43 protein-coding genes, 1 other RNA gene and 2 pseudogenes are annotated in these 50,705 nt (G+C 45.4%); 29 read left to right on the top strand and 17 right to left on the bottom strand.

Annotated elements, in window-relative coordinates:
* The first annotated feature begins 112 nt into the window (after positions 1–112).
* From AC0IYG_RS00325 to AC0IYG_RS00290, 8 genes are all read left to right on the top strand, one after another.
* The gene (locus AC0IYG_RS00325; protein ID WP_471709045.1) at positions 113–964 is read left to right on the top strand and encodes a hypothetical protein; all 852 of its coding nucleotides are present in this window, start codon (positions 113–115) and stop codon (positions 962–964) included.
* A gap of 164 nt (positions 965–1,128) precedes the next feature.
* Positions 1,129–1,431, top strand: coding sequence for a hypothetical protein (locus tag AC0IYG_RS00320; RefSeq protein ID WP_471709044.1), 303 nt, complete (start codon positions 1,129–1,131; stop codon positions 1,429–1,431).
* Complete coding sequence (locus AC0IYG_RS00315) at positions 1,391–1,867, top strand: outer membrane beta-barrel protein (protein WP_471709043.1); 477 nt, start codon at positions 1,391–1,393, stop codon at positions 1,865–1,867. The genes AC0IYG_RS00320 and AC0IYG_RS00315 overlap by 41 nt, the downstream gene beginning before the upstream one ends.
* Entirely contained in the window at positions 1,836–2,723 is an 888-nt protein-coding gene (locus AC0IYG_RS00310; protein ID WP_471709042.1) for an outer membrane beta-barrel protein, read from the top strand. Before AC0IYG_RS00315 ends, AC0IYG_RS00310 begins: the two co-directional genes overlap by 32 nt.
* Positions 2,724–2,768: 45 nt before the next feature.
* Positions 2,769–3,494: a GLPGLI family protein gene (locus AC0IYG_RS00305; protein WP_471709048.1), complete on the top strand. Its 726-nt coding sequence runs from the start codon at positions 2,769–2,771 to the stop codon at positions 3,492–3,494.
* Between the two features lie 186 nt (positions 3,495–3,680).
* Positions 3,681–4,568 (top strand): OmpA/MotB family protein, encoded by an 888-nt coding sequence (locus AC0IYG_RS00300; protein ID WP_471709041.1) that lies wholly within the window; start codon positions 3,681–3,683, stop codon positions 4,566–4,568.
* A 74-nt stretch (positions 4,569–4,642) separates the two neighbouring features.
* A complete protein-coding gene (locus tag AC0IYG_RS00295; RefSeq protein WP_471709047.1) occupies positions 4,643–5,596 on the top strand; it encodes a threonine ammonia-lyase in 954 nt (317 codons plus the stop codon).
* Positions 5,597–5,742: 146 nt separating this feature from the next.
* On the top strand, positions 5,743–6,216 hold the full coding sequence (locus AC0IYG_RS00290; RefSeq protein ID WP_471709040.1) for a hypothetical protein: 474 nt from the start codon (positions 5,743–5,745) through the stop codon (positions 6,214–6,216).
* A 66-nt stretch (positions 6,217–6,282) separates the two neighbouring features.
* Here the strand turns inward: AC0IYG_RS00290 and AC0IYG_RS00285 are convergent, their stop codons facing one another.
* The 4 genes from AC0IYG_RS00285 to lpxK are packed head-to-tail and all read right to left on the bottom strand — an operon-like array spanning position 6,283 to position 12,888.
* On the bottom strand, positions 6,283–9,189 hold the full coding sequence (locus AC0IYG_RS00285; RefSeq protein WP_471709039.1) for a PD-(D/E)XK nuclease family protein: 2,907 nt from the start codon (positions 9,187–9,189) through the stop codon (positions 6,283–6,285).
* A 17-nt stretch (positions 9,190–9,206) separates the two neighbouring features.
* Positions 9,207–9,806 carry a MiaE family protein gene (locus AC0IYG_RS00280; protein ID WP_471709038.1) on the bottom strand — a complete coding sequence of 200 codons (600 nt, stop codon included), beginning with the start codon at positions 9,804–9,806 and terminating at the stop codon, positions 9,207–9,209.
* Between the two features lie 11 nt (positions 9,807–9,817).
* Positions 9,818–11,827 carry a putative porin gene (locus tag AC0IYG_RS00275; protein WP_471709037.1) on the bottom strand — a complete coding sequence of 670 codons (2,010 nt, stop codon included), beginning with the start codon at positions 11,825–11,827 and terminating at the stop codon, positions 9,818–9,820.
* 8 nt (positions 11,828–11,835) lie between these two features.
* Entirely contained in the window at positions 11,836–12,888 is a 1,053-nt protein-coding gene (gene lpxK / locus AC0IYG_RS00270) for a tetraacyldisaccharide 4'-kinase (RefSeq protein ID WP_471709036.1), read from the bottom strand.
* A gap of 67 nt (positions 12,889–12,955) precedes the next feature.
* Between lpxK and AC0IYG_RS00265 the strand changes: the two genes are divergently transcribed.
* A complete protein-coding gene (locus tag AC0IYG_RS00265) occupies positions 12,956–14,038 on the top strand; it encodes an o-succinylbenzoate synthase (RefSeq protein WP_471709035.1) in 1,083 nt (360 codons plus the stop codon).
* Here AC0IYG_RS00265 and hemF read toward each other — a convergent pair.
* A complete protein-coding gene (gene hemF / locus AC0IYG_RS00260) occupies positions 14,009–14,926 on the bottom strand; it encodes an oxygen-dependent coproporphyrinogen oxidase (RefSeq protein WP_471709034.1) in 918 nt (305 codons plus the stop codon). The genes AC0IYG_RS00265 and hemF overlap by 30 nt on opposite strands.
* Before the next feature lie 377 nt (positions 14,927–15,303).
* On the opposite strand from hemF, the gene AC0IYG_RS00255 reads away from it, so the two are divergent.
* The 4 genes and pseudogenes from AC0IYG_RS00255 to ssrA all read left to right on the top strand — a co-directional run bounded on the left by AC0IYG_RS00255 (position 15,304) and on the right by ssrA (position 23,408).
* A complete protein-coding gene (locus AC0IYG_RS00255) occupies positions 15,304–18,540 on the top strand; it encodes a SusC/RagA family TonB-linked outer membrane protein (protein ID WP_471709033.1) in 3,237 nt (1,078 codons plus the stop codon).
* A gap of 33 nt (positions 18,541–18,573) precedes the next feature.
* A pseudogene (locus AC0IYG_RS00250) lies at positions 18,574–20,338 on the top strand (RagB/SusD family nutrient uptake outer membrane protein).
* Between the two features lie 156 nt (positions 20,339–20,494).
* Entirely contained in the window at positions 20,495–22,804 is a 2,310-nt protein-coding gene (locus tag AC0IYG_RS00245) for a carboxypeptidase regulatory-like domain-containing protein (RefSeq protein WP_471709032.1), read from the top strand.
* A gap of 232 nt (positions 22,805–23,036) precedes the next feature.
* Positions 23,037–23,408: a transfer-messenger RNA gene (ssrA, locus tag AC0IYG_RS00240) on the top strand.
* Between the two features lie 317 nt (positions 23,409–23,725).
* Here ssrA and AC0IYG_RS00235 read toward each other — a convergent pair.
* The 4 genes from AC0IYG_RS00235 to AC0IYG_RS00220 form a co-directional block, all read right to left on the bottom strand.
* Positions 23,726–24,112 carry a hypothetical protein gene (locus AC0IYG_RS00235; protein ID WP_471709031.1) on the bottom strand — a complete coding sequence of 129 codons (387 nt, stop codon included), beginning with the start codon at positions 24,110–24,112 and terminating at the stop codon, positions 23,726–23,728.
* A 198-nt stretch (positions 24,113–24,310) separates the two neighbouring features.
* Positions 24,311–26,497, bottom strand: coding sequence for a T9SS type A sorting domain-containing protein (locus AC0IYG_RS00230; protein WP_471709030.1), 2,187 nt, complete (start codon positions 26,495–26,497; stop codon positions 24,311–24,313).
* Between the two features lie 18 nt (positions 26,498–26,515).
* Positions 26,516–27,562, bottom strand: a complete 1,047-nt coding sequence (locus AC0IYG_RS00225) for a S41 family peptidase (protein WP_471709029.1) — start codon at positions 27,560–27,562, stop codon at positions 26,516–26,518.
* A gap of 9 nt (positions 27,563–27,571) precedes the next feature.
* Positions 27,572–28,495, bottom strand: a complete 924-nt coding sequence (locus tag AC0IYG_RS00220) for a hypothetical protein (protein ID WP_471709028.1) — start codon at positions 28,493–28,495, stop codon at positions 27,572–27,574.
* 397 nt (positions 28,496–28,892) lie between these two features.
* Here AC0IYG_RS00220 and AC0IYG_RS00215 point away from each other — a divergent pair, with 397 nt between their 5' ends.
* The 5 genes from AC0IYG_RS00215 (at position 28,893) to AC0IYG_RS00195 (ending at position 33,754) form a co-directional block, all read left to right on the top strand.
* On the top strand, positions 28,893–29,384 hold the full coding sequence (locus tag AC0IYG_RS00215; RefSeq protein WP_471709027.1) for a globin domain-containing protein: 492 nt from the start codon (positions 28,893–28,895) through the stop codon (positions 29,382–29,384).
* Positions 29,385–29,415: 31 nt separating this feature from the next.
* Entirely contained in the window at positions 29,416–30,633 is a 1,218-nt protein-coding gene (locus AC0IYG_RS00210) for a hypothetical protein (RefSeq protein ID WP_471709026.1), read from the top strand.
* A gap of 271 nt (positions 30,634–30,904) precedes the next feature.
* Positions 30,905–31,714 (top strand): hypothetical protein, encoded by an 810-nt coding sequence (locus AC0IYG_RS00205; RefSeq protein WP_471709025.1) that lies wholly within the window; start codon positions 30,905–30,907, stop codon positions 31,712–31,714.
* A gap of 529 nt (positions 31,715–32,243) precedes the next feature.
* The gene (locus tag AC0IYG_RS00200) at positions 32,244–32,777 is read left to right on the top strand and encodes a helix-turn-helix domain-containing protein (RefSeq protein WP_471709024.1); all 534 of its coding nucleotides are present in this window, start codon (positions 32,244–32,246) and stop codon (positions 32,775–32,777) included.
* A gap of 65 nt (positions 32,778–32,842) precedes the next feature.
* Positions 32,843–33,754: a hypothetical protein gene (locus tag AC0IYG_RS00195; RefSeq protein ID WP_471709023.1), complete on the top strand. Its 912-nt coding sequence runs from the start codon at positions 32,843–32,845 to the stop codon at positions 33,752–33,754.
* A 123-nt stretch (positions 33,755–33,877) separates the two neighbouring features.
* On the opposite strand, the gene AC0IYG_RS00190 is transcribed toward AC0IYG_RS00195, so the two are convergent.
* The 7 genes and pseudogenes from AC0IYG_RS00190 to AC0IYG_RS00160 all read right to left on the bottom strand — a co-directional run bounded on the left by AC0IYG_RS00190 (position 33,878) and on the right by AC0IYG_RS00160 (position 43,006).
* Positions 33,878–35,413 (bottom strand): hypothetical protein, encoded by a 1,536-nt coding sequence (locus AC0IYG_RS00190; RefSeq protein ID WP_471709022.1) that lies wholly within the window; start codon positions 35,411–35,413, stop codon positions 33,878–33,880.
* Positions 35,414–35,460: 47 nt separating this feature from the next.
* Complete coding sequence (locus AC0IYG_RS00185; RefSeq protein ID WP_471709021.1) at positions 35,461–37,632, bottom strand: T9SS type A sorting domain-containing protein; 2,172 nt, start codon at positions 37,630–37,632, stop codon at positions 35,461–35,463.
* 370 nt (positions 37,633–38,002) lie between these two features.
* A complete protein-coding gene (locus tag AC0IYG_RS00180) occupies positions 38,003–38,875 on the bottom strand; it encodes a pirin family protein (protein ID WP_471709020.1) in 873 nt (290 codons plus the stop codon).
* A gap of 63 nt (positions 38,876–38,938) precedes the next feature.
* The gene (locus AC0IYG_RS00175) at positions 38,939–39,952 is read right to left on the bottom strand and encodes an Atu2307/SP_0267 family LLM class monooxygenase (protein WP_471709019.1); all 1,014 of its coding nucleotides are present in this window, start codon (positions 39,950–39,952) and stop codon (positions 38,939–38,941) included.
* A 95-nt stretch (positions 39,953–40,047) separates the two neighbouring features.
* Positions 40,048–40,434, bottom strand: coding sequence for a YybH family protein (locus tag AC0IYG_RS00170; protein ID WP_471709018.1), 387 nt, complete (start codon positions 40,432–40,434; stop codon positions 40,048–40,050).
* 769 nt (positions 40,435–41,203) lie between these two features.
* Positions 41,204–42,621: pseudogene (locus AC0IYG_RS00165) on the bottom strand (amidohydrolase family protein).
* Positions 42,548–43,006 (bottom strand): amidohydrolase family protein, encoded by a 459-nt coding sequence (locus AC0IYG_RS00160; protein ID WP_471709017.1) that lies wholly within the window; start codon positions 43,004–43,006, stop codon positions 42,548–42,550. The pseudogene AC0IYG_RS00165 and the gene AC0IYG_RS00160 overlap by 74 nt, the downstream one beginning before the upstream one ends.
* Positions 43,007–43,401: 395 nt before the next feature.
* On the opposite strand from AC0IYG_RS00160, the gene AC0IYG_RS00155 reads away from it, so the two are divergent.
* From AC0IYG_RS00155 to AC0IYG_RS00105, 11 genes are all read left to right on the top strand, one after another.
* A complete protein-coding gene (locus AC0IYG_RS00155; RefSeq protein WP_471709016.1) occupies positions 43,402–43,986 on the top strand; it encodes a Crp/Fnr family transcriptional regulator in 585 nt (194 codons plus the stop codon).
* Positions 43,987–44,267: 281 nt separating this feature from the next.
* Positions 44,268–45,629: an alginate export family protein gene (locus AC0IYG_RS00150; RefSeq protein ID WP_471709015.1), complete on the top strand. Its 1,362-nt coding sequence runs from the start codon at positions 44,268–44,270 to the stop codon at positions 45,627–45,629.
* Positions 45,630–45,734: 105 nt separating this feature from the next.
* Positions 45,735–46,661, top strand: a complete 927-nt coding sequence (locus AC0IYG_RS00145; RefSeq protein WP_471709014.1) for a cation:proton antiporter — start codon at positions 45,735–45,737, stop codon at positions 46,659–46,661.
* 326 nt (positions 46,662–46,987) lie between these two features.
* Positions 46,988–47,416 (top strand): Crp/Fnr family transcriptional regulator, encoded by a 429-nt coding sequence (locus AC0IYG_RS00140; RefSeq protein WP_471709046.1) that lies wholly within the window; start codon positions 46,988–46,990, stop codon positions 47,414–47,416.
* 274 nt (positions 47,417–47,690) lie between these two features.
* A complete protein-coding gene (locus AC0IYG_RS00135) occupies positions 47,691–47,873 on the top strand; it encodes a hypothetical protein (RefSeq protein WP_471709013.1) in 183 nt (60 codons plus the stop codon).
* The gene (locus tag AC0IYG_RS00130; protein WP_471709012.1) at positions 47,855–48,322 is read left to right on the top strand and encodes an isochorismatase family protein; all 468 of its coding nucleotides are present in this window, start codon (positions 47,855–47,857) and stop codon (positions 48,320–48,322) included. Before AC0IYG_RS00135 ends, AC0IYG_RS00130 begins: the two co-directional genes overlap by 19 nt.
* A gap of 22 nt (positions 48,323–48,344) precedes the next feature.
* Entirely contained in the window at positions 48,345–48,503 is a 159-nt protein-coding gene (locus tag AC0IYG_RS00125; RefSeq protein WP_471709011.1) for a hypothetical protein, read from the top strand.
* A gap of 212 nt (positions 48,504–48,715) precedes the next feature.
* Complete coding sequence (locus tag AC0IYG_RS00120) at positions 48,716–48,955, top strand: nuclear transport factor 2 family protein (RefSeq protein WP_471709010.1); 240 nt, start codon at positions 48,716–48,718, stop codon at positions 48,953–48,955.
* Positions 48,945–49,202 (top strand): MoaF-related domain-containing protein, encoded by a 258-nt coding sequence (locus AC0IYG_RS00115; RefSeq protein WP_471709009.1) that lies wholly within the window; start codon positions 48,945–48,947, stop codon positions 49,200–49,202. Before AC0IYG_RS00120 ends, AC0IYG_RS00115 begins: the two co-directional genes overlap by 11 nt.
* A 132-nt stretch (positions 49,203–49,334) precedes the next feature.
* The gene (locus AC0IYG_RS00110) at positions 49,335–49,778 is read left to right on the top strand and encodes a nitroreductase family protein (protein ID WP_471709008.1); all 444 of its coding nucleotides are present in this window, start codon (positions 49,335–49,337) and stop codon (positions 49,776–49,778) included.
* Positions 49,779–49,797: 19 nt separating this feature from the next.
* Positions 49,798–49,923: a hypothetical protein gene (locus AC0IYG_RS00105; protein WP_471709007.1), complete on the top strand. Its 126-nt coding sequence runs from the start codon at positions 49,798–49,800 to the stop codon at positions 49,921–49,923.
* A 348-nt stretch (positions 49,924–50,271) separates the two neighbouring features.
* Here AC0IYG_RS00105 and AC0IYG_RS00100 read toward each other — a convergent pair whose 3' ends face one another.
* The gene (locus AC0IYG_RS00100; protein ID WP_471709006.1) at positions 50,272–50,487 is read right to left on the bottom strand and encodes a hypothetical protein; all 216 of its coding nucleotides are present in this window, start codon (positions 50,485–50,487) and stop codon (positions 50,272–50,274) included.
* Positions 50,488–50,705: the final 218 nt, after the last annotated feature.

Raw genomic sequence — 50,705 nt, 5'->3', positions numbered from 1 at the left:
CTACTGGATATGCGGCATATTGACGAGACTGTCGTATCCAGTCTCTAGTTTTCGCATTTATCGTGAAACGCTTTCGCGTTTTTCGTGCGCCGGCTTCAGAAGGTGCATTTGAGTGAAAAACCTGAAACGGGCGCAATATATTTTCAAAGTTTCATATGTCGGCTTTGTCCCTTACCAGGAAAATGTAAATCCAAAAGACGGCGATGTGACGGATCTGGGCAGAATGCGGATGAAAGTGCTGCAAAAGGAGCTTTACGAAGTCGTAATCAAAACAGCACGCGCGCCCCTCAGCATTAGGGGCGATACGGTCGAGTTTGACGCACGTGCATTTAAAGTGCCGCCAGGGTCAACCGTGGAAGACCTGATCCGCAAGCTGCCGGGCATGCAGGTGGACGCCGACGGGAACATTAAGGCGCAAGGCGAAGAAGTAAAACGTGTAACGGTTGACGGCAAGCGGTTTTTCGGAGACGACCCGAAAATGGCAACCAAAAACCTTCCGGCAGAAGCCATTAATAAAGTGCAGGTTTTTAACGGAAAAACGGAGCAGTCCAAAGTGACCGGCGTAGATGATGGAAAACGGGAAAAAACGGTCAATCTGGAACTGAAAGACAGCCATAAAAAAGGCGGTTTTGGAAAGGCAACCGCGGGCGTGGGAACGGATAAACGATTGGAAGGGAAAGTGAGCTACAACCGTTTTGATGACAAGCAGCAATTTGCTTTGCTCGGTTTCGGAAACAATACAAATCAATCAGGGATCGCCAGAAATGATTATCAGGATTTCAAAGGCAGCCAGTCGTTCAACTGGGGCGATGACGGTGACTTTGGTTTCAGCAGCGGCCGCTATTATCCAGCGAGGACGACACTACGATCCAGCCAAGCTGGGGCGGAGGCGGATCAGAAGGTTTCACCAAAAACTTTGCCGGCGGCGCCAATTATAATTATGACAACAAGAAAACAAAGCTGAGCACGAGTTACTTTTATAATCAAACTAAGGCGATAACCGACGTCTTTTCGCGCACAGAGAACTTCCTGACAAACGATTCTTACAGTTCGTTAGCGAATTCAAAGTCCATAGCATTTACAGGAAACCATCGTCCAAGCTTTCGTTTCGAGAAAAATCTTGACTCTTTGAACACCATAATTTTGATCAGTAATTCAAGGATCAATTCCGGTGATGAAGATTTTGACAGTTATCAGCAATCATTCCGCAATGAGGGCGTGGTGACGAACCAGTCGACTGTGAAGAATTTTAGCGAGTACAACTCGTTTGCGATGGCTGAACTCTGTCTCATTTACCGCCATAAGTTTAAGAAGAAGGGGCGGAATTTTGCAGCAAGCGTGGCGTATAACATTAATAATGCAGATGAAGATCAGGATTTGAATTCAAACAATGTGTTCTTCCAGGATCCAACGAGAAAACAGCATTATTAATCAGCTGAATGAAACGGAAAGCACTCGCGGGAACTTCAAAGGAAGCTTGTCTTACATTGAGCCGATTGCCAAGAAGTTTTTCTGGGAGACATTCTATAATTACAGCATGCGCAAAGACAAAGTGGACCGCGACGTGTTTGACGTTTCGGGCACTGAGCGCGAGGTAAACCAGGCATTGACCCGTTTCTATTCTAATGATTTTACTTACAACAGGGTAGGGACCAGCCTTCGTTATTCTAATAACGGCTTGAATCTTGCAGCAGGGCTTGCTGGGGTACAATTCGAGTTAAGAGGAAAATTTGCAGCAGATAAAGCCGCTGCCGATTTCATGCGTGTAAGCAAAAGCTATTTCACGCTTGTTCCTAATGTCTCGCTGAATTACGACCTGAAAAAACAACCGTTTTTTGTATGCGGAATACGGCTTGAATGTTCGTGAACCTTCGATCACCGATTTGCAGCCGATCGTGGATAACAGTAACCCGCTTTTCATTACAGAAGGAAATCCGGACTTGATCCCATCTGCAACGCACAGTATTTATGCAGGTTACAACATGTTTAATCCTGGTACTTTTGTTAATCTTTATTTGGGTCTTTCCTATAACTACAATGTAAACCAGATCGTCTACAACCGCACGGTGAATGTTGAAAACCTGATTACCACGACCAGACCGATCAACATTTCTGGCGGATACAGTTATGGCAGTTATGGGGGTTTTGGTTTCCCATTGAAGAAAACGAAAGCAACAATGAACCTGAATGCCAGTTACAATTATAGTAACAACATCACTTACATTAATGCGGTTGAGAACGAAACAAACACGAACAGCTATAATTTCGGGACACGCCTCGATCTGACACCGAGTGATGCATTTACGTTTTATGGAAATGCAAACTGGGGTTTCAGTAATTCGGAATATTCGATCAACACCAATCAAAACCAGAAGATATTTAATGCGACTTATGGTGCGGACGTGAACGCGAAAGGCCCGAGGGACATTTACTTCAATGCTCGTTTTAATTATCGTATTTACAAAAACGACCAGTTTGGCTTTGATCAAAAGTTGCCTATCCTGAACCTTTCAGTATACAAGATTATTTTGAAAAGCAAAAAGGGAGAGATCAGGCTGACTGCCAACGATGTGTTTAAGAAAAATCTGGGGGTAACTCAGAGCGTCAACCAAAACTTTTACACAGAAAGAAAAGTGGCGACATTGTCCAGATATTTTATGCTGAGCTTTACGTATAACATGCGCGGTGTGACGGCTTCCGTACGCCGTAACAACAATTTTTAATCATTGAAACAAAACCTATGAGAGCCGGAATTATAACAATGTTGTCTGCTAGTCACCGCGGTGTTTTACGCTGACGCCCAAAAATCGGAAGGAGAAATTACTTACGAGCGGGTTTTTCACTGGGCGCGGGTGTATTCTCGGCTCAGCTATATGAGCCAGGAAGAGAAGGACAGGATGAAATTGACCTGGGGAAATGATGATGAATCGAAGCAGGAAATGGCCCTGATCTTTAATGAAAAGCAGAGTTATTACAGTTATCCGAAAGTTGACGCATTGTCGGAAGGCGGTTATTCATGGACAAAAGAAGAGTTCAAAAGTTACCGTGATTACGAAAATGGAAAAATGACGGATCTGATTGCCATGCTCGGCAAGACGTACATTATTGAAGATTCGCTGCAAACGCCCAACTGGAAGGTAATGAACAAGATTAAAGAGGTCGCAGGATATATGTGTATGATGGCGGTTACGGAAGACACTGTGAAAGGTCAAAAAATAACCGCCTGGTTTGCTGACAACATTCCGGTCTCGGGCGGGCCACAGTTATACGGAGGCTTGCCTGGAATGATCCTCGAACTTGATGTGAATGACGGAGACATTGTCACAACCGCCAAAGAGGTGAAATTTAGACCGGTGACTGCCGAAGAGCTCGCGATGCCTAAAAAAATGAAAGGGAAAAAAATCAATAGCGAGAAATACAACGAGTTGATAAGTACGCATATTCGCGATAGCATTAAAGCACACCGTAATCCTTTCTGGGCGATACCCTATTAGTTTTTTATTAGAAATCTTCAAAATTGGTGAAAAAGGAAAGATTGTCTCGGCGATCTTTCCTTTTTTTGTACCTTTGCGACCTAAAGAGCCAGTGAGTTGCAAGGGTTTGGCTCGATATTTATGTTTACTTACTCACGTACCAATTTTTATACTTAACACTGTTGATCTAATTAACCACCCTTTATTATGAAAAAAACGCTTTTGGCCGTTGCTATGCTCTTTATTCTGGGCTCATGTGCGAGCAAGAAAAAGATGCTTACTGCGCAAAAACAAGCTAGTGAAATCCAAATTCAACTGGACAAAGCGAGAGCTGACCTGAACGATTGCGACAGCAGAACTGCCGGACTTAACAATGATTTGAAGGCAAAAAACGATGAGCTAACCAGTAAAAATGCAAAATTGAAAGAACTGGAAGAGCAGGTTGAGTTCCTTAAGAAAAACAACAATAATCTGCTTGACCGCATGTCTGACCTTTCGGTTATAAGCAAAGAAGGTTCTGAAAGCATTAAGAAATCGTTGGCCATGATGGATGCGCAAGGCATGCAAATCCGCGATTTGAATTCAAGCATTCAGAAAAAAGACTCGTTAAATATGGCGCTTGTCCTGAACCTGAAACGTTCATTGGCAGATGTTAGCGACGAAGATGTTCAGATTGAGGTTAAGAAAGGCGTTGTTTACGTGTCACTTTCTGACAAAATGTTGTTCAAATCGGGAAGCTCTGTCATTAATACACAAGCTGAATCGGTTTTGAGCAAGGTTGCTAAAATCTTGAACGACTACAAAGAAATCGAAATCCTGATCGAAGGACACACGGATAATGTGCCTATCGCGACAGATAAAGTTGCTGATAACTGGGATTTGAGCGTATTGCGTGCGACATCTGTTGCGCGTACACTTCAAAAGAAATATGGTGTTGAGCCAGTTCGCATGATCGCTGGTGGCCGTGGCGAATATTTACCCAAAGTGGCAAATGATTCTGCGCCAAACCGCAGCTTGAACCGTCGTACGGAAATCATCATTACTCCTAAATTGGATCAATTCTTCAACCTTTACACGCCAAACGCTGGCAAGTAATTGTTTGATCGCAGATCTTAGAAGAAGCCCGTCAGAAACGACGGGCTTCTTTTGTAAACACCAAAACAATGATCATGTCCGAGCATGTTCCAAACCGGGAAACCATCGAGAAAGCGCACCAGCGCGTGGCTCCCTACATTCATCACACGCCCGTTTTGACATCCAGCTTTTTGGATGATCTATGTGACGCGCAGCTGTTTTTTAAATGTGAAAATTTGCAGAAAATTGGTGCTTTTAAGGCGAGAGGAGGTTTGAATGCAATCCTTTCATTGACTGAGGACCAGTTAAAGAATGGCGTAACGACACATTCAAGCGGAAATCATGCGCAAGCAATCGCGTTTGCAGCAGCCAAAGTGGGAGCGAAGGCTTACATTGTGATGCCCGACAATTCCCCGCTAGTTAAAATCCGCGCCGTGGAGGGTTATGGCGGTCAAATCACTTTTTGCAAAAACACGCCTGAGGAACGCGAAAGCACGGTGCAGGAAATCATTAAGCAAACGGGTGCAACATTCATTCATCCGTTCAACAATTATGAAGTGATTGCCGGACAAGCTACCGCTGCGAAGGAACTGATCGAAGAATTGAATCACGAGCTAGATCTGATCTTCGCGCCCGTTGGAGGCGGGGGACTTTTGAGCGGAACAGCATTGGCAGCACATTATTTTTCACCGGGAACGAAGGTTTACGCCGGCGAGCCGGAGGGCGCAGCGGATGCGGTGCTTTCGTTTAGAAGTGACAAAATTGAAAAAGCGCCTTATGTAAAAACGATTGCGGATGGGCTCCTAACTTACCTGGGCGACAAGACATTTCCGATCATTAAGCAGTATGTTTCGGATGTTCTGACGGTTTCGGATGAGGAGATCATTGAAGCAATGCGTTATCTATGGGAACGCATGAAGTTGGTTGTGGAGCCATCCGGTGCAGTGTCTTTGGCTGCATTTATCAAAAACAAGGAACATTTTAAAGGTAAAAAAGTCGGTATCATTCTCACCGGAGGAAATGTGGATCTTGGAAAACTGCCTTTCTGAGGCTGCATTTCGCTTTTTTTGATGAAAAGGATAATATATTTGAAGCCGGATATGCGGTTAACTCTGCATTGCCGTTATTCAGTAGAAAAATGCCGCACTCCGGCTTATTTGTTGTATTGAATGTTATTTACTCTTAAAGTGAAAGTATGAAAAAGCTGATTTTTTGCTGCCTGGTAATTTTTATGGGTGCCTGCAAAGATAAAGACGATGTAGAACCAGAAGTAGATTACGCACCGGAATATGTAGGAAGCTATGGAACGCTGGTTGTAGATGGGACCACAACAACCCAAAACGATTGGACGATTACGACAAGTGGCAAGAATAGAATTGGAATCGTTTATGTCAGAAACATCAAAGTTTCCATTGCCGGCACATCATTCACGATTGTTCAGGAGTATAACCTGACTGACATTGAAACCGGTAAGGACTCGTTTTCGATCAACCAAACCGTTGACGTGAAACAGAGCACTGGCGAGCCGCTTAAACACAAAGTGGAAGGCATAGCAGCAAAGTCGACCGGCGCGAATGGCATGACTCAGCTGAACATTAATATGAAAATCTCCAATCCATCATCCGGAGAAGCTTCCTACGAAGGTTATCTGGAATTCAAGAAGAAATAAGCATTAGCATTATTTAAAAACGAAGAAAGCGATCGGCCAGCCGATCGCTTTCTTCGTTTTTGGCCCTTACCGGCCGCATATTCCTACAAAATCACAATATTGACAAACAGCCAGATCAGGCGTCTTGCGGAACGGCACATCGGGATCGAGCAGGACATTTAAAATATCGGTTAAAATCACTTCCGACTTCGCTATAAATTCCTCAGGAGCAAGTTCTTCTGTCAAGTCCAGCGGATTTGCGATCAGGTTTTTCGGGTCGCGGAAAGAATAAAATCCGGATTTCACTGCATATTCACCAAACTCGTACACCTTTCCGCCAAGCCTCAAACCCTTCTCATCCAGCATTTTGCGATACATGAGATATTCATACATCCAAAGCTGGCGCACGTAACCCATTTTTCGGTCCGGATCGCTCCGGATCACTTCTTCACGTCGGATCGGGTCAGCTAATTTCTGTTTGCCGGTGAGTTCGACGCTGCCGGTTTTATAATCCATCACAAACAATGTGCCGTCCTCGCCCTGCTCAATGCGGTCGATTTTACCGCCAATGCGAACCGGCGTGTAACTGCCCTGCAAAATCAATTCGATGTTCGTATTGAGCGGCTGCTCAGCCGCAAGGATTTCTCTGCGTGGCTTTTGGGACATGTGATGTTTTAGAAACACAAGCACCTGATGTTCACCGATCTGATAATAGATCCGGTTAAGACCCATATCGGTCACATAACCTTTAAACTGTTCATCAAACTCGTCTCGGAGCACAAACTTGATCTGCTCCTCGGAAGGATCGGTTTTCTTCAAAAAGTATTCGTTATCAAGCCTTTCCAGAGCAGCATGCAGCCAGGTCCCGATTTTGTCCATGCCCAGTTCTTCCTCCACTTCCTCCTTTTCTTTTACGCCCACAATGTGTTTGAGGTAAAATTGCATGGAGCACCGGATGAACTCGTTCAAATGCGTAGGATAAATGCCTTTTCCAGCCAGATATTGGCGGATAACCGCAATCATGGCGTCATCTTTATGCACCACTTCGTCGAGTTCCTGCTGTGCCTTGCTTTCCAAAACAACCGTCTTGTTTGCAATGGTCAGCTGCGGATTGTATTGCGCCAGCTCGTATTCCACTTGCCTGATGAAACGACTTTGTTCGCCGCCGCCCGGTGCATCATTCGTGCTTGTATACAGCATATGCACTTCCTTCGCGCGTTGCAGCAGCCGGTAAAAGTGATAGGACATAACGGCCTCCTGATGCTGATGCGTGGGCAATCCCACCGCCTGTGCGGCGTCGTAAGGAATGAGGGAATTCTGTCTTTTGGCCTGCGGGATCATTCCTTCATTAACCGAAAGAATGATAATGCGCTCAAAATCAAGCGCCCGGGTTTCAAGCATTCCCATGATTTGCAGGTTGCTAACCGGCTCGCCGCTGAAAGGAATTTTCGTTTGTCTGATCAACTCGAACATAAATGAGCGAAGCGTCCGCAGCGTGATCAGCTCAGCTTTTTCTTCAATGGTTTGTTCAAATTGTTTCAGTAACGTGTAAAACAAATACAGATATTCCGTTTCTAGCGCATTTTTGTAATCCTTATAAACCTCGCGCAGCAACTCGATCAGCTCATAGAACGTCCGGATAACCTGCTTTGAATTGTTTTTTTGCCAATGTGTGAACAGGATCCGGAACAGGGGATGATTATCGCTCAGTCCAATCAAATCTTCACTGCTCAGAAAAACCTGATTCCCCTTTGTGATGGCCCAAAGCGTTTTCTGAATGATCGTCTGTCCATCGCTCGCTGGCGTCAGCGCCACGTATTCGTAATGCCTTATAAATGGATGGTTAAGGACTTTATTGATCGATTTATGACCAAATTTCGGGATCCGGACGAGCTGACCTTGCTTATTTTTAAACTCAACGACATTCTGCTGCAATTCGAAAATGCTGTCTATCAGCGTGTATAGCAATGAATTACGCATGGAAAGTCCCATGGTCACATTCAGGTCCGTAACACTTTCGTCCAGCGAGTAAAGCATTGGCGCGAGCAAATTTTCATCCGCAAGTACAATGGCAGTCGTCACGGGATTTTCAGGGTCGTCCAGCTCACGCATTTGCTTATATAATGCGCCTGCAACTTTGGTCTGCAATGTGGCATTTGGAACACCATAAACGGTGATGTTTTTTTCAGAACTGGTCAGATAATCTGTAGTCCAGTTCCAGTCCCCGAATGCTTTACTTTTTTGATATTCCCTGAGACTTTTTCCCGCTTCAACACCAACATTATCAGACATATAATAGCGATCCGTGTCCCAGAGAACTTCCGCTTTTCCTGCTTTTATCAATGCCGTTACAATCACTTTTTCCGATTCCGTGAATGCATTGAAGCCAGCAAAATAGAGCTTTTCAAAATCACTTTTTTCAACCAAAAGCCGCATTACATCTTCCGCAACTTCCCGATAAGCCATGCCGCGGTAAGCTTTGCCTTTGGCCAATAACCTGCTCCGGAATGAAATATAGACCTTATTAATGTTCTCAAAAAGAGAGAAATATTGCTTTGTGCCGCCTTCCGTCTGGAATGTTTTACCCGCAGGCATGCTTTCCTGCCACCGGTTAATGGCGTGCGCTTCTGTCAGATATTCGAAGAGAAACGGCGTTTTCACCAGATATTGATCAATTTTATCCAGGTCGTTCAGCAGCACGGAAGCCCATCCCATAAATCGGTCAAACTGGACATCCGGATCAATTTCCTTGAATGTTTCGTAAAGGTCAAACAGCAAATGGACCGGATCTTCGATTTCAAGCGTGCAAATGCTTTCGACAAAATCGTCCACAGCCACCACATTCGGGCTCATAATGGCCTCGGTGGTTTCCTTGGCCAGTTCCTGCATCAGAAAGAAGGCCGCCCTGCGCGTGGGGACAATAATATTCACCCTTTCCAGCGCGGTGTGGTTGCTGAGAATGTGTTTTGCAACAAGATTCAGAAAGGATTGCATGCTATTTAAAACGGATGTTAATGAATACGATCGCCACGTGGCGTGAGCGATTTCATGATTTCGGCTTCGTGGTGAAGCAATTCTTTCCAGCGGCTTCTTACTTCGACGACCGGCAGATATTTTTCGGCGAGCTCGATAAATGTTCTGTAATGCCCGGCCTCGGAAACCATCAGTTCCCGATAAAACTTTTGCAATGATTCGTCTTCCAACGACTCGGATAATAATTTGAAACGTTCGCAGCTTCTGGCTTCAATCAGTCCGCAAATGAGCAGCCGGTCCAAAAGCGACTCTTCGTAATCGCCTTTGTTTCTCACAAGCTTCATCAGCTGACCTACATATTCATCTTTCCGCTGCCGGCCCAATGCAATGTTCCGCTTGCGCAATTCTTTCAAAACACGTTGAAAATGGCCCCATTCTTCCGCAACAATCGGCGTAAGCACTTCGACCAATTCGACTTTTTCCGGATAATGCACGATGAGGGAAATGCAGCTGGAAGCAGCTTTTTGCTCACAATAAGCATGATCAATCAATATTTCGCCGATCTGCATGGCAGCAATATTGGTCCAGCGCGGATCAGTCGGAAGCTCTAATCCCAATGTTGTCAGTGATACGGCCATAGGATTATGATTTAGTCGAACAAAGGCCAGTTAATCCCGAAAGAAAAGGATCTCGCCAAGCCAAGATATGCTGGCGCGACATAATATCCCTTTGGAAAAAGGCCAAAATTCCCGCCCTGGTTCAAATAAGACATTTTGAAAAACAACCGCACACGCGTAATGCGCACATTCGCGAAGCCGTCCACGATCACATTGTCGCCGAGGCGGAAGTTGTTTTGTAAGTGAAATTGCTGTGTGATCGGCATATAGTCGTCCGCCAGATAACCCGAGCGATAGCGTGCAGCCAAGCCAAGCTGGATGAAAAGGACTTTGGCATACACAAAATCAAACGTTGCCTCGCCGCTTGCAAACAAAGCCGGAACCCGCACGACATCCTTATTATCATTCAGCGTCAGGAAGCCCATGCCCGTAAAATTCCATCGTTTCAGGTTTATACTTGAATTAAAACCAACCCTTAACAAGCGGAAACCAGCATTCAGCTGTTTTGGCAATGCTAATGTATCGTAATAAATGTAGTCGTTGACCTGATGGATCTGGATTTCGGGAATAAATGAGATCTTCTTCGTTTTTAAAGGAAGCGACGCATAAATTGTCTGCACTTTGGTTGGATCAAAGTTGTTGCGCCAGTCAAAATGATTGCTCAGATAGCGTTGTACCAAAAGATCCGGAGCAGTTTGAATGCTCTGAAAACCAGCTTTTCCCCAGCGCGTGTTCAGTTCGCCTTTCAAACGATATTCCACATTGGCTGCAAGATTGAGATCTGCTTCGGCGGTCAAATATTGAACAGAATCTTTGAGATAATAGCCTAGCCAAGCGCCCAGAATGTTGTCAAACCGCAAACCCGTCTTATAAGTCGTATAAGTTTCGCCAATCTCATTGCCCAGTTGCGTCGCGCCGCGCATGCTGTAAAAGCGCTGCCGGAGAAATGCACGATAATTAAATCCGGAATAAAATCCTTTGACACCGATTTTATTGTCAAAAAGCCTGTAATAAATATCCTGACGCGTTTTTTCGAGATCATATTTCGCTGCCGGGTAAACTTCCTTTTCCAGTCCCCGGGTTATGTCCAGGTCCGTGTAACGATCAATTACGGTCGAATAATCCGCTTGTTGAAACACCTGGAAACCATTCGCAAGCCGATATTGCTGGTAAATGTGCAGCCCCTGACGCCGTTCCCACGAATTGGCATCGTCACTGATCCGCGCCGCGCCGTCATAACTGTATTTTTCAACAACACTGTCCTGGCCAACATTGGGAATGACTCCGCCTTGTTCGCGCACTTTCTGGTTCATGTGCCTGTAATGTGCGAGGATCAGGTATTTTTTGTTTTTGGAAAAAAAGCTGGTGTGCGCAAGCAGCTGCCAGTTTTGTCCGAGAAAAGCGCCCGAATTCAATGTGTTAACAAAGCCGTATTGCTTGTTTGAGGTCAGCCTGCGAAAGCCTAGTCCGAAGTTGAAGCGGGAGTGGACATTCTGGGTGTAGGAAAAGCTTCCTAGTGACGTTTTGCGAGCCCCGGAAATGAAATTGAGCTCCGTATGCTGCGACTTGGTGTCCATATACTGCACTTCCTCCGGCTTGATCGCATATGCGTCATAGGCCCGGAATCCCAGCTGCGTGCCAATGTCCTGGCGGGGTTCAAACAACAGGTTTCTGGTCGCCGTCACCGTGTTGCCAAGATCCGTCAGTTTTCCCCAGGATTTGTCAACAGGAGTCCAGCGGTGGAAGTTGGTAAGGTTCGTGTCCACGCGATAGCGCAAGGAATCGCGGTTGTTCAGAATGTCGTTTTCGAAGTAATGCAGCGTAGTTTTCGGACCGTAAATGTTCTTGGTGCTGTCGTCCAGAATCGCGCCGCCGGGCTTTGGCGAGCTTGTTCCTCCTTGCTGCTGTCCCCGGGTGTTGCCGCCGCCCGTGCCTCCTGGCATTTGCATTCCGCCCGGCATCCGCACCTGCGCAACTGCCGTTGGGTTAAGGAAAATGAAACTGGCTGCTAAACAAAGTATTATATATAAAACAAATCTCATAGAGGAAACTATCGTTCTGCGCGAAATAGGTGATCGGTGTGACTGAAAATCCACTCTTGGAAGCGCGCTGTATCGTTGCCAAAATCCACTTTGACAGGAATATAGGCAAATTTCCCTGCCACCTGCAACGCCTCAACCAATGGCTTTAACTTGACCATATCCTTTTCGGTTGTTACCACAAAAGTATCGCTTTTTAAGTTCTTAATCAGTTCTTCGACGTCGTGAGCGGTGTAATTATGGTGATCCCGAAATACAACCTGTTCTGTAACGTCAAACCGGGCCTCCAGATGTGCAGCGAAGGGCAAAGGATTTGCGATTCCAGCCGCCATTTTAACTTTCTTTAACGAAACATGGCCTCCCGCATAACTCACCGGTCCGGCATAGTCAAGAAATGAGAAGAAAACAGGCGTTTGCGGCTCGCTATATTGGCGGATCTGCTTAATTATTTCAGCCTTAACGTTGGAGTCCAGCAGGGCAGGAGACTTTGTTACAATAACAGCGCTGGCTCTTTTAGCGCCATTTCTGCGTTCACGCAGGCGGCCGGCCGGGAAGGGTAAATCTTTGTAAAACGGCCTTTCGAAATCATTCAGAAGCAGATTAATGTCACGCGCGATGGCTCTGTGCTGAAATGCATCGTCGAGCAAAAGCAGTTTGATTGCCGGATTTACCAATGCGATATTTTCGGCCCCCGCAACGCGATTTTCGGAAACGGCAACCAGCACATCCGGGCTGAATTTCCTGAAATATTGTGCAGGCTCATCGCCAATGTCATCAGGCGTTGAAGTTTTGTCGGCCAGGCGGTAACCTTTCGTTTTGCGTCCGTAACCGCGGCTCAAAATGGCTGTCGGGACTTTGTCTGCAAACAGGTTGGTCAGATATTCAGTAACTGGCGTTTTGCCGGTTCCGCCGACGGTGAGGTTGCCAATTGAAATGACAAATTGAGCAGGTTTCCTGGAAGAAAATAATTGGTGATCGTAACACAGATTACGCAGGTCGGTGATGAAACCATAAACCCATGAAAACGGCGTTAAAGCGATTTTTATCCAATCATGTTCTTTCATAACTGGTGCATAATTACGTATTTTTTGCCTAATATTGTGCCCCGAAAAAATCTGACACCGCAAAAATATGCCGTTAAAAATTGTGTATAAGCCCTACACGCTGCATTTTCGTAATGAAGCGCGCACCTCTCGCGGGGTCCTTACACAAAAGACTTCCTGGCTTATCAAAATCACTGATAATGAGCAGCCCGGCATAGCAGGTTACGGAGAATGCGGCCCGCTGCCCGGTCTGAGCGTTGACGACCTGCCCGATTTTGAACAGCAGCTTGCAGCCGTTTGCGACCTCTTCAATGAAATGGATCTGGACGTTTTTCCCTTCAATCTCGGCATTATTTTAGACCAGGTTATTCCGCAGCATTTACCATCCGTTCGTTTTGGAATTGAAATGGCTTTGCTGGATATTATGAACGGCGGGGAAAGAGTTCAGTTTAAAAATGCATTTTCAAAAGGCGAGAGCGGCATTTTAATGAACGGGCTGATCTGGATGGGATCTTATGAAAACATGTCAGAACAGGTGGAAGCCAAGCTTGCACAAGGATTTTCGACATTGAAAATGAAAGTCGGCGCAATCAATTTTGATCAGGAATGCCGCATTCTGGAATCGATCCGTAACAAGTTTGACAAAGATAACATTACGCTTCGCGTGGACGCAAACGGTGCTTTTGGCGCGGAAGACGTCGATTTTAAGCTGAAAAAACTTGCCGAATATGACTTGCATTCGATTGAACAGCCGGTAAGGCAAGGGCAGCATGCGCTTATGCAGGAATTGTGCGTTTCTTCGCCCGTTCCGGTTGCATTAGACGAGGAACTGATCGGCATATTCGATTACCGCGAAAAATTTGCCCTGCTGAAAAAGCTGATGCCGCCTTTTATCATTTTAAAACCAACATTACTGGGCGGTTTCCGGCACACAGCCGAATGGATCGAAATCGCTAACCGCCTGAACATTGACTGGTGGATCACATCTGCATTGGAATCGAACATTGGACTGAGCGCCATCGCCCAGTTTACGGCTTCCTATAACAACCCGCTCCCGCAAGGTCTGGGAACGGGACAGCTTTACACGAATAATTTCGAGTCACCGCTGGTTGTAAAAGATGGTTATCTGATTTATGACAAATCAGGAAGCCCAATTCAGCCCTTTTTTTAACAAGTTCAAAGTCTTCTCTTCCTCAGATCCCGGCTCCGGCTGGAAATTATATTCCCAATTAGCCTGCGGTGGCAAGCTCATCAATATCGATTCCGTTCTGCCATTGGTTTCAAGGCCAAACTTGGTTCCACGGTCCCAAACCAGGTTAAATTCCACATAACGTCCGCGGCGCAGGAACTGCCATTGTTTTTGCCTTTCCGTAAAAGGCTCATTCCGGTGCTTTTGCATGAGTGTCGTATAAACCGGTGCGAAAGATTCGCCGATCGATTTTACAAACTCAAAAATCTGATCTTTTGAAAGTCCGTGCGCATTGCCATTGTCAAGCGGCTTCATATAATCGAAGAAAACGCCGCCAATGCCGCGTGTCTCATTGCGATGCAGAATGTAAAAATAATCATCTGCCCACTGGCTGAACTTCTCGTAAAATTCCGGATGGTGAATGTCACAAGCAGATTTTAATGTCTGGTGAAAAAATCGGGCATCCTCTTCCACCACATAATGCGGGGTGAGATCAATGCCGCCGCCAAACCAGCAGGTGCCGTTGCTCAGCTCAAAATAGCGCACATTCATATGTATAATAGGAACGTGTGGATTTTTGGGATGCATCACAATCGAAACGCCCGTTGCTGTGAAATGAAAATCGTCATTTTCACCCAGGTTCATTTGCTGCCGAAGCCGCGGGTGCACTTCGCCCCGCACGCTCGAAAAATTGACACCGCCCTTTTCCAGGACGTCACCATTCTGAATTAAACGGGTCCTTCCGCCACCGCCTGAATGATGTTCCCAAAGGTCTTCAACAAACTTTGCCGAGCCGTCTGTTTCTTCAATTGCCTGGCAAATGTGATCCTGCAATGACTTAAAATAATCCTCTATTTCTTCAACCTTCATACATGTCCGTTATTACGCAGACAAAAATACGACAAATCCGAAAATAGCGCGGTTTACATTCGCCCGCCCAAACCGGGATATTCCTAATTTCTCTAAGCTTTTGGTATAAAAACAAGAATAGGAAAATTTAATGTTCGAATCGTTATAAAAAAGTACACAATTGGTTACTTATTGACCGAAAAATAATCCGGAACGACCGTTGCAAGTTTATATTGCCAATAACGATGCGATTCGCTTGCTATCTTTGAATTTTTCTATAATTTGCAAATAATAGCCTATTTTACTCTCAGAAGCCCATTTCTACCCAACTCTGTGTAGTAACAGCAGGTTACAACTTCTTCCTTTTTTATTAATATTTTAACAAACCCGAACAGTTAATGAAAAAAAATCTTTACCTGACTTTCTTATTGTGTTTCGGAGTGCTCCATGTGTGGGCGCAGAACACTTTGAGCGGACGCATCACGGACGCGTCTGAAAATGTGCCCCTCCCAGGGGTGAGCGTTCTCTTAAAAGGAACAACCATGGGAACAACCACCGACGCGGATGGTCGTTTCTCACTTACTACTCCCTCAAAAACCGGGACGCTTGTCGTTTCCTACATCGGTTATTTTACCCAGGAAGTGGAGATTGGAAACCGCAGCACCATTGACATTGGCATGAGCGCTGACGTAAAAGCACTTACGGAAGTGGTGGTGACCGGTTACGCCGCGCAGCGTAAAAAGGACATTACCGGTGCTGTAACCGTCATTAACACAAAAGAACTGACCGCTGTGCCTTCTGCCAGTGTAACGCAAATGCTGCAAGGACGTGCCGCGGGTGTTACGGTCGGAAATGACAACTCGCCGGGTGGTGGAACAATGGTCCGGATCCGTGGTTTTGGTTCGATCAACAACAACAGTCCGCTGTATGTAATTGACGGTGTGCCTACGCAGGGAACATTGAACCAGCTGAACCCGAATGATATCGAGTCGATGCAGGTTTTGAAAGATGCTTCTGCTGCATCTATTTACGGTGCGCGTGCTGCCAACGGTGTTGTCATCATCACCACCAAAAAAGGAAAGCAAGGCGATCCGAGCATTACATTTGACTTTTACACAGGCACACAGCGACCTGGTAAAATGCTGGATCTGTTGAACACGAAAGAGTTAGGTCAATATTTGTATCAGTCGGATTTGGGGGCTGGTAAAAATCCTTCGGCAACTTCACCTTCGGTTCAGTACAAGTTTGATGAGAACGGCAACCAGACGATCGCGGACTACATTTATCCGAACGTTTATGGCGAATTGCCTTCCAACTACACTTATACGAACGACATTGCGGATCCCGCTCTTGGTAAAACAGCCTTCAACATTACAAAGGCTAACAAAGAAGGAACGGACTGGCAAGATGTAATTTTCGATCCGGCTCCGATTTCCAATTATCAGATAGGAGCAAGCGGTGGTTCGAAATCTGCAAAATATGCGATCTCTGCCAACCATTTCAAGCAGAATGGTATTTTAAGATACACCAAATACAAAAGATATTCTGTTCGCGCCAACACGGAATTCACAAAAGGAAAAATCACAGTAGGAGAGAACCTTACATTCTCTTACGATGAAAGACAAGGCATTACAAACAATGATGAAGGTAACCCGATCATGTTTGCGATCCGCGTTCACCCGATCATTCCGGTGTTTGACATTACAGGCGGACCAGCTGCATTGGGCGGCACAAACACATCTGCTTATAACGGATTTGCAGGAAGCCGCGGAAGTAACCTGGGTAACGCGCCAAACCCGCTTGCACGTCTTTATCGTGAACAAGACAACATTACAAGAGGCACGCACGTGTTTGGAAACATGTTTGCACAGGTTGATATCTTGCCAGGATTGGTTGCGCGCACAAGTTTTGGTCTTGAATACAATCAAACAAACCGCTCTGAGTATTTCCACCGCGACATTGAAGCAGCGGAGTCCAGAAACGCAAACAACCTGAACGTTATCAATAACTTAGACCGATCGATCACTTGGTTTAACACATTGAATTATGCGAAAACATTTGGCGTGCATAACTTCAATATTTTGGTCGGAACGGAAGCTGTTAAAACCTATTTTGCCGCTTTCCAGGCAACTAGGAGCGGATTTGCGTTTGACGACCTTGACTATCGTTACCTGGATGCAGGTTCGGCGTCCGGTTTGGCCAATGCAGGTGCGGGTGCTGAAAGAACAGCGCTTTTCTCACAATTTGGTAAAATCAACTACGGTTATAAAGAGCTTTTACTGGCTGACTTTACATTGCGTCGCGATGGATCTTCCCGCTTCTCGGAAGCGAACCGTTATGGTGTATTCCCTGCATTCTCGGTGGGTTTAAGGATGACCGAACTTGAATTCATGAAGCCAGCGAAGAAGGTTTTGGACGATCTGAAAATTCGTTTTGGCTGGGGTAAAACCGGTAACCAGCTGATCCCGAACGTTTACAATGCGTACACTTTGTATGCACCGGATCCACAGAACAATGCTTACGATATCAACGGAACAGGGACGTCGATCGTCGGTGGATTTGACCTTGTGCAGTTTGGTAACAACAATGGTAAATGGGAAACCAACACGTCAACCAACATTGGTCTTGACGCGGTGTTGCTGAATGGTAAACTTGAATTTGTGCTTGACGTCTACAACCGTAAAACAACGGATATGCTGACCCAGATCGCCATTCCAAGAACGGCCGGAACAGGAACGATCCCTTATACAAACATTGGTGAAGTGAGCAACAAAGGTTTTGACATCGGTCTTAACTTCCGCGACAAAAAAGGTGATTTCTACTATGCAGCAGGCGTGAACTTTGGTCACTATAAAAATGAGGTGATCAAGCTGAACAATGACCCTAACGCGACAATTTTCGGATTTTCAACGCGCCTTCCGGCCATGTCCGCTTCCAAAGCAGGTTATCCGATTGCCAGCTATTACGGCTATTTTGTTGACGGCGTAATCAAAGATCAGGCAGAAGCGGATGCAGCTCCAAAATTCGGCTCGTATACACGTGAAGGAACATTCAAATTCCGCGACGTGAATGGCGACGGCATCATTACTGCCGCTGACCGCACGATTATTGGCAGCCCGCACCCTGATTTCAACTATGGTGTGAACCTTAATGTTGGTTACAAAGCATTTGATTTGACTGTGTTTGGCCAAGGAGTTCAAGGCAACGAAATCTTCAATTATGTTAGATATTGGACTGATTTCAACGTTTTCCAGGGTAACAGATCGAAAGATATGCTTTACAATTCCTGGAAAAAACCAGGTGACGACGCCAAGTTGCCACGCCTTAACTCAGGTGACGCGACCAGCCAGCAGGTTTCTTCTTACTTCCTGGAAGACGGTTCTTATTTCCGTGTGAAAAACGTTCAGCTGACTTACACTTTGCCGGTTAAGTTGCTGAAAAGAGTGAAAATCGCGTCTGCGCAGGTTTATCTGCAAGGACAAAACATGTTCACATTCACCAAATACACGGGACTTGATCCGGACATTAACCTGAGAAGATCCGGTAACAACAACGAAGACAAGCACATGGGTGTGGATGAAGGTGCTTATCCGGTTTCTAAATCCTATCTGGTGGGCTTACGCTTTGGTTTCTAATCCTCTGACATTCACGAAATTTCAATTATTACAATGAAAAAAATAACCATATTAATCGTTCTGATCGGAATGAGCTTTTCGTGCTCTGACAGCTTTTTCGATCTGAAACCACAGGGCCGCGCGTCTATTGAACAGCTAAGTAATAAAAACGGAGTAAATGCCTTGCTAATAGGCGCTTACTCGCTGGTTGATGGCGTTGGTTCAGGAAATACAGGCCGTCAGTCGACGGTTTCCAATTATGTTTTTGGTGGGATTGCGAGCGATGACGCAGTGAAAGGAACCGATGCAGGTGACCAGCCAGAACAGTCTTTCATCGAGCAGTACAACTGGCTTTCGGACAACACTTATTTCCTGGGCAAATGGTGGCACCAATATGACGGCGTTGCCAGATGTAACGAAGTAATTCAGATCGCTACAAGTGATTTGATTAAGGATATGACCGAAGCGGAAGTGAATCAGGTTGTTGCAGAAGCGCGTTTTTTGAGAGGCTTCTTCCATTTTGAGGCTAAAAAAATGTGGAACAACATTCCTTTCATTGACGAAACAATCTACGTGTCTGCTGATCCGAATTCGACCAAAGTTCCAAACACGGAAGATGTGTGGCCTAAAATTGAAGCAGATTTCAAATTCGCCGCTGACAACCTTCCGGCCGTTCAGGCACAAAAAGGAAGAGCAACACAATGGGCAGCTAAATCTTTTCTGGGCAAATCATTTTTGTTCCAAAAGAAATTTGCTGAGGCAAAAACAGTGCTGGATGACGTGTTGAAAAACTCTGGCAAAAAACTCGTTGCTAACTATCACGACAATTACAGAACAACCGGAAACAACAATACGGAGTCTATTTTTGAAGTGCAGTTTTCTGTAAATGATGGAACAAACGGAAACAATGGTAACGCGGGTGACAACCTCAACTGGCCATATTCTGCCGGTGCACCGGGACGTGGCTGCTGCGGATTTTCACCAGGCTTCTCACAACCTTGTGAATGCATTCAAAACTGAAAACGGACTGCCCATGATTGGTGCCGCTGCGGACGGAACATTGGATACATATAATAAAGTGGATCTTCCAAATGATCAGGGAATTGTTAGCTCGGCTGCATTTACGCTTGACAAAACAGTTCCGGTTGATCCTCGTCTTGACTGGACAGTAGGCCGCCGCGGCGTTAACTTCCTGGACTGGGGCCCTATGCCGGGTTCAGCCTGGATTCGCGATCAGGTTTATGCGGGACCATTTACGGGTAAAAAATGGATGTATTATCTGGCAGAAGAAAACAGCACAACGCACTCGACCAGCAAGCGTAACGTGAACAACAACTTCCGCATGATCAAACTGTCGCACGTAATATTGTGGCTGGCGGAATGTGAAGTTGAGTTGGGAAACCTGGCTGTTGCAGAAGGACTTGTAAATCAAATCCGTTTTCGTGCCAAAACAGGTTCTGTTCAGGATGCATCGGTAACTTACAAAGTAGAGCCCTATCCGGCAGGAGCATTCGCAGGAAAAGGCGCTGATTATGCAAGAAATGCCGTTCGCATGGAGCAAAGACTGGAATTCGCAATGGAAGGCCACCGTTTCTTTGACCTGGTTCGCTGGGGAATTGCGGCGAAAGTGCTGAACAAATATGCTGCTGAGGAAGCTGCTCCTGGCAAAGAACCATCTGGCCGCACTTTCAGCAAAAGAGGTTATATGGCTGGCAAAACCTTTACAGACAAAAACAACTTTTATCCACTGCCACAGGACGAAATCCTGAACAGCCAATTGGATGGTAAGCCCACATTGACCCAGAATCCGGGTTATTGATGGATTGAAATAGCAATGATGTATAGCAAACCTTATCGGGGCGGCCAATCGGTCGCCCTGTTTTTTTATATAACAAAAATGGAGATCAACAGGTAAGTAAGCAGTTACAGGCTACTTTTGCGGTTACAATTCAGTTTCACCTGGTTATTATTTTGTATGCTTCGTGTTTTACTTTTCTCTTTGTTTTGCTCCATATCATCATTTGCACAAACCTACACTTCAACAATCCGCGGAACGGTTAAGGACGCGGATACGGGTTTGCCGCTTGGCAACGCTTCCGTAACGATAAATGCAACGGGCCAAGGCGCCAGCGCCAATGAGGCCGGCGAATTCCGCTTTGATCAGGTGCCAGTCGGGAGATATGTTTTGACCGCGTCATTCCTCGGTTATGAATCCGTATCCATTCCTGAAATTCTGTTGGAATCGGGAAAAGAAAATGTGCAGCAGATCCGGTTGCATTCCGTTGGAAAACAGCTCAATGAAGCCACAATCACTGCTTCCCGGCCGCTTGCTTTTAACAGCATTCAAGCCATAACCATCGAGCAAACACTCAGATATGCAGCCACTTACATGGATCCTGCGCGCGTAGCAACCTCATTTCCAGGCGTTGCCGCAGCCAATGATCAGGCAAATGGACTGGTGATCCGAGGCAATTCTCCCAACAGCATGCAGTGGCGACTCGAAGGCGTTGAGATTGTCAATCCCAATCATTTATCCAACGCAGGCACATTCAGCGACCGGCCCACATCAACGGGTGGGGGAGTGAATATTTTGAGCACGCAGCTTCTGGGAACTTCGCACTTCTTATCAGGCCCGTTCCCTGCTCAATATGGCAATGTTACGGGAGGCATTCTGGACATGCAACTGCGAAATGGCAATGACGAAAAAACCGAATTCACTGCGCAAGCCAGCTTACTAGGCCTTGATTTTGCAGCCGAAGGGCCATTTTCCAAAAAATCCAAAGCATCATATCTCATCAATTACCGCTACTCTTTCACCGGTCTGCTCGGGGCGGCTGGTGTTAAGTTTGGAGGAGAGGATATTCGCTTTCAGGATTTGTCTTTTAATGTTAATCTTCCCGCTGGCAAAGCTGGAACATTTAAAATATTCGGTATAGGTGGTTTGAGTAGCAATGATTTTAAATCTGAGGGAGACAGTGCGACATGGGAATTTCGCAAAGACGGATATAACATTCTTTACAAAAATAAAATGGGCGCTGCGGGCGTAACGCATGACTTTCCGTTGAGCAGAAATGCTTCTTTACGATCAGTTGTAGTGTTTTCCGGGCTGCGCACTTCCAGAAATGAAGCTCCGGTTTTTAATACGCCAGCTACACCGGATGAGCTAGGCGAAGATTTGATGGAGAAAAAAAAGCTTTCAGTAAGTTCCGTTTTGAATGCTAAGGTCGGACTCCGCAGCCGGTTCAATGTTGGCGGATATTTAACTTACCAAAAAGACCATCTGTTTCCATATTATTCTTTCGGCGGAATCAACAGTTTGGTTTTCCAGCCCTTTGCTTCATTAAGCTTCCAGGTGTCTCCGAAAATTTCTGGTAAAGTCGGCGTTCATATGCTGTTAAGTAAGATAACTGAGCCAGAAGCGAAGTCCAATGTGTCCGTTGAACCAAGGGTTGCATTCCAATGGCAGGTGAGCGAAAAGCAGCAACTGACATTATCCTATGGACTACACAGTCAGATGCAGCAACCGCAGGTTTACCTTGCTGAATATGTTACGACAGACGTTTCGGGGAACCTGCATTTAAAACCGGCCAAGTCCCATCATTTGGTTTTCGGTTATCAGAGGAATTTCGAGAAAGATGCCAGCATCAAAGTGGAAGCATATTGGCAGGAACAGTTCGACATTGCAATCGGAGATCGTTTCGAGCCCAACTTTTCTGCGCTGAACATGATTGAGAACCGGATTTTATACAAGCTCATCAATGGTGGAAAAGGGCGCAATTATGGCGTTGAAGCAACCTATCAAAAGATGCTGACTAAACAATATTACATGTTAATATCAGGCTCGCTTTACGACGCAACATTCGTTGCAAATGATGGTGTTCGACGCGATAGCAGATATAATGGGCGGCATACATTCAGCTTAACGGCTGGAAAAGAGTTTACAGTCGGTGAACGCGGTATCTGGGGTGTGAATGCTAAAATCCTCTGGCTTGGAGGTTTCCGTGACACGCCGATTGATTTGGCCGCATCTCAAAAAGCATTAGCGACAGTTTACGCCAAAAACGTAGATTTCTCGTATAAAATGAAAGATTATTTCCGCCCTGATCTCCGTATTTATTGGAAAAAAAGCAATGTGCGATATAGCCGCACAATTGCTTTTGACCTGCAAAATGTCTCCGGCACTAAAAATGAGGCATTCAAATATTACGACACATTGAAAAAGGACATCGTCACCCAATATCAGCTTGGATTGATTCCTGTGCTGAGTTATCGTTGGGAGTTTTAAATGAGCGGCTCAATGCTCGACCGGTTTTGAATGTAATGTTTGCAAGCTGGATTGTAATGTATTTCATCTCAGCGGGTTAGGTCATTAGGTTGCATTTAAGGATAAATTACTGCCACTTTTTACGAACTTTTTGAGCTGAAAGGTTGTAACTTACAATGCAATCAAACTTCGCAATGGCGCTTGGTGAACTACAAAAGCCGATCGCCAAAAGCTGAAAGCCGATAGCCCAAACGGGGGTGACTGGAATTGACAGCGGGCTGAAGGTCTGTGTGTAAGCATGTCGGGAGTTGAGATTACCTCCCGTAAATAATGGTCTCAAACAATATCTGGCGAATCTAACTACGCCATGGCTGCTTAATCCGGAGGATTAACCAAATGCCATCATCTCTCCACCCCACGTGCTGCCGGGTGGGTCCAGAGGTGTCGAACCGCAGCGCTGGTTGGTATATTGATGCGTAAAACCAACAAGACACTAGTATCTAAGGCTTAGACGCGGGTCCGCCGCGAACCTTGTCTGGCCCGACAATCTAATCGAGGATAAGCATGTAGAAGGCGCAGGGTTTCCCTGATCTGGACCGGGGTTCGACTCCCCGCATCTCCACTGATTGAAAAATCAAAACTTACAAAAACCCGCAAAATCAATTTGCGGGTTTTTTGTTATCCGCAGATTTCGCATTGAAACCCGAGGGACGAATTAGGGACTGAGAAAAATACGGGAAAGTAAGTATTTGAAAATAAGTTGATTAGAGATGGATTTCGAATCCCTCCATCTCCACTGATTGAAAAATCAAAATTACTTAAAAGCCCGTAAATCAATGATTTGCGGGCTTTTTGATTTTAAATAAAAAAATGAAAGCAAGTCTTCTGAATCTTTGGATTCATCGAACGATTCTTATGTGTGCCTATGATCTCAACACACTCTTAAATTTCAATTAGCTTTTCTGTGCCGTAAATTACTGTTCCGTCTCCTAGCTTGGCATACGCGCGGTAATAAATGTTTCGACTTGGAAAAAAACCAACATGAGAAACATTCCCTTTAGGAAAAACAACGTTAACAACGTCGGCACCGTCCACGTTTAGGGCATCACCTGACAGGGTTTGACTGTAGATATTGCCGTACTCTACTGCTGGTACTGAGCCAAGCTCAATCCATTTTATTCCAAAGATCATATTGTCACTGAATGAGTCTTCTATATAGGCCGTTTCGGTTTCAATCACCGGGCGAACCGAAGGAATGTCATGGTCCGTGCAAGAGAAGCTTAAAAGAAAGAACGCAACAAAAAGCAGATTTAAACAAATTTTGTTCATAATGGAAGTTGTAATAGTTTGAGTTGAGCCGTAAAAATTAAAATACTGTAAGTCTAAAATGTTTTTGGTCTAGGAGGCAGTTATGTGTCCCAGATGTTAAATTTTGATACCACAGTTTGAATGGTACTAACCAATAAATTGTAACTAGGGAGGCCTAGATGCAATCCCTAAATAAAGGTGGGTCAGCAAAAGGGCCATTTATTTAAATGATTGTTTTAGTATTTTCAAAGTTTGAGTGTGTGTGGCGGTGCTGACCCGCAGCAAGTAAATTCCGGTTTGTTTCTGGGCCATCGGGATTGTTTCCTGATAAGTGCCGGTTTCGGCAGTCACCACTTTATCCAGGATCGTCCGGCCCGAGACGTCTAGCAGCTGCAGCCTCACTTTTTCATGTTCTGCTCCTTCAATTTTAACAGCAAATTGATCATCCACCGGATTTGGGTAAGAAGTAGCGGTGAATGCAGGTTTCACGGTTCCTTCTTCGGCAGCATTTTCGTCCATGTCGGTTTGACCTACCCTAAACTGAGCTTCCTCGAGTGGCGAATCCGGAGTATCAGGATAAAAGAGACGGTCAACCGATTTGACCAAAGCCCCCGCATTTCCACCCGCCATATACAATCCATTGCCGTAGGTAATTGTATTCAGGTTTTTATAGGTGGCTGATGCCTGAACTGCCCACCAGGGATCACCTACATATCTTAAAATCTTACCGTTAGTCCCGGTAAACAAAAAATGATTGTTGAAAATTACATCTGTAAAGTCGGTCGGGCCTACGGTGACTGAGGGGGTTAGCGGTTTCCATTTTAGGCAATCGGTAGAAGTGAGGATCGTATTATTTTGTCCGGCAACAATCCATTTGTTGTATCCAAACGCGACGCCTCTCAGGTGGTTTGTTGTGCCACTGTAACAGTACGACCAGTGACTGCCATCCGGCGACGTTCCAATGAGACCGTATTGTCCGACGAGCACGAACAGTCCGTTCCCATAAGCCACGGTATTGATGGAATAAAGGGCCTTATTAGTTGATTTATGCCAAACCTTCCCATCATAAGACCAAAGAATAAGGCCATGGAGGCCGACTGCCACGAACCTGCCACTGCCAAAAGTGACCCCGATAAGATTTTGTCCGAACTCGACCTGGCGGTATGTCCAGTCTTTCCCATCCGGCGAAGTCTGGATCAATGCATCGGCCCCTACGGCTACAAATAAACCATTTCCGAAAGCAACGTCATGAATGGATTTTGTGCCACCGACCAGCTTCACCGTTTTTCCGACCGTAAATCTAATTCCATCTGTGGAGGCAATGGCGAGGTTGGTTTGTCCCAGTCCAGTCGCTCCGTTATCCAGCGGGGCACTCCCTACTGCTACAAAAGTGCCGTTTCCATAGGCCGCGCCATTTAGCTGCATGGTCCTGAAATTCGTGGTTTCCGAAGACCACGAATAGCCGTTGTTACTCGATGACCGGAACGTTCCCTTGCCTCCAACGGCCAGAAATGAATTTTGAAAATAGCGGACACGGTTGAAATACCAGGCCGATCCGGTTGGTTTAGGCGCGTCAGCCCAGTATTCCCCGGTAGGAGACACCAGTGCCACATTTTTGTTGGAGCAAACAGCCACAAACCGACCATTTGAAGGATTGCATTCGACACCACTTAGGGACAGCGTTTTGTCCTGGGTTGGGACTTGGTTCCAGTATTTTTCTTCCTTTGAATACAAAATAGTTCCTTTGTCACCTACGATCACCGAACCTCCGTTAGGGCGACCCGCTACGGCCCGCAACTCATTATACGTGCCCGAGTATTTCACAGACCAGTCTATGCCGTATGCAGAAGATGTTTTGATCAATCCGTTCGGTCCCACAGCAATAAAGGTGTAATCCACATAGGCAACGTCATTCAGGTCATCCAGGCCACTGGGCCGTTTTGTCCAGTTTTGGCCGTCCGGTGATGTCAGCAATGCGCCTGCTGTGCCTACGATTACGAATGTCTCGTAACCGTAGGTAATACCCTTGAATTTCTGTGTGGTGCCCATCGATTTTGCGGTCCACGAAATCCCGTCCGTAGAGGTGACGATCAAGCCAGAACTGCCGACTGCAACAAACAGGTTGTTGGCGAAAACAATACTGTATAACGTGCCACCAACGGCCAGGCCTGGCTGCAAAGTAGTCCAGGTTGCGCCGTCGGTTGAAGTGCGCATAATATTATTTTCACCCACTGCAACATATCTGCCCGCTCCGAAGGCCACGTCATTAAGCTGTTGTTCCGGGCTTACCGTGATGCCCGTCCATACAATCTGCGCATTCGCAGTGAGGATTTTTAATAATAAAAAAACAAATGTGAGTGTGTGAATGAAATAATGGAATGGTCTGGTGGTAACGATTTTTTTCATGACTAATAATAGAAGATCTTAATGTGTTTTATGCAAAATTTCTTGCGCCGCTTCAAGGGTTTTATCCACGCCGTTCAGTACATCTGATTTCTCGTTTGAACTAATAATCTTTGGGGTAATTCCAATCCCTTCGTAGCTCTTTCCGTCTGAGCCACGATAGTCGCCTACGCCCACAGTGACAATCCAGCCGTTTGGTAATTGATGGGCAATCACATCAGAAAACGCACCGGCGGTTGTTGTTCCCATATGGATTACATTGTCATTTTCTCTCATGGCAAATGTGAAGGTTTCTCCTGCGCTTATCGTAGTGGATGTGGTAAGAAGAATGACTGGTTTCGTGTATTGCGTTTTACCCGACGGTTCGACATACCACTTGGTAGCAGCTTCGAACTGGTTATGAAGGGGACCATTTCTTTTGCTGGATGTCATAAACAACTTCTTCGAATTTGCGAATCTGCCGGCTATATATTTACTCACCAGATCGGAGCCACCGCTATGGTCTCTGATATCAAATACGATCCCTTTGGTGGATGACAAGGCATTAATGGCTTTGTCCATGTTTTTTTGGTAATCGGAAAAAGATTCCTTGAATGAATCAACATGTATGTATCCAATCTCGGGTGTTAACTTACCATAACCCAATTCTTCTGAAAGCTCATGATATTCAGTAAGATATTTTTCCCGGACGACTTCGAAATCAAAATCTACCTGAGCTGGTATATGCCCGTTTTCACCGCTATTATAGTCGGTTAACTGCGGGCTGTTTGTGTAAATGTTAATGTGTTTGTCGTTCAGGACATACAACGCAGAAGAAAGTACTGAGAACAAATCTGCATCTGTTTTTGCGGCCGCTGCTCGGGATTTGTGTGACGCATATACTTCATTCCAATCGATATTTTTTACTAAGAACAAGCCGTAATGGCTGTCAAATTTTTCCCACATCGCCTGGAAGTTTTGTTCACTTGAATTATTAGCCTCATAGCCAACCATTGTTTCCTGGCACGAGCTGAGAGCGATAAGCAGGGACATTAAAACTCCTGCCAATTTGATTAATTGCGCTTTCATATTATTACATTAAAAGGTTAAACCTAGGGATAATTGATTGCCTGCCTGCGTCAGGTGATTGGGATGATAATAATGCATCCAGGAGGCTTGATACTGAATGTTCAGAGCGATACGCTTTACTATCAGCAAAGGATATTTTACTGAGAACCGCAGATTTTGAAAATGATTGAGCGTCTCAACCTTATTGTTACCCGTAAAAAATGCTCCGATACTCGACTGATCCGGTGATCCGGGCGACTGGTGATAGGGTAGGCGTGTTACAATTGAAACAAGCGGGGCCGAAAACTCAAAACTGATGGGTTTTCCATTTTGGAAAAAGTGGTCGAATCTCGCCATGGCATTTAACGAACCGTAGTTGATTACGCCAGTACTTATAAATCCGGGCACATACGTTAAACTTTCTTCCAGGCTTCCGCCCAGGTAAAAGGCATTCGTTATACTGCGCAGTTGGGGCAATTTATGTAAATAACCGAATCGCAGGTTAAAGCCTAATTGGCTTATTGAAAGTTCTTTACGTTCCACAGTTTCAATTCCATGAATATTGGTTTCCTTGGCATATATCTGAACGGCAGAACCGGAATTTGGTTTTGCCGAACCTACGAATATGTGGAGATCAGATAAAAAAACTCCGTTTTGTAACCTGCGCGAATAGCCCATTTGCAAGTCTGTCCTAAGCGACTTATACATGAGGGGAGAAGTGACAAGATCAAGCGTCTTAATAAAATTGCCACCCAGGCCAATTGTAATTTGATTTCTTTTTAATAGAAAGTCCTGGCTTTCCTGACCGTTGACCGGTAATGTAAGTAGCAGAAAAGCAACAAAAAGAAACGAACATCCACGTGAACAAATGGCTGTCTGAGTAAAAAGCTTTTCTTTCAGATCTCTGCCTTTAATTGGTAAGGCTAGACAAGACTTGGTAAAGTTAGTTTTCATGACTAATAGGGATAACATCATTTTGATTTAACGAACGGTAGTAAGCAAACGTAAACCTAGGAAAGGGTTCATACGTATCACTTGTCTTCGTTAGCACCACTTTGAGAGCTTATTCAAAAGTATCGCACTGCTTTAGTGATGGAAAATTTAACAGCATGAAGCGCAGTTATCTGGACATGAGTCGTATCCAAATCGAATCGAGTGACAGTGGCTGCCCACAACGACTCACGATCGATTAGCGGTAAATCATAGCCGAATTACAGCCACTGGTGCCAAAATTTTTGAATCAAGGCTTATGTTACCTGCACCTTTGCCTGTGACTTTGTAAGTGCCTTTACAGCATTTTACTATTTGTCGTTTTTCAAAATTTCCACTTTCTAATCAATTCATTATCCAGATGACATCCGAACAAAAACAACTAATAAAAGACACCGTTCCCGTGCTAAAAGTACACGGCGTGTTGCTGACGACGCATTTCTATCAGCGTCTGTTCACGCATTATCCCGACCTGACAGCCGTGTTCAACATGGACCATCAGCAAAGCGGTCGTCAACCCATAGCGTTGGCTTCTGCCGTACTGGCCTACGCCCAACACATCGACAATCCGCTGGTACTGGAGCCAGCCCTGACCCGCATTGGTCATAAACACACCAGCCTGAACATTCGCCCCGAGCATTATCCCATTGTAGGCGAGCAGTTATTGGCTTCCATCAGCGAGGTGCTGGGCGAAGCCGCTTCGCCAATGCTTTTAGATGCCTGGGCCGCCGCCTACGCACAATTAGCCACTCTGATGATTGGCATAGAGGCAACCATGTACGCGGCACAGGCTGAAAAGTCGGACCTGTCATTACCTCCCTCGGGCTGCCCTATGCACCAGATGGCTTCTTAAAATGTCCCTACAATCTTCCCAACTATGGATCATGGCACTACGAAGCAGTTTTCTCGCCCTTTTAGGCTGCTCGGCAGGGACAATGACAACAGCACAAACGGAGATAACTGGTGACTCATTGATTCTTACGTATAGACTAGCTCGTGATCGCCGTCTCGACCTATTTAATAAGTCAAATGAAAGCCTCATTCCCCGCCGCCCGCCTAAGATATCCAGTTTCAAAATCAGCCATAACGGACAACCCGTGTTGATAAATGATCGCGATGGCAGAAAAGTAACAATCTGGCAGGCCTGGTTCCTTCAGGACGCGCCTGAATCAGCTGTGCTGGCCTCCAGTAACCACGTATATCTGATTACTGCCGGCAACCGGTCCGCCGGTGCGGGTCAGACTCACGTCACGACCGTCGCCAACACCGGAGGCGCACTTAACACCTACCAATGGCTCGATAGTGATAATGGACAATCCGGCAGGACACAATTTAGTTTTCCGGCAGATAATTCCGAAGCGTCCCGGTTTTTAAATGGCGGGCGTTACCTTTTGGTCAATGAATGCAGCGTCCTGGATATACAAACCCTGACGGTTCATCCGCTCGATTTAGTCAGCAAGGCTGCGATAGAACGCACAGACGGGTATACCCGGATAAACTCCATATTGGTTGGTTTTTCACCCGGCAAAACACAATTGGTATTTATCGGCACCCGCTACAACCACCAGCGAAAGCGGTCTGAATACGCCCTTTTAGCCGTCGACTTTGTAAAGAACCAAACTTATGTCGTTCCATTTCGTCCTTCGGTTACGCAGTTTATACTAGCTGAGGACGCTAAGTCCGACTGGCTCGCCACGTATTTCGACTGGACAACTGATAGTGAGGGTAAGGAGGTTCTGAGTCTGCGGCACTACACTCAGCGCCCGCCCTGGCACGGTCGGTGGGCACAGAACCTGGGTAAAATGCCGCCGATCCGATACGAACTAAAACCCGTATTGCCTGGCATGTTTGAGCACTTTATGCGCTGGTTTCAGATGCAGTATCCAGCCATTGAGCCAAAAATTAACCGGCGCGAGGGTTGGATCAGTGCGGATATCACCATCAATGGGTCCTTGCTTACGCTCTACTTCCGTGATGATTACAAAAGACTTGGTCTGGAAAGTACGGATGAAAAGCTACTTAAAACCATAGGCGACTTGTTTGACGGGGAACTGCGTCAGGGCCGTTTTCAAGATGGGTTTGCCGAAATGGATCCTGACTGAAGATGCTGTCGTAAAGAGATGCACATAAACGATTCATCGCCATTGACCTGCGGTTCAATGTCCCGATTACAGCCGCTCAGGACGAAACTTTTGACGCCCTACCAGACTCGCCTCACATTTGTATCATAGTAAAGCAGGAAGCGCCGAAAACCTGAAATCGAGTAGGCAAAAATGAGAAGTGAATAAAATAGTATTTAAACCAACAAAGCCATGTTAAACAAAACACATTTTTTCAAAAGTACCCTTTTCCTTGCCTTAGCGATTGGCTCATTTGCCTGCCAGAAAGATAGCGCTGTGGACCCCATGCCTTTCTGAAGCAGCCTCAGCATCAGCAGCGCGGATCGGAAGTGATATTGACTCACCCAACTTTCCCCAGGTGCACAAGCTCACAAAACATGGTCAGGCAACCCTGTTTTACGACAACAATGGCCGGCTCATGAACGTGACCACCCCCGCACGTGGTGGTCTCGCTATCGAGACCGATTACACCTATAGTCCCGGTAAAATCAGAGCGTTTACGCATCAGGGAAAGGTCAAGCTCCGTGATGAATCCTTTATGCTGGATGCAAGCGGGCGCTGCAAGGAATCAGCAGAAGTGATTACCGTTGTCAACAACAATGTTCCTCTAACTTACTTAAGGGAGTGGAAGTTCAACTACAATGAGAAGGGTCAGTTATTGACTTACCAGAATAAAAATAGCTGCGTTGGTGGATTCGGGTATGCTTACAATGCTGACGGCGACATAATCTCGGCGACGGAATCGACAGGAACATCTACCAGTTTTGAAACAAAATTCAACTACACTCCGGCAGGGGGCGACCCGATCATGAGCGATAATTATCCGTTGAACGTAATCGGTGTGAAAGAACATGATGCTTACCTGCGGATTTTCGGTAAGCCGGGCAAGCACCTGGTCACGCTCGTAACCGAGCAGGGTTCACTCGACGGCGATTATTACAATTACACGCTGGACGCGGATAGCTACGTGACGCAACGTAAGCAGTACAAACTGATAGGTAGCAGCCTGGTCGATACCAAGTCGTACGCATACGTGACAGTCAACATGGGGCTGCAGTTCTGAACAGCACGCTACTGAAACCTGGGTGGGCTGAACCAACTTAGAGGACAGCATAGCCCGACAAAAGCCCTCCGGCGTCCATGCCGGCGGGCTTTCTGTTTTTAGTCTCCTGGCCTGCTAGTTGTTTGAAACACAGTAGGCTGGGCGGATTATTTTAGTTGACATTTAGTTGACATAAAAAATTGAAAATATTACCTTGGGATACAACGATGATTGTTGCTAGACACTGCACGTCAAATGGAAGTAAAAACACACCTGCTGCACCCAGCTCTCCACGAATATGTGCTCAACATACTAACGGTAGATTTGACGCTGATGGATGGAATTAGTGAGGTGGTAACACCCTTTCCGCCTTCGCCTTTCCAATCATTGATGTTTTATTGCAATGATCCTGTATCAATGGGCCGTCCCGGGTCGGCAAATTTTGAAGTGCAGCCACTTGTCTTGCTTACCGGGCCCCAGCTTTCCCGTGTAAATGTCAAAGTGCACAAACGTCTCCGGTCGGTACGCTGTCGATTTCCTGCCGGGTGCCATGTACCGCATCTTGAATGTTCCCATGCACGAGTTGGCTGATGGCGGCTATGACGCACTGGACTTTTTTGATGCCGAGATGCGGAGCGTCAATGAACGTTTACAAAATATAGGCACGATACAAGAAGGTAAAAATATAGTCGAAGAATTCCTTTTGAAAAGGGTAATTGGTCTCAGGAAGATGTTGCCCTTTGATGCTGCCATTCGCGCGCTCCTGGCAACTAATGGTGCAATGTCTATTGAGAAAACAGCATCACTTTCCTGTCTGAGCTTAAAACAATTTGAAAGGACATGTAAAGAAAGAATAGGCATGAACCCGAAATTCTATGCACGAATTTTAAAGTTTTCCAAGGCGTACAGGCTTCGGGAAGATTTCCCACAAATCAGCTGGTTACAAATAGCGCACGAGGCAGGATACTTCGATCAAATGCACATGATCAGGGACTTCAAGATTTTTGCCGGGGTAAATCCTTCTGTCATAGAGCAAGAACTGCGTTCAACCCCGCTGCGTATGCAAAAGGACATGCGTTACTGAGAAAATGTCGATTTTGTACTAGGCACAGGGTCAGCCTGCAAGATAGATTTGTGATTAAAAAAATCATGAAAACATCTCATCTGGCATTATTTATCGCGTGCTTTCTTCTCATTTGTAATCAGTTAAATGCGCAGTCTTATGAAGGATTGACACATTTAAAGGGATTTAAAACAGATACTTATTACAGTAGCGGGTCGGAAGCAAAGGCCAGGCGCATGGCGCAACAACTCGACAACGTGCAAGCATTCTACGCCGGGCTGTTACAATTTACACCCACAGTAACCCTTCTGATACTCTCTCCGGGTGATTGGAAAAACTTCACCAAATTCCCTTTTTACGGTATGCCTCATTATACCAGCAATAAGACGCTGATAGTGGCTGCCGAAAACAATGATCATTGGAAAAGCATGGTTCCAGCTACTGACAAAATTCCAGCCGCATACGCCGGACCCGTTAAAGAAGCCTATTCAGATAAGAATGGCGGGCTGAATATGGAGCCATTTTTTGACTTGCTGGCAATTCATGAACTAGGTCATGCCTATCATAACCAGGGCGGTTTGGTCATGCAGCGCAGGTGGATGGGCGAGTTATTTCCAAACATTTTGCTTCATACTTACATTGCTGAAAAGGAGCCTGAGCTTTTGAATGCGCTGACTACATTTCCTAAAATGGTCGTTGCAACCACTGACAGATCTGCCTTAAAATACACCACACTGCAAGAGCTGGAAACAAATTATAATCAGATAGGCCCGAATTACCCGCAAAACTACGGTTGGTACCAGTGCCGCTGGCATATTGCCGCCGGCGAAATCTATGACGCGAGCAACACTGACGGCCTTACAAACTTATGGAACACACTGAAGACCCAAAGGGAAATTTTAGGAGATCTCGAATTAGCTGAATTACTGAGTAAAAAGGCGCATAAAAGCGTTGCAGATGTCCAGCTGAATTGGGATAAAGCAGATTCCAGGCCTTAGCTACAAGCGAACGTCGCCCTCCATTTTGGAAGACGACGTGTTCAGTTTTTCAAACTTAAACAAGCTGTTAATCCCTGGAATTCACTTCCTGGTCACTTATTTAAAGGCGAAGGGGCCAGCTATTTAATATTCCATAACCAGTCCGAGACTATTAATAACTGCAGGTCCCATGCCGTTGCCGTGGGCTGTGATGGCAACGCCGCCTCCATCTAATTGCACCCAGCAGCCATTTTCATTCTTTTTGACCGAATAGCCTCCGGGAACCGCCGTTTGACCAATTGCATACACCGAGCCATTAGCTCCCGCTGCTATGTCCCGGCCTAACGCGCCGGTATCATCCATAGATGTTCCGTTCGATTTCAGGATCCTATTGGCATTGTCAACGGCCCAGGCAACTCCGGTTGAAGATACCGCGATGCGCACCGCGCCCTTCCCGGGCATTTGGTTCCACTGGTTGTTTTTCCAGAATTTGATCGCAAAACCGCCAGGGGCGGGTATTGTGCTGATAATATAGGCTGCACCAGTAGTCCCAACAGCAATGTCAAGTGCACTGCCTGGCAACTTTTGCCACGAAGCATTGCTGCCACCTTTATAAATTTGGCCAGCATTATTTACGATCCATGGCAAGCCGTCCGGGCCAACAGCTATACGAAGACCTCCTCCCTGAACCGTCACGAATTGATGTGTCACATAATTATACCTGTTGATTGCGTATCCTCCATTTACTGGCACTTTACTGATTGTCCACAACGATTGCGTATTGCCCGATGATGCTGCGATATCTGTGGCCTGAGCGAGGGAATATTTCCAGGTATGTTCCGGATACATAGTTTCCACTGCTTTTATGTCGTATTTACTGAACCCTTTCCAAGTGGTAACCGACGAGTTCATCACCGAATTATTATCCATAAAAGGTGTGTCGCAAATCTGGGCCTCAAGGAGACCTGACATTTTATCTGTGTGGGTGAGGCCGATTGCGTGACCCAGCTCGTGAGCAATAGCCTCCCGCTTTTTAGCTAAGGGCATTGCGCTCTCCGAATTGTAATAAACATTGACTTCCATGCCGCCACCTATTGTTCCGTCCGAGTTTGGCAGACATTGACGTGCTAACCAGTTTGGCGATCCATCGGGATTGGGGAAACCAAACTGGGGAGTTACCACGATGTCAGCCTTATCAATGTTGGTTGCTTGCTGAAAATGCACCTTTGTGTTAGGTATAGCATTCCAATCTATCATTGCCAGGACGACGGGTTCATACCAGTCCCCGTAAATGCTCGAAGCGACGTGAACCTTAATGTCTTTCACAACTTCGTCTTTCAGCCCCCAAAGGAGTTGCCGCTGGTTTACCCTTGATCCCTTATCGGCATTGAGATAGCCTTCGGCACTGCTTCTTGTGACTTTAATATCACCATCGATGATGAATGTGTTTTCCTTCTGATCATAAACGACCTTGTCAGCGGGTGCGCCGGTAAGGCCGGCCAAAAAACTGCTGAGTGCTTGCAGCTGAGGATCATTGCCGGTCTGTTGGGGAATGGATGGTTCCGAGGTGATGTCCGGGTCTTTACAGCTTTGAAAAAATAAAAGCAAAACGAAGAGCAGCATTGCCCTGGGAATGATTGATGATGATTTGGGAATTTGAACTAAAAATTGATTTTTCATGGCATTGACTAATAAATGGGTAGTAAACTGATTGATTAAATAAGACCTTATCGTTTCAAAATCTTCATAGTCTGTGTCTTGGTTGATGTGCTCACTCTCAGGAGATAAATACCGGTTTGTTCTTGGCCCATCGGAATTGTTTCCTGATATGTGCCATGTTCTGCGCTTACAACTTTATCAAAAATAGTGTGTCCTGAAAGACTCATCAGCTGCATTCTCACTTCACCGCCAGTGGCGCCTTCAACATCGACCGAAAACTGGTCAATAGCGGGATTTGGGTAAGTTGTTACATTGAATTCTACTTTCGTCTCCAATTCCCCATCTAAGCTCTCTGCTATTTCAGACGCTTCACGAGCTCCGGTATTTGGTAATCCTGGGTTTGGCTCGCTTGGCGTGGGGCCATTATCGAATACAGATGTGATCAGATAGCCCACGGTGCCTGCTGCAAAAAACATCCCGTCGCGAAATGTAATGCTGTGAAGTTGTTCATTGTTTGAATAGACGTATGGGTAGTTATTTTTGGAGGTATAAATCAAGCCACCCAGTGTAGTCATTACAAACTGACCGTTTGCGTAGCAGACATCTGTGAAATGTGCATTGTTCAAATTTAATATTTTCGTCTTCCAGGTTAAACCATCTGTCGAAGTCACAGTGGTATTATTAGACCCAACGGCCATCCATTTGCCTGCGCCATAAGCTACGCTGGAAAGATTGTTAAATGTGCCGGTCGCTTTAAAGTACCAGTAGTTACCATTGGTTGAAGTAGCAAGCGTGCCATTCAGACCAACTGCCACAAAAAGACCGTTTACATACGAAACTCCAAGGAAACTATTAATGCTCAGGGAGTTTGATTTTGTCCATTTTTTGGCATCATCTGAAAACAGGATCACACCTTTCATGCCGACTGCCACATATCTGCCGCTTCCATAAGTTACACCTGTCAGTTTTTGCCCAAAATTAGCCTGGCTGTAAATCCAGTTCATACCGTCAGTCGAAGTTTGAATAATTGCATCATCGCCAACGGCTACAAACTTTCCATTTCCATAGGTTACATCATTGAAAGACTTGCCGATTCCGTACAAATGCACGGTGTTTGCAATCGAGAAATTCGCTCCATCAGCAGAGCTGACGATGACATTTGATCCTCCCAAACCAGTTGCACCATTGTCAAGCGGCGCACTTCCGACAGCCACAAACTTGCCATTTCCGTAGACTACGCCATTCAAGGTCATTTTCCGCGTATTTACCCCGGGATAGTACCAGGTTTTTCCGTTGGTAGATGAAAAGCGCATTTCGCCATGGTATCCGACTGCGAAAAAATGGTTGTTCACAAAACGCAATCTTAGGAAACCCAAATCAGAGCCTGTCTTAACAGCCGGGCTTCCCCAATAATTGCCATCAACAGATGTCACAGCAGTCTTCGTACTCGCATCAACAGCGACAAAGCTGCCGGTCGTAGGATTGAAGGCCACGCTGGTAAAAGCTGTTGAAGGATTTGGCCCGAACTTAGCCTTCCACACATATCCGCCCGCAGAGTACAGGATTGCACCATCGCGTCCCACGGCCGCAAAGTTTGAATTTTTGCCGGGCGTTACACTATTCAATGTTTTTGTTGTTCCTGAGGTCACTTTATACCAGCCTTCACCATTGTTCGAGGAAGTGGCAATAAATCCGTCGTCTCCCACAATAACAAATGTATTGTTACCGCCGTATGTGACATCATTAAGGCTCTTGGTTGTCTCCGACGTTCTTTTAGTCCAGTTGTCTCCGTTGGTAGAAGTAACGATCGTACCCAGGTATCCAACAGCTACATAAACACCATTGCCGAAAGTAATGCTATGGAGGTTTTCTGTTGTTTCGGAATTTCTTTTTGTCCAGTCTACTCCGTTTGTGGAAGTCAGGATAACACCGTTCGATCCAGTAGCTACAAATCTTCCGTCTCCAAAAACAATAGAAAGAAGGAAGCCCTGTTTACCTAAGGGAGTAGACTGGGTTTCCCACTTTTGGCCATCGGTGGAAGTACGGATTGTGGCATCGTCGCCAACAACTATATATTTTCCTAGTCCATAAGCTACGTCTTCAAGCAATGAACTCTGATTTACAATGTGACGGATCCAGTTGTTTTGGGCGCTTGCGTTGAATGTAGTGATCAGCAGAAATACTGTGAGTAATGTTTTACAGAGGCGTGTAAATGTTTCGTTTGTAACTGATTTTTTCATGACAACAGATAATAATGATAAAGTTGATTTGCCAGAACCGACTTCTTTCGGAAGGCAATGCAAACGTAGGAAGTCTATTTCCCGACATCAATTTATCGAAATGCACAAAAGGTCAACGATCATGAAAACGGAGGTATACAAAAGGTAAACATGGGTTTGAAAGTGCTATTTTACACTTTCTATCTTCGGGATCCACCTTAAAGACACTTTACATTATGAGTAGCATCGGTTTATTTAAGGATCATTTCGGAGCTTCGAAAAGGGGATGTCACAATTGTTTAGAAAATGTATGGACACAACCATGTTTGCCTGATCAGTCCATACATTTTGGTAGTATTCGGAATGATAATTAATTGATGTTGTGGACTTTCTATCTCTGTTTCTCATAATCGATCTTGCCGTATTCGCCATTATAAAAATCCCGGTAAGCAATGGCTATGTCCAGCTTGGAGTTCATTACGAACGGTCCCTCAGCGAAGATCGGCTCCTGATACGCTTCTCCACCAAATAATATGAGATCGCATGCTTTCTCGCGTTCGTTTTTTAGCTCTATACTACCTGCTTTTCTGTCAAACTCGATAAATTCGCCGACATTGAATATTTCATCATTGATGACGGCTGGCATCTCGGGAAGGTAGGCGGCGACCTCTATTTCGTCCGCAAATTCGATCGCAAAAACGGCACCTGCTTCCAGATGGATATGATAAAGAAATTGCTGTGAATAATTGGGTATAACCGAACTTATATCCTCAAATGTCCCCACGATAACTTTGATCCAACTTTTCCCGTCTGGCAGGTCTTTGCGCGGCACTTCGTTTCCTTCAATGGCTAAATAAGCGGGTTTGTCAGCCTTGATCTCTGAGGGCAGATTGATCCAGAACTGGAAAGCATGTACAAGTTTGGAATCACTTTGCGAATCATAATTCAACGTTTCATCATGAATGATCCCGTTACCAGCATTCATCCATTGGACCCCTCCGGAATGAACCTTGGCATAATTCCCCGCGCTGTCAAAATGTTCGTCTTCGCCATTCAGTATGTAGCTCAACGTGGCAATGCCGCGGTGTGGATGTGCGCCAGTCACTTTTTTATTAATCTCGCTCTGGATCCTTGGCACGATATGGTCAAGAAATACGAACGGCCCAACCGCGTCGGCATATCTGTTAGGTAGCACTCGGGATATTTCCAGGGGGCCGATATCTGCCCTTTGCCCCTGGGTTGAAAAGCTGCTATTCTTCTTCATAAAAATTGACTGTGGACGAATAGAATTAAGGAAAGTTTTTTGATGGTGATAGCCATATCGCATCTATTGAACCAGAGGGATGACCTGTCTGCCGATCAACTGGATTGACCGCATTAACTGCTGGTGTGTAAGGCCAGCAATGTCCATTTGAAATGTAAAAAGGTCGATGCCGCCGAGTGCTTCGCTATGTCTTTTCAACTTTTCTGCCACCGTTTCCGGCCCGCCGACTACCAGGACTCCCTTTGGAGAGACGCCTGCATCGAATTGGGCTTTGGTAACCGGCGGCCAGCCGCGCTCCCGGCCAATTTTAGACCAAGACTCCATATAGCCAGGATAATAATCTGCGATCGCCGACTGATCGTTATCGCCTACATAGCCCGGTGAATGCAGTCCGACTTTCAGATCTTCCGGCTTGAAACCAGTTTCTTTTCCGGCCTTTCTGTAAAGATCAACAAGCGGTCTGAAACTTTCTGTCTGCCCGCCTATGACGGCCACCATCAGGGGAAGCCCCAGCGTACCGGCGCGGACAAATGATTGCGCAGTACCACCGACGCCAACCCAAACTGGCAATTTCTTCTGTACCGGGCGGGGATATACCGGCTGGTTATGCAATGCGGGCCTAAACTTGCCCGACCAGGTAACGAATTCCTCGTCCCTTATTTGCAGCAACAGTTTTAATTTCTCTTTGAATAAAGCATCATAATCATTCAGGTTATAACCGAACAACGGAAACGCTTCTGTGGCAGAACCCCGGCCTGCAATAATTTCCGCACGTCCCTTAGAGATGATATCCAATGTAGCGAATTGTTGAAACACTCGCACCGGGTCCGATGTGCTCAGCACGGTCACCGCACTCATCAGCCTGATTTTTTTGGTACGGGCAGCAGCAGCCGCGAGTATCACCGCCGGAACAGAATCAAGAAATTCTTTTTTATGATGTTCCCCGATCCCGAACACATCCAGCCCAGCCTCGTCCGCCGCAACAATCCTGTCCAGCAGTTGCTCCATTGCATCAACGCTATTCAGTTCATTACTTCCGTACATCGCTGATGCAAAACTATCTATGCCTATTTCCATATTTTTCTTCTGATTTTAAATTGTATTAAGTATGTAGGACCCGGTAACTATGCCGCGATCAAGATAGGGTGCGGGCAGATTGGTGCACCCGCAGACTACTTAGGTTGGTTAAACAGATACCGCGCAATTTTCCACTCCCCTTGTTCCTTCCTTAATAGAAAGAACTCTCTGTTTTCCGCTGGAATATTTTCTCCGGTCGCATTGATGCGTGTAGTTCCAATTGAATGTGTCCTAACAAAAGAGATATCATCTTTGATTATTACCTCGTCAATGGTTACTTCGACAGTTAACTGGATAGCCTTGAAAAGATATTCATATGCTGTGATCAATTGTGATGTACCAATAGCGGTTGGTGCACCCGCAGCTATAAATACACCGTCTGTTGTATATGAACTGACGGCAGTTTTTACATTAGATTCGTTTAGAGCATTGAAATAATCATTTAATGCTTTTTCTACTGCTGATTTGTCTTGATTTTCCATTTTATCTGATTCTTCGTTTTAGTTATTTTTTTGCGTCTTTGTTTCTAACAATTGCGCACTGGATGTAAATGGTGCAATTTTAGTGATACTCTTGAAGTGAAGAGATGATATATGTTTTATAAAATCGTAGATATTTGTCTATAAAAACACCCTTACGGTGACAATGGAATTGAAGATATTTGTCGTATAGTCAGTATTTTCAAAGTATTGGCTCACACTTATCATTCGAGCCAGATTTACAATAGAATTCTCTTGATTATATTTAAAAAATTTACTGGTCTCGGGAAAAGTACTAGCTACAATTTGATCAAATAATGCTTCGTCTTTGAAAGCCTTTTTCTGAACCGAATTCTTCATAGCCTTAGGCGAAAAGGAATTAGCATCATATTGAAAATTATGGCTTTTTTCATGACTCAATATTTGCAGCCTTAGAATTCAAACCCTAGCCGTAGCGTCACCCTGGGCGATTGCTCCGCTTTTTCTTTGGGAATTATACCGTTTCTATATATACGTTATCTTTAAAGGTTTTGAAATGGAGGGTCACGTGAACTATCCAGGCTTTCCAGCAATGTTTTTTAGCAGGCTTCGAAACTTGTTTAGTGGGCTCTTTTTTACGCTTGGGAAAATAGCATCCCAGAATCCGGGATGCTATTTTGATTACAACTGTACTGCTCCATTACCTATATAAAATATTTATAACTGCATCTGACTTGGACAGAAAGGCACTGTTACCTGGGATTTTTCAACCACTGCTTAACCTTTGTTACGTTTATTTTTGAAACTGGTAACCGCCAAAATACTTCACAGGTGACCAGGAGGGCAGCGGATCAGCGATCTTTGGCGAAAGGTCACTGAACTTATCTGAGCCATAAACCACTCTTCCGCCTACAACAGTCAGGACAGATTGCAGGTTTTTGATCTGGTCATCAGGCACAGAAAAGTAATCATCACTCAGCAGCACGAAGTCTGCGAGGTTACCCGGTGCGATGCGTCCCTTGTCGAGTTCCTGATTTTCAAACCAGGCAGCACCAATGGTATATAATTTCAGTGCTTCTTCGCGTGTCAGGCGGTTATCCTCAGCAAGAATAACATTACCCGAAACGGCTTTGCCGGTTACTGCCCAGCTAATACCGAGCCACGGGTTACCTGGTGAAACACGGAAGGCGTCGGTAGTCAATGATAACGGGATACCGCTTTTCATCAGCGCCCTGAACCTTGGTGTGTACAAGGCTTTATCTCTGCCGTGGGTCTTTGCAAAGGCTTCGCCGTGAAGCGCCATTTTATTGTCAAGGGCAATGCCGCCTCCAGCTTCTTAATCCGCTCAATATTTTCATCACTGATTGTTTCTACATGTTCTATGCCAAAGCGCATGCCATCGAGTGGCGTAGTCTTGACCACTTCTTCCATCGCGTCCAGGAATGGTGTCAGGTTTTCATTGTAGGTCATGTGCATACGGAACGGAATCCGCTTTTGTATGAGTTTACGAATGTCCTCCTCAGCATATTTCCTCATTTTCTCATTTGGAACAATAAAAGTAGGTTTGTCAAAATTCTCATGGTCATGGGTCTCGGCACGGAGAACTTCGCCGGTCCCTTCATACTCATAGCCATGCTCCAAAGTGGGGTGCAAATTTTGTCCCGGACTCACTGGTGAGATCTTGGTAATCCTCTCGATCTCGATATCTACCCAGGTTTTATTTGGATCATAACTAAACCCGAGGTCAGCGAAGGGAAAACGGATATTCAGCCTCTTCTCCTTAATAAGTGTTTGAAGCGGTGCGTGACCTTCTGGATAGCCCATTAAGCTGGAGTTATCGATGACCGAAGTGAGCCCGAAGCGGTTCAGGTCTTTAATCAGATATTCAAGGGAACTGGTCTGCTCGTCCGCTGTCGCTTGTGGCGTCATGCCCTCCATAGCCAGGAATTGGAACGTGTAACCGTCTATCACCCCGGTGTAATTCCCTTTTGTGTCTTTTTGGAGTTCTGTACCGGGTTGCAGCGGGAATTTCGAGGTTCCGACTCCAAAGAATTCCATAGCCGGTTTGTTGAGCCAAACCCTGTTGTAAGCATATTGAACATAAAGCGGCTTATTGGGCACTGCTTTATTCAATTCTTCAAGTGGTTGGCTGGCGCTGTTCTTTAAATTGGTACTGTGACCACCCACCGACCACCTTAACCCATTGACCATCTGGCGTTCTCGCCGCTTGCTCGGTCAGCATTTCCAATGCCCTTTTAAGTGTCGGCACATTATCCCATCTTACCTTATGATTGAAGTTTCGTTCGTTCAGCGCATGTATATGCGGATCTTCCAGTCCAGGAATCAGGCGCCTGTTGTCAGCGTCAATCAGACGGGTGTGACCATCTTTAAGAGCAAGAATTTCTTCATCGTTGCCGACTGCATAAATTCTGCCGGCACTGATGGCAAGCGCAGTGGCCTGCGGCTGTGCTGCCGTCAGAGTCGTGATCTTAGCATGATAAACGATCAGGTCCGCACCAGCTGAAGGACTTCCCGTTTGGGCATGTGATCCTAAACTGATAAGCACAGTAGTGAGTAATAAAATAGCTTTTTTCATAGATATTTGTCTTGATTGATAAAACGTGCATTTTTAAAGGCTCCACTGCCTTTCTTACTTCTTTCTGATCAGGCCCTTACGACATCAATGCTTTGGATAAAATAACAATGCAAAATTGCGTCTAACGGGCTTTCGAAGACGATGAGAATTGCTAAAAAAAAACGTCGACAAATGTCGCTTCATACTAGCACTAGCCTGTTAATGCGACAGCTGAAAGGATCGGGGATTTTACCTTGCCGAGCTTTGGTTTTATTAGACCTATAATTTGTAAAGACTTGTATTTAAGGTATTTGTAAACTATTTCAATCTTTCGAAGTGATTTAAAAATTCATTTTGATTTATATTTGCAGGATCATCCATAATATTTAATTCAGTGGTGAACCCGCGGATTGCCTATGTATAACGCATTTTTCGACTATTTGAAAAAATACAGCTCCAAGCCACTTTCGGGTGAGGATAAGGCAATGATCAGGCAAATCTTTACGCCGTTAAGATTAGGGAGAAAAGAATACTTTTTGCAAGCCGGCGATATTTGTATGGATTATGCATTTGTTGTCAAAGGAGCCATGCGTATGTATTCGGTGGATGAGAAAGGGTCGGAACATATCATCAGACTAGGCCTTGAGGATTGGTGGATGGGTGATCGGGAGAGTTTTTTCAACCGTACTCCAAGCCGCTACCATATTGATGCCTTGGAGCCTTGTGAGTTGCTTGTAATCAAAAGGGAAGGGGATGCTGAACTGATAAATAACATTCCTGCGTATACTGAAATGAAAATGAGGCTGGATCAGGCCGCGGAAATTGCCAATAACAGGCGTCTCACTTCGGCCTTAGCCGACACTGCCGGCAAGCGCTATGCCGACCTTATAGAACGTTACCCGGCTTTTGCCGTCCGTTTTCCGCAGCATATTATCGCTTCTTATCTGGGTATTAGTAAAGATACGCTAAGCCGTGTTTTACGTAAGCAAAGGCTAAAATAACGCCGCTTCATTGGTTCCCTTTCAGGCAATAATAGACTTTTATCTACTTCTTTTTTTCACAATTGTCATCTTTTTGATTGATCCCCGTTCAGAGATTTGTATGTCAACTAATAGAATGACCTACATGCCAGGCTAGACCGGTCATGTCTTTCGTGTTCGTTCTGTAAGGCCCGTGGCGAGGTGCAGCTATTTCCGGATGAGTCTCAGATCGGTAAAATGGATCTTGCCATGATGGGAGGCAGGCTAACGGAGATCAATTAATAAATACACGGCTGATGAAAATGAAAATTGTATTATGTGTAAGTCTGTTAATACTGGCAAAATTTTCTAATGGTCAGAATTTCAGGCTGATGCGTTTTGATGAGGACTACTCAGCATTCAAGGACAGTTCACGAACCTTTTATAAGAAGCTGAAATACCTGCCACTTTCGGAAAGCGGAAAAACCTATCTTTCTTTTGGTGGCGAGCTCCGTGGTGAACTGGACCGGGCCGTGCACGAAGACTGGGGTGCAATGAACGTTGGCCGAAACATTTTCTTCCTGCAGCGTTACCAGCTGCATGCAGATCTGCATTTAAGCGATAGGGTCAGAATCTTTGGGCAGTTACGAAGCGGCCTGGAGAACTGGCGAAAGACGGGACCGCGGCCCATCGATGAAGACCAACTAAATGTTCAGAACCTTTTCATAGACCTGATCCCTTACCAGGGAATGGATCGCAGGATAACCTTCCGGTTGGGGCGCCAGGAATTACAATACGGCAGTGGACGGCTGCTCGATGTCCGCGAGGGGCCCAATCTTCGCTTGTATTTCGACGGAGCTAAGGTTGCCTATGCATCCTCAAAATGGAACTTGGATGCTTTCGTTATGGCGGCTGGAGGTGTAAGGACCGGCGTATTTGATAATCGCATTAACCGAAGATCTAGACTCTGGGGCGTTTACGGCACATATCCTGCGGCTAAAATGCTTAATCTCGACCTATACTATTTGGGCATCGACCGGGCTGAGGCACGGTTCGATGATGGTGTTGCCGCTGAATTGCGACATACCGTGGGTACCCGGTTGTGGGGGAACGGAAATGAACTGCTCTACAATTTTGAGATTGGTTATCAGCTGGGCAAGTTTGGGGCGTCAGATATTCGCGCCTGGGGTGGTTCCATGGATATTGGTTATCGCTTCGCTAACCTGAGAGGGGCACCGACAGTGAAGCTGCGGAGCGATTTTATTTCAGGTGACGATGTTAAGGGTGACGGCAAGCTGGGCACATTTAACGCCTTGTATCCGAACGGAGGTTATTTCGGTATGAACCCGCAGGCCGGTCCCGCGAACCTGTTTTCTGTTCATCCGAACCTCAGCTGGAATCCGGTCAGGAACGTGCTGCTTTCAGCAGAGACGGTCTTTTACTGGCGGCAATCCCTGCAGGATGGCATTTACCGCCCGGATGGTTCTCTCAGTCTGGGTTCGTCAGATTCAGACAGCCGCTATATTGGCACAGCATATGTTTCTACGGTATCCTGGCAGATCAGCAGGTTCCTGAGTTATAATGTCGGCGTGCAATATTTTAAGACCGGAGGCTTTATTGACGACGTGATACCTCAGCACAGAGATGGCTTTTTTATTAGTTCACTGTTAGCATTTAAATTTTAACAGAAATGCATGACAACCTGCTTTTTATCCTGGGACTTCCTTTCGTAGTGATGCTGCTGGTTATGCTCGCACAAAAGATACGTATAGCTGGCTGGTGCGTATGTCATGTATGTGATCCATCGTTTTATGCCTACTTCGCCTGCCATTGATGCCACGTTAACCGTGATGACGCCATACATTCTTTTTCTATCGGCAGAGCATTTTCATTTTTCCGGCGTGATGGCCGTCGTGAGCGGAGGCCTGTTCATGTCTTTCCGTGCGCATGAAATATTTAAGACTGGTAGTACAAGGGCAACGATGACGAGTGTATGGCACACGCTCATTTTTATCATGAATACTTTGGTCTTCATACTGATCGGGCTGGATTTGCCGGAAATCGTAGGTGGGTTGGGTGATGTATCCATCGCAGAGGCTATCAAATACGGCGTTTTTATCAGTCTCATTGCTATTGGGATCAGACTTTTGTGGATATTCTCTACCGTACATATTCCACGCTGGTTCAGTAAAAAGGCAAGGTTAAAGCCATCGCCGGGCTGGGAAAATCCGCTCATCATTGGGTGGGCAGGCATGCGCGGTGTGGTATCGCTGGCAACTGCCTTATCCATCCCGCTGTACGTGAATGACGGGAAAGCGTTCCCCCACCGCGACCTGATCATCTTCATCACCTTCGTAGTGATCTTTATTACCCTCGTTTTTCAGGGATTAACACTTCCTGCCATTATCAAACTGACCGGCATCGGTGAACTTGACCCGGTACTTCCTGATCATGAACAACACGCTGGTATCAAGCTCAGGCTGGACACCGTGGCCCTTAAACGGCTGAACGCGCGACATATCTCTGCCAGCGGCAATAGCCTTTTGAGAGGTTATGCCAAGAAACTCGAACGTGAAATCGAAGGACAGCAGGAGTATCTGAGATCTGTCGATGTGTGTATCAACAGGAATTTTGAACGGGAGGTATTTCAGCAGGTAATGGCTGACATTCACAATCATCAGCGGAACGAACTATTATGTTTAATTTCAACTCACTAATTCAATTAATGTATTATCAATATACCGGCCATGACTAAAAGAAAAGAAACCTCGACCAATAGTATCAACCGTCAGTTCTTGAATGGATTTTGCGGTGTAAACTATGCCATAGATATGATTGTTTAGGTTCTTACTTAGACAAACCGGCTAACAGATCAATCTCAATTCTATGTACGAGGCTTTTTATAATTATCTGGAAAAATTTAGTTCTGAGCCCGTTTCAGAAGATGAAAAGGTGTTGCTCAAAAATGCATTGATTCCATCCAAATTACAGAAAAAGACAATATTTACTACATGCTGGCGACCAGTGTAAAAACTTTGCGTTTATAGTTAAGGGTGCAATGCGACAATATCTTGTGGATGATAAAGGCACTGAACATATTGTCAGGTTAGGGGTTGAAAACTGGTGGATGGGAGACCGCGAAAGCTGGGTTATGCTTACAGCAAGCATCTACAATATCGATGCCTGGGAGGATACCGAAATGCTTTTGATTAACAGGGCAAACACCTTAGAACTAATAAGAAAAATACCTGCATTTTCTCAAATGATACAGCAGCTTGACGAAAAAAATAACATTGCTAATCAGCGCAGGCTAACTTCAATCATGAGTTCCACTGCACAAAAACGTTACACTGAATTTATCGACTGTTATCCCGAACTACAACAGCGATTTCCGCAGCATATCATTGCGTTGTATCTGGGTATCACTAAAAATACGCTAAGCCGCGTTAGGCGTCAGCTGTTACAAACATAATGTCCGTCACGCGCTGTTCGTTTCAGAACCAGTTGCCGATGTGATCATTGCAGCGGCAACAGGAAATTAGTTGCAAACCGAAATTACCAATTGATTTCAATGTTGAGTGTTTTATATAGATCTGTTAGCCATTTTAATATGCGAGCCGAGGATAGTCATCTCGGCTTTTTATTGAGTTAGTAGCTATTTGTCTACTGTATTTTTTGTCTTAGATCATCTTTTACTTTTACGCTGCATCGGAACTTTGCCTTTATAAATCAAAAAGCAAAGTATCATGCAAAATGCAAAAACAGGCCTGGAAGCCCTTCTGCGTCCAGAAGACAGCATTCTCGTTCTCATCGATCACCAGCCTTACCAGTTCACCAACCTGAACAGCCACGAGCCTACCATCATTATCAACAATGTTACCGGTCTCTCAAAGGCAGCAAAAGTATTCAAATGTCCCCCACCATTCTGACAACGGTTATTGAAGAACGCGGCGGCTACATCATCAAACAGATACAGGATGTTTTCCCTGAACAAAAACCGATCAACCGGACATTTATCAATACATGGGAAGATCCGAAGGTAACTGACATTGTAAAAGAAAGTGGTCGGAAACAACTGATCCTGTGCGGCTTGTGGACAGAGGTTTGCGTTGCCATGCCCGCGATTCAGGCATTAAGTGAAGGCTATGACGTATTTGTGGTTACAGATGCATGTGGAAGCGTTACAGCAGAAGCTCACGATATGGCAGTACGCCGAATGGTTCAGGCAGGTGTGGTGCCAATCAACTGGATGGCCGTTGCTGCTCAATGGCAAACGCCGACTGGGCCCGGATGGAAACAGCCCGTCCGTTATCCGGTGTTATATTGGAACATGGGGGAGGAAGCGGCGTATCGCTCGCCTGGGAATTGCGGCTTTTAGCGACTCCTGTACCAGAAAATAATTGACAATCAGCAAGCAACATCCTGATCAATTCTGGGTGTTGCTTGCTGATCTGGGGGAGCAGCGCCCCAGAGGTGAGTCCCCTGTCGCGACCGGAATGGATATCGCGCATTTCGAGAATGGAAAAATCAAGTCACTATATGTTTTTCTCGACAGCTAAGCAGCTTCTTGTATTGTGAGTTAACCAAATCAAAATCAGTATTCTAGACAAACATAAAATGACAAATAAAGAAACCGTAGTAAAGGCTATGCAAGCGTTTTTCGTTGAGAGAGACCACACAGCGATCGAACGCTATTGGCATGAGGCGTATGTGCAGCATAACCCATCGATGATCAATGGTCGTCAGGGTTTGAGAGATCTTTTGCAATTTATTGAACCGGGCTTCCAAGCGGACTCCAGGCATTTTCCTAGAAGTAAATGACCTTGTTTTAGCACATAGCCAGGTGCACGGCTGGGGGCCTGCGCCGCTGATCGTAGTGGGTATTTTCAGGTTTGAGAACGGGAAGATAGCAGAGCACTGGGACGTGGTGCAGGAAGAAGTAGCAGCTTCTAAAACCGCAAGTGGAAACGCAATGACCTCATTCACTTATCACAATCCAAATGAAAAATAACTTAATCGGCAACAAATTCCTGGCTGATCTGGGATCATTCAAGGCAGAACTACATTTTGAGACCACTGATTCATTGACCTTCAAAATCATCGAAGGAGGCGGCCCGGGCGAACCAGGCCACACTGAAAAAGTTCAGATTGTGATGGCAGAAGTGCGTCCGCAGGTGTACATGGTGGCATGGAGGGAAGCCACTGGTGCGACGGTTACGCATATTGAAGATCACGAAAACAGGAATCCTTTACAGTAACGCAACCCTGGCAGACGGCAGCTTTTATCCGATGAAGGGAACGATAAGCCCTTTACCAGATCAAAAATCATAATACCCATCAACATTTCTAATAGAAGATTTTGATTTCTATATCAATAAATAAACAAAAAAATGGAACTAATTGAAGCGCTGCAATGGCGCTATGCCACAAAGAAATACATCGATGAGAAAGTATCTGATGAAAAAATAGAAAGGATCATTACTGCTATCAACCTCTCCGCCTCCTCCTACGGAATACAGCCCTACAGACTTTTTGTTATTGATAATGCTGAGCTAAGGAGACAACGGAAAGTGTTCATTCATTTAACCCAACAGATTACAGAAGCAGCTCACTTATTAGTATTTGCCGCTTATGACTCAGTTAATGAAGAATCAATTGACAAATACATCAGGCTGATCGCCGGGGAAAGAAGCGTTCCGGTGGAAGATCTGGAAGTTTTAAGAAAAGAAGGGCTTGGTGGTCTATTGTTCGAAACGGACGCCGAATTTTTTACCTGGGCGACAAAGCAAGCTTACATCGCTTTGGGCACTGCGCCTGATAGCGGCCGCAGCTGAAAAAGTAGATGCAACACCTATGGAAGGATTTGATCCTGATGGCTTTGATGAGCTATTGGGATTAAAAGAGAAAGGACTGAAAAGTGTTGTGCTGATCGCATTAGGTTTTAGGGACGAAGAAAAAGGGATCCGCTTGCCAAAATGAAAAAAGTGAGATGGCCTATTGACGAGTTCGTAAGGCATGTAAAATAAGCCTACACCTTCAAAGTAATGGCAGATCAAGTAGACTTCAAAGTTTATTAGATGTGGTGATTTGCGTCATCCTGTTCCATCATCCGCAGGACAATAGCAAATAACAATGAAACACTAACAGTAGCTTTGTCTTCTTAATCTGCTTAATGATTCTTCCAGTAATTCCTAAATAAGAAGCGATAAAATGCTGTGGGAACCGTTGTAGAAAATGTGGATATCTCCTTTCGAATTCCTGGTACTAGTGTCTGCCGCAGTGCATATCATTGAATTAATTCTTTTGTGCAAAGCAATAGCGTGCTTGTCATCCATAACCTTTAGCATTCTGTGCGATCGCAGGAATATTATCTTTGAGTTCATACATATCATTTTGTGAGATGATCAGCATTTGTGTGTCTTCCCACGCTTGAATATAATATTCTGAGGGTTCTAGCGAGGTCAAACTGGCACGATCATCTGCCCAGTAATTTTCAACAAAAAGCTGAACAATCTTCTCGTTTCCTTTTTTTCGTCTATGCAAAACTGGCGCATCGCCCCCTTCGTAATAAAAGCAGTATACTTTAATACATCACCCGCTCTTAAAAAGTATTGCCTTTTTCGTAAGCTTTTTTCTTGAAATTTACTTTTTAACAATTCTCGTTCAGAACAATTTAATTGTATGTCTGAATACTTTTCAACGTAACTAATAAGTTTCTGAAACATTTAATCACTTTTATGTTATACGAATTTAATAAGAAA

This window comes from Dyadobacter sp. AC419 (assembly GCF_979253085.1).
Note: the sequence above shows the minus strand (reverse complement) of the source record. Positions and strands in the feature narration are given on the sequence as shown.

Bases quoted from the DNA above. Each gene is read 5' to 3' on its own strand.
- AC0IYG_RS00315 (WP_471709043.1), top strand. From the start codon at position 1,391: ATGTGTTCTTCCAGGATCCAACGAGAAAACAGCATTATTAATCAGCTG.
- AC0IYG_RS00300 (WP_471709041.1), top strand. From the start codon at position 3,681: ATGAAAAAAACGCTTTTGGCCGTTGCTATGCTCTTTATTCTGGGCTCA.
- AC0IYG_RS00295 (WP_471709047.1), top strand. From the start codon at position 4,643: ATGTCCGAGCATGTTCCAAACCGGGAAACCATCGAGAAAGCGCACCAG.
- AC0IYG_RS00290 (WP_471709040.1), top strand. From the start codon at position 5,743: ATGAAAAAGCTGATTTTTTGCTGCCTGGTAATTTTTATGGGTGCCTGC.
- AC0IYG_RS00285 (WP_471709039.1), bottom strand. From the start codon at position 9,189: ATGCAATCCTTTCTGAATCTTGTTGCAAAACACATTCTCAGCAACCAC.
- AC0IYG_RS00280 (WP_471709038.1), bottom strand. From the start codon at position 9,806: ATGGCCGTATCACTGACAACATTGGGATTAGAGCTTCCGACTGATCCG.
- AC0IYG_RS00275 (WP_471709037.1), bottom strand. From the start codon at position 11,827: ATGAGATTTGTTTTATATATAATACTTTGTTTAGCAGCCAGTTTCATT.
- lpxK (WP_471709036.1), bottom strand. From the start codon at position 12,888: ATGAAAGAACATGATTGGATAAAAATCGCTTTAACGCCGTTTTCATGG.
- AC0IYG_RS00265 (WP_471709035.1), top strand. From the start codon at position 12,956: ATGCCGTTAAAAATTGTGTATAAGCCCTACACGCTGCATTTTCGTAAT.
- hemF (WP_471709034.1), bottom strand. From the start codon at position 14,926: ATGAAGGTTGAAGAAATAGAGGATTATTTTAAGTCATTGCAGGATCAC.
- AC0IYG_RS00255 (WP_471709033.1), top strand. From the start codon at position 15,304: ATGAAAAAAAATCTTTACCTGACTTTCTTATTGTGTTTCGGAGTGCTC.
- AC0IYG_RS00245 (WP_471709032.1), top strand. From the start codon at position 20,495: ATGCTTCGTGTTTTACTTTTCTCTTTGTTTTGCTCCATATCATCATTT.
- AC0IYG_RS00235 (WP_471709031.1), bottom strand. From the start codon at position 24,112: ATGAACAAAATTTGTTTAAATCTGCTTTTTGTTGCGTTCTTTCTTTTA.
- AC0IYG_RS00230 (WP_471709030.1), bottom strand. From the start codon at position 26,497: ATGAAAAAAATCGTTACCACCAGACCATTCCATTATTTCATTCACACA.
- AC0IYG_RS00225 (WP_471709029.1), bottom strand. From the start codon at position 27,562: ATGAAAGCGCAATTAATCAAATTGGCAGGAGTTTTAATGTCCCTGCTT.
- AC0IYG_RS00220 (WP_471709028.1), bottom strand. From the start codon at position 28,495: ATGAAAACTAACTTTACCAAGTCTTGTCTAGCCTTACCAATTAAAGGC.
- AC0IYG_RS00215 (WP_471709027.1), top strand. From the start codon at position 28,893: ATGACATCCGAACAAAAACAACTAATAAAAGACACCGTTCCCGTGCTA.
- AC0IYG_RS00210 (WP_471709026.1), top strand. From the start codon at position 29,416: ATGGCACTACGAAGCAGTTTTCTCGCCCTTTTAGGCTGCTCGGCAGGG.
- AC0IYG_RS00200 (WP_471709024.1), top strand. From the start codon at position 32,244: ATGTACCGCATCTTGAATGTTCCCATGCACGAGTTGGCTGATGGCGGC.
- AC0IYG_RS00195 (WP_471709023.1), top strand. From the start codon at position 32,843: ATGAAAACATCTCATCTGGCATTATTTATCGCGTGCTTTCTTCTCATT.
- AC0IYG_RS00190 (WP_471709022.1), bottom strand. From the start codon at position 35,413: ATGAAAAATCAATTTTTAGTTCAAATTCCCAAATCATCATCAATCATT.
- AC0IYG_RS00185 (WP_471709021.1), bottom strand. From the start codon at position 37,632: ATGAAAAAATCAGTTACAAACGAAACATTTACACGCCTCTGTAAAACA.
- AC0IYG_RS00180 (WP_471709020.1), bottom strand. From the start codon at position 38,875: ATGAAGAAGAATAGCAGCTTTTCAACCCAGGGGCAAAGGGCAGATATC.
- AC0IYG_RS00175 (WP_471709019.1), bottom strand. From the start codon at position 39,952: ATGGAAATAGGCATAGATAGTTTTGCATCAGCGATGTACGGAAGTAAT.
- AC0IYG_RS00170 (WP_471709018.1), bottom strand. From the start codon at position 40,434: ATGGAAAATCAAGACAAATCAGCAGTAGAAAAAGCATTAAATGATTAT.
- AC0IYG_RS00160 (WP_471709017.1), bottom strand. From the start codon at position 43,006: ATGAAAAAAGCTATTTTATTACTCACTACTGTGCTTATCAGTTTAGGA.
- AC0IYG_RS00155 (WP_471709016.1), top strand. From the start codon at position 43,402: ATGTATAACGCATTTTTCGACTATTTGAAAAAATACAGCTCCAAGCCA.
- AC0IYG_RS00150 (WP_471709015.1), top strand. From the start codon at position 44,268: ATGAAAATTGTATTATGTGTAAGTCTGTTAATACTGGCAAAATTTTCT.
- AC0IYG_RS00145 (WP_471709014.1), top strand. From the start codon at position 45,735: ATGTATGTGATCCATCGTTTTATGCCTACTTCGCCTGCCATTGATGCC.
- AC0IYG_RS00135 (WP_471709013.1), top strand. From the start codon at position 47,691: ATGCAAAATGCAAAAACAGGCCTGGAAGCCCTTCTGCGTCCAGAAGAC.
- AC0IYG_RS00130 (WP_471709012.1), top strand. From the start codon at position 47,855: ATGTCCCCCACCATTCTGACAACGGTTATTGAAGAACGCGGCGGCTAC.
- AC0IYG_RS00115 (WP_471709009.1), top strand. From the start codon at position 48,945: ATGAAAAATAACTTAATCGGCAACAAATTCCTGGCTGATCTGGGATCA.
- AC0IYG_RS00110 (WP_471709008.1), top strand. From the start codon at position 49,335: ATGGAACTAATTGAAGCGCTGCAATGGCGCTATGCCACAAAGAAATAC.
- AC0IYG_RS00105 (WP_471709007.1), top strand. From the start codon at position 49,798: ATGGAAGGATTTGATCCTGATGGCTTTGATGAGCTATTGGGATTAAAA.